The sequence below is a fragment of the Streptomyces sp. NPDC101191 genome (assembly GCF_044767915.1).
GTDB lineage: Bacteria > Actinomycetota > Actinomycetes > Streptomycetales > Streptomycetaceae > Streptomyces.
Window position 1 is genome coordinate 573,056 of sequence record NZ_JBIWOU010000002.1, and the last position, 47,497, is coordinate 620,552.

The 47,497-nt window shown below is 73.5% G+C and carries 41 protein-coding genes (1 of these 41 only partly in view); 19 read left to right on the plus strand and 22 right to left on the minus strand.

The features are described 5' to 3' along the window. Positions 1-232: the 3' portion of a class I SAM-dependent DNA methyltransferase gene (locus ACIRQF_RS09670; protein ID WP_404090400.1), read on the plus strand. It extends 416 nt beyond the left edge of the window; only the last 232 of its 648 coding nucleotides appear in the window; the start codon falls outside the window, past its left edge; its stop codon occupies positions 230-232. Positions 233-569: 337 nt separating this feature from the next. Here the strand turns inward: ACIRQF_RS09670 and ACIRQF_RS09675 are convergent, their stop codons facing one another. Next, entirely contained in the window at positions 570-713 is a 144-nt protein-coding gene (locus ACIRQF_RS09675) for a hypothetical protein (protein WP_389751769.1), read from the minus strand. A 153-nt stretch (positions 714-866) separates the two neighbouring features. Between ACIRQF_RS09675 and ACIRQF_RS09680 the strand changes: the two genes are divergently transcribed. Both ACIRQF_RS09680 and ACIRQF_RS09685 read left to right on the plus strand, forming a co-directional pair. Further along, positions 867-1,625, plus strand: a complete 759-nt coding sequence (locus ACIRQF_RS09680; protein WP_404090403.1) for a type 1 glutamine amidotransferase — start codon at positions 867-869, stop codon at positions 1,623-1,625. 61 nt (positions 1,626-1,686) lie between these two features. Continuing rightward, entirely contained in the window at positions 1,687-2,130 is a 444-nt protein-coding gene (locus ACIRQF_RS09685; RefSeq protein ID WP_376635086.1) for an OsmC family protein, read from the plus strand. A gap of 398 nt (positions 2,131-2,528) precedes the next feature. On the opposite strand, the gene ACIRQF_RS09690 is transcribed toward ACIRQF_RS09685, so the two are convergent. Next, the gene (locus ACIRQF_RS09690) at positions 2,529-3,224 is read right to left on the minus strand and encodes an RraA family protein (protein WP_404090406.1); all 696 of its coding nucleotides are present in this window, start codon (positions 3,222-3,224) and stop codon (positions 2,529-2,531) included. A gap of 173 nt (positions 3,225-3,397) precedes the next feature. On the opposite strand from ACIRQF_RS09690, the gene ACIRQF_RS09695 reads away from it, so the two are divergent. Beyond that, positions 3,398-4,168, plus strand: coding sequence for a metallophosphoesterase (locus ACIRQF_RS09695; RefSeq protein ID WP_382481996.1), 771 nt, complete (start codon positions 3,398-3,400; stop codon positions 4,166-4,168). A 223-nt stretch (positions 4,169-4,391) separates the two neighbouring features. On the opposite strand, the gene ACIRQF_RS09700 is transcribed toward ACIRQF_RS09695, so the two are convergent. Continuing rightward, positions 4,392-5,849, minus strand: coding sequence for a carboxylesterase/lipase family protein (locus ACIRQF_RS09700; RefSeq protein ID WP_404090409.1), 1,458 nt, complete (start codon positions 5,847-5,849; stop codon positions 4,392-4,394). A 250-nt stretch (positions 5,850-6,099) separates the two neighbouring features. Between ACIRQF_RS09700 and ACIRQF_RS09705 the strand changes: the two genes are divergently transcribed. Next, the gene (locus ACIRQF_RS09705; RefSeq protein WP_376635094.1) at positions 6,100-6,474 is read left to right on the plus strand and encodes a hypothetical protein; all 375 of its coding nucleotides are present in this window, start codon (positions 6,100-6,102) and stop codon (positions 6,472-6,474) included. Here the strand turns inward: ACIRQF_RS09705 and ACIRQF_RS09710 are convergent. The 3 genes from ACIRQF_RS09710 to ACIRQF_RS09720 form a co-directional block, all read right to left on the minus strand. Beyond that, complete coding sequence (locus tag ACIRQF_RS09710) at positions 6,456-6,986, minus strand: GNAT family N-acetyltransferase (protein ID WP_382481990.1); 531 nt, start codon at positions 6,984-6,986, stop codon at positions 6,456-6,458. The genes ACIRQF_RS09705 and ACIRQF_RS09710 overlap by 19 nt on opposite strands. 82 nt (positions 6,987-7,068) lie before the next feature. After that, on the minus strand, positions 7,069-7,575 hold the full coding sequence (locus ACIRQF_RS09715) for a DinB family protein (protein WP_404090413.1): 507 nt from the start codon (positions 7,573-7,575) through the stop codon (positions 7,069-7,071). 126 nt (positions 7,576-7,701) lie between these two features. Next, positions 7,702-8,061 (minus strand): cupin domain-containing protein, encoded by a 360-nt coding sequence (locus tag ACIRQF_RS09720; RefSeq protein ID WP_382481985.1) that lies wholly within the window; start codon positions 8,059-8,061, stop codon positions 7,702-7,704. Positions 8,062-8,347: 286 nt separating this feature from the next. On the opposite strand from ACIRQF_RS09720, the gene ACIRQF_RS09725 reads away from it, so the two are divergent. The 5 genes from ACIRQF_RS09725 (at position 8,348) to ACIRQF_RS09745 (ending at position 12,318) form a co-directional block, all read left to right on the plus strand. Then, positions 8,348-8,752: a VOC family protein gene (locus tag ACIRQF_RS09725; protein ID WP_376635099.1), complete on the plus strand. Its 405-nt coding sequence runs from the start codon at positions 8,348-8,350 to the stop codon at positions 8,750-8,752. Between the two features lie 317 nt (positions 8,753-9,069). Next, positions 9,070-9,429 carry an SPW repeat protein gene (locus ACIRQF_RS09730; RefSeq protein WP_365346337.1) on the plus strand — a complete coding sequence of 120 codons (360 nt, stop codon included), beginning with the start codon at positions 9,070-9,072 and terminating at the stop codon, positions 9,427-9,429. Between the two features lie 197 nt (positions 9,430-9,626). After that, positions 9,627-9,980 (plus strand): DUF805 domain-containing protein, encoded by a 354-nt coding sequence (locus tag ACIRQF_RS09735; RefSeq protein WP_376635101.1) that lies wholly within the window; start codon positions 9,627-9,629, stop codon positions 9,978-9,980. A gap of 333 nt (positions 9,981-10,313) precedes the next feature. Then, positions 10,314-11,609: an ATP-binding protein gene (locus ACIRQF_RS09740; protein ID WP_376635103.1), complete on the plus strand. Its 1,296-nt coding sequence runs from the start codon at positions 10,314-10,316 to the stop codon at positions 11,607-11,609. Between the two features lie 115 nt (positions 11,610-11,724). Next, positions 11,725-12,318: a YdeI family protein gene (locus ACIRQF_RS09745; RefSeq protein ID WP_389751761.1), complete on the plus strand. Its 594-nt coding sequence runs from the start codon at positions 11,725-11,727 to the stop codon at positions 12,316-12,318. Positions 12,319-12,330: 12 nt separating this feature from the next. Here ACIRQF_RS09745 and ACIRQF_RS09750 read toward each other — a convergent pair whose 3' ends face one another. The 3 genes from ACIRQF_RS09750 to ACIRQF_RS09760 all read right to left on the minus strand — a co-directional run bounded on the left by ACIRQF_RS09750 (position 12,331) and on the right by ACIRQF_RS09760 (position 16,642). Next, a complete protein-coding gene (locus tag ACIRQF_RS09750) occupies positions 12,331-12,837 on the minus strand; it encodes a GNAT family N-acetyltransferase (protein ID WP_382481976.1) in 507 nt (168 codons plus the stop codon). A gap of 380 nt (positions 12,838-13,217) precedes the next feature. Further along, entirely contained in the window at positions 13,218-14,411 is a 1,194-nt protein-coding gene (locus ACIRQF_RS09755) for a pyridoxal-phosphate dependent enzyme (protein ID WP_404090419.1), read from the minus strand. Then, positions 14,411-16,642, minus strand: coding sequence for a hypothetical protein (locus ACIRQF_RS09760; protein ID WP_404090422.1), 2,232 nt, complete (start codon positions 16,640-16,642; stop codon positions 14,411-14,413). The genes ACIRQF_RS09755 and ACIRQF_RS09760 overlap by 1 nt, the downstream gene beginning before the upstream one ends. 217 nt (positions 16,643-16,859) lie before the next feature. On the opposite strand from ACIRQF_RS09760, the gene ACIRQF_RS09765 reads away from it, so the two are divergent. Beyond that, positions 16,860-18,308, plus strand: coding sequence for a PP2C family protein-serine/threonine phosphatase (locus ACIRQF_RS09765; RefSeq protein ID WP_382481969.1), 1,449 nt, complete (start codon positions 16,860-16,862; stop codon positions 18,306-18,308). Positions 18,309-18,719: 411 nt separating this feature from the next. Here the strand turns inward: ACIRQF_RS09765 and ACIRQF_RS09770 are convergent, their stop codons facing one another. Continuing rightward, positions 18,720-20,210, minus strand: a complete 1,491-nt coding sequence (locus ACIRQF_RS09770) for a hypothetical protein (protein ID WP_376635114.1) — start codon at positions 20,208-20,210, stop codon at positions 18,720-18,722. A 237-nt stretch (positions 20,211-20,447) separates the two neighbouring features. Between ACIRQF_RS09770 and ACIRQF_RS09775 the strand changes: the two genes are divergently transcribed. The 3 genes from ACIRQF_RS09775 (at position 20,448) to ACIRQF_RS09785 (ending at position 26,346) form a co-directional block, all read left to right on the plus strand. Continuing rightward, positions 20,448-21,575 carry an aminoglycoside phosphotransferase family protein gene (locus ACIRQF_RS09775; protein WP_382481967.1) on the plus strand — a complete coding sequence of 376 codons (1,128 nt, stop codon included), beginning with the start codon at positions 20,448-20,450 and terminating at the stop codon, positions 21,573-21,575. 454 nt (positions 21,576-22,029) lie between these two features. Further along, the gene (locus ACIRQF_RS09780; RefSeq protein ID WP_404090426.1) at positions 22,030-23,979 is read left to right on the plus strand and encodes an N-acetylmuramoyl-L-alanine amidase; all 1,950 of its coding nucleotides are present in this window, start codon (positions 22,030-22,032) and stop codon (positions 23,977-23,979) included. Positions 23,980-24,147: 168 nt separating this feature from the next. Then, positions 24,148-26,346 (plus strand): germacradienol/geosmin synthase, encoded by a 2,199-nt coding sequence (locus ACIRQF_RS09785; RefSeq protein WP_404090429.1) that lies wholly within the window; start codon positions 24,148-24,150, stop codon positions 26,344-26,346. 49 nt (positions 26,347-26,395) lie between these two features. On the opposite strand, the gene ACIRQF_RS09790 is transcribed toward ACIRQF_RS09785, so the two are convergent. From ACIRQF_RS09790 to ACIRQF_RS09830, 9 genes are all read right to left on the minus strand, one after another. Further along, entirely contained in the window at positions 26,396-26,761 is a 366-nt protein-coding gene (locus ACIRQF_RS09790) for an RNA-binding S4 domain-containing protein (protein WP_382481960.1), read from the minus strand. Positions 26,762-26,778: 17 nt separating this feature from the next. Then, complete coding sequence (locus ACIRQF_RS09795) at positions 26,779-27,279, minus strand: hypothetical protein (protein WP_376635123.1); 501 nt, start codon at positions 27,277-27,279, stop codon at positions 26,779-26,781. Between the two features lie 49 nt (positions 27,280-27,328). Next, positions 27,329-30,544 carry an ATP-binding protein gene (locus tag ACIRQF_RS09800; protein ID WP_404090433.1) on the minus strand — a complete coding sequence of 1,072 codons (3,216 nt, stop codon included), beginning with the start codon at positions 30,542-30,544 and terminating at the stop codon, positions 27,329-27,331. 136 nt (positions 30,545-30,680) lie between these two features. Then, positions 30,681-31,076: an ACT domain-containing protein gene (locus ACIRQF_RS09805; RefSeq protein ID WP_404090436.1), complete on the minus strand. Its 396-nt coding sequence runs from the start codon at positions 31,074-31,076 to the stop codon at positions 30,681-30,683. A gap of 47 nt (positions 31,077-31,123) precedes the next feature. Continuing rightward, the gene (locus ACIRQF_RS09810; protein WP_376635129.1) at positions 31,124-31,366 is read right to left on the minus strand and encodes a DUF397 domain-containing protein; all 243 of its coding nucleotides are present in this window, start codon (positions 31,364-31,366) and stop codon (positions 31,124-31,126) included. Between the two features lie 98 nt (positions 31,367-31,464). Further along, on the minus strand, positions 31,465-32,646 hold the full coding sequence (locus ACIRQF_RS09815) for a thiolase domain-containing protein (protein WP_404090439.1): 1,182 nt from the start codon (positions 32,644-32,646) through the stop codon (positions 31,465-31,467). Next, entirely contained in the window at positions 32,639-33,712 is a 1,074-nt protein-coding gene (locus tag ACIRQF_RS09820; protein ID WP_376635132.1) for a thiolase domain-containing protein, read from the minus strand. Before ACIRQF_RS09820 ends, ACIRQF_RS09815 begins: the two co-directional genes overlap by 8 nt. Further along, positions 33,709-34,668, minus strand: coding sequence for a Zn-ribbon domain-containing OB-fold protein (locus tag ACIRQF_RS09825; protein WP_404090443.1), 960 nt, complete (start codon positions 34,666-34,668; stop codon positions 33,709-33,711). The genes ACIRQF_RS09820 and ACIRQF_RS09825 overlap by 4 nt, the downstream gene beginning before the upstream one ends. Before the next feature lie 57 nt (positions 34,669-34,725). Then, on the minus strand, positions 34,726-35,538 hold the full coding sequence (locus ACIRQF_RS09830; protein ID WP_404090446.1) for a crotonase/enoyl-CoA hydratase family protein: 813 nt from the start codon (positions 35,536-35,538) through the stop codon (positions 34,726-34,728). A 264-nt stretch (positions 35,539-35,802) separates the two neighbouring features. Here ACIRQF_RS09830 and ACIRQF_RS09835 point away from each other — a divergent pair, with 264 nt between their 5' ends. Further along, the gene (locus ACIRQF_RS09835; protein WP_404090449.1) at positions 35,803-37,434 is read left to right on the plus strand and encodes an acyl-CoA synthetase; all 1,632 of its coding nucleotides are present in this window, start codon (positions 35,803-35,805) and stop codon (positions 37,432-37,434) included. Between the two features lie 243 nt (positions 37,435-37,677). On the opposite strand, the gene ACIRQF_RS09840 is transcribed toward ACIRQF_RS09835, so the two are convergent. Further along, a complete protein-coding gene (locus tag ACIRQF_RS09840) occupies positions 37,678-39,024 on the minus strand; it encodes an alpha/beta fold hydrolase (RefSeq protein ID WP_404090452.1) in 1,347 nt (448 codons plus the stop codon). Between the two features lie 67 nt (positions 39,025-39,091). Between ACIRQF_RS09840 and ACIRQF_RS09845 the strand changes: the two genes are divergently transcribed. After that, the gene (locus ACIRQF_RS09845; RefSeq protein ID WP_404090454.1) at positions 39,092-39,976 is read left to right on the plus strand and encodes a pentapeptide repeat-containing protein; all 885 of its coding nucleotides are present in this window, start codon (positions 39,092-39,094) and stop codon (positions 39,974-39,976) included. A 217-nt stretch (positions 39,977-40,193) separates the two neighbouring features. Here ACIRQF_RS09845 and ACIRQF_RS09850 read toward each other — a convergent pair whose 3' ends face one another. Next, positions 40,194-40,970: a GNAT family N-acetyltransferase gene (locus ACIRQF_RS09850; RefSeq protein ID WP_404091752.1), complete on the minus strand. Its 777-nt coding sequence runs from the start codon at positions 40,968-40,970 to the stop codon at positions 40,194-40,196. 447 nt (positions 40,971-41,417) lie between these two features. On the opposite strand from ACIRQF_RS09850, the gene paaK reads away from it, so the two are divergent. Both paaK and ACIRQF_RS09860 read left to right on the plus strand, forming a co-directional pair. After that, entirely contained in the window at positions 41,418-42,707 is a 1,290-nt protein-coding gene (gene paaK, locus ACIRQF_RS09855) for a phenylacetate--CoA ligase PaaK (RefSeq protein ID WP_404090457.1), read from the plus strand. A 40-nt stretch (positions 42,708-42,747) separates the two neighbouring features. Then, entirely contained in the window at positions 42,748-43,122 is a 375-nt protein-coding gene (locus tag ACIRQF_RS09860) for a VOC family protein (protein WP_376635145.1), read from the plus strand. Between the two features lie 66 nt (positions 43,123-43,188). Here the strand turns inward: ACIRQF_RS09860 and ACIRQF_RS09865 are convergent, their stop codons facing one another. After that, on the minus strand, positions 43,189-44,703 hold the full coding sequence (locus ACIRQF_RS09865) for a fatty acyl-CoA synthetase (RefSeq protein WP_404090461.1): 1,515 nt from the start codon (positions 44,701-44,703) through the stop codon (positions 43,189-43,191). Between the two features lie 159 nt (positions 44,704-44,862). On the opposite strand from ACIRQF_RS09865, the gene ACIRQF_RS09870 reads away from it, so the two are divergent. After that, complete coding sequence (locus ACIRQF_RS09870; RefSeq protein WP_404090463.1) at positions 44,863-47,361, plus strand: penicillin acylase family protein; 2,499 nt, start codon at positions 44,863-44,865, stop codon at positions 47,359-47,361. Positions 47,362-47,497: the final 136 nt, after the last annotated feature.

Sequence of the window (47,497 nt, forward strand, 5' to 3'; positions counted from 1 at the left end):
CCTCGCCCCGGGCCGCCCGCTGCTCGTGGCCTTCAAGGTGGGTGACGAGCGGGTGCGTCTGGAGGAGGCGTACGGGCACGAGGTGGACCTGGACGTCTACCGGTACCCGACGGAACGCGTCGCCTCGCTGCTGACCGACGCCGGCTTCGTCGTGACCGCGCGCCTGGTGCGCGAGCCCGGTCCGGCGGAGGCGACCGCGCAGGGCTTCGTGACGGCACGCAGCGCCGACTGATCCCAGGCGCCGCGGGCCCGCGCGACGGCGCGCCCGCCGCAGTCGCGCAGCTGGGTGCGGGAGAGCCTGGCCCGCTGGCCGCCACCCGCGATCAGCGCGTTGACGGACGCCGTCGGGTCGCCGCCCACCGAACGGGCGAGCAGCGCGCCGACCACGACCGGCAGCAGCGCCACCGCGAGCGCCGAACCCGTGGCGGTGGCGGTCGCCGTGACGAGCCGGAGGGGGCGGGGGCGCGTGGTGTCGTCGCTCATGACGACAGTTCATCAGCGGGGCGGTGCACGGGCATCGGACGCCGTACTCAGATTCCCGCGCGCCGGGTACTCAGCGCACGGGGCGCTCAGGGCTCGCGACTGCGCCGGGCCACCACCGTGACCAGGGTGAACGAGGCGGGGAACGGTCCCTCGGCAAGGCCGGCGACCCAGCGGCGGGCCCCGGCGACGTGGGGCAGCGCGCCGGTGCGCCGCCGCGCGTCGGCCGACATCGCCGGATCGCGGTCGCCCCTGATCACCCGACCGTCCGGCCCGGGAGGCAGACCCCTCGGACAGGTTCCACAGAAACGATTCTTCGGCCACCCTCGGGAGGTGACTCACCACCACGAGACCCTGTTCCCCGCAGACCGGGAGGCCGTACGCCCGTGACCACGCATTCCGCACCCCCCGTCCTGGTGATCCAGCACGAGGCCGATGCCGGCCCCGGTCTCGTCGCCGAGCGCCTCCGCGCGGCCGGCGTCGACCCGCGGGTGTGCCACCCGTGGCAGGGCGAGGCCCTGCCCGCGTCGCTGGAGGGCTGGGCGGGCCTGATCGTCCTCGGCGGCTCGCCCAACTGCGAGGACGACACCGCCGCTCCGTGGCTGCCCCGGGTCAGGGCGCTGATACGCGAGGCCGTCGACGCTCGGCTCCCGCTCCTCGGCATCTGTCTCGGTGCCCAGCTCATGGCCCACGCGCTCGGCGGCAGGGTCGCGCCGCGCACCCGGGAGCCCGAGCTCGGCGCCGTACCGCTCCGCCGACTCCCCGCGGCCGACGGGGACCGGGTGCTCGGCGCGGTGCCCGAGGGGGCTCCGGCGGCCCAGTGGCACTGGGACGACGTCGAGCTCCTGCCGCCCGGCGCGGTCCCCCTCCTGACCGGTGACCACTGCGTGCACCAGGCCTTCCGGGTGGGCACGCGGGGATGGGGCCTGCAGTTCCACCCGGAGGCCCTGACCGGCACGATCGCGGACTGGGCGGCGGCGGACGGCGCCCGGATCCGGGCCGAGGGCGGCGATCCGGACGCCGCCGTCGACTCCGTACGGGAGGCGGAGCAGCTGCTGCGGACGGTGTGGGGAGCCGTGACGGAGGCGTGGGCCGGCGTCGTACGGGAGGGCGTGCCCGTGTGCACGCCCGCCGCACGGGAGTGATGGGATGAGGGTGCGTACGCGCTCGCGTGCGCACCCCGTCCCCTTGAGGAGCAGTGCCGTCATGGCCGACTACCGGATCGAGACCGTCCGTACCGGTTACCGCACCTGGACCGCCCGGAACGACCGGGGCGCGGAGGTGCGGATCGCCGCCGACGACGACGCGGACGCGCAGCCGTCGTTCACGCCCGTCGAGCTGCTGCTCGCGGCGATGGGCGGCTGCGGCGGGCTGGTGATCGACCGCACGGCACGCGCCGTCGACCACGACGACCTGCGGATCGTCGTCGAGGGCGTGGCGGGCCCGGAGGACGACGGCCGGATCGGACGGATCAGGGTCAGCTACGAGTTCGAGCTTCCCGACAACAATCCGCGGGCGGCCGACGTGTTCGCCCGCGGGGTGCGGCTGACGCACGAGAAGTTCTGCACGGTGAGCCGCACCGTCGAGCACGGTGCGGAGGTCGAGGCGGTGCTGCCGGACGGGTCGATCGGCTTCCGGGCCGGCGGCTGACCCCCGCGAGGCCCGCTCCCCCGGCGCCCGCGCTCTCTCCACCGGCGCCTGCTCCTCCCGGTATCTGCGCCTTCCTGAGTCCGGGCCTTCCGGCAGCTGCGCCTCCCTGCGCCCGGGACTCCCGGCTTCCGGGCCTCCCGGCATCTACGCCTCCCTGCGCCCCCGACTCCCGGCATCTGCGCGTTCCGGCTTCCGGGCCTCCCGGCAGCTGCGCCTCGGCCGCCGGGGCCGCGCGACGAGCGCCGCTCGGGGCCGCCGGGTGCCGTGGCGCGTGCCTGTGCGGGGCATCCGGGCCCCACGACACGTGGCTGCGTGGGCCCGCCGGGCCCCTGGCGCGTGCCTGCCTCCCCGTCTCCCACCGGTGGACCCCCGTCCCACCGGTGGGGCGGCCCGTGCGCCTACTCCTCGATGGCGCCACCGATCCGGCGCAGATGCCGCCGGAAGCTGTACTCCGGGTCCCGCGCCCGCAGCTCCAGGTACTCGTCGAAGCGCGTCTGGTCGCGCAGGGTCTCTCCCGCCCTGATCCGCCGGGCCTGGTCCCGCTCGGTGCGGAAGATGCTCTCCGCGGTGTCGAGGACGGCGTCCACCCGGTCGGCCGCCACGAACAGCACGCCGTCGTCGTCGGCGAACACCGCGTCGCCGGCGCCGACGAGGTGCTCGCCGAACCGCGCCGTGCTCAACGCCTCGGGCCCGCGCGGATCCAGGCGTACGGGACCGGGCGCGTGGGCGCCGTACGAGTAGACCGGCAGGCCGATCTCGACCAGGTCGGGCGTGTCGCGGTGCAGCCCCCAGACGACGACGCCCGCGAGGCCCGCGGCCTCGGCCTCGAGGACCGCCAGGTCGCCGACGCAGGCCTCGTCCCGGCGCCCCTCGTTGTCGATGACGAGCACGTCGCCGGCGGCGGCGTGGCTGGTGAACGCCTCCAGGAACACGTCGACGCTGCCGTAGTGGCGCACCGGGAGCGCCCGCCCGGCGAGGCGCCGTCCCGGGAGCACCGGCAGGATGCCCGCGGGCGCGGCCCGCAGCCGTTCCCCGAGACGTACGCAGGCGTCGGCGATCAGCGGGGTGGAGAGCTCGGTGAACCGCTTGAGCATGGCTGCTCCCTTCGAACGGACTGGGGCGGTCCGGATGTTATCCCGGTCGGAACGTCAGAAAAGGGCCAATCAGCGGCGGTTGGCCCGCGCGGCGGCGTCGGGGCGCGCGGTACGTTCCGCTCGGAGAAGCGAAGCAGTCGGACCGGGCGGGGACCGCGAAGGGGAGCCAGACCGTGATCGTGATCGCGCACCTGAGTGACATCCACATCGACTCCGCACCGCGCAGCAGGCGGCGGGCCCGGGCCGTCGTCGACTACCTGGACTCGCTCGCGTACGACTTCGACGCGGTGATCGTCACCGGTGACGTCGCCGACAACGGCCAGGAGACGGAGTACGCCTGGGTCAGGGAGAACGTCCTCGGCTCCCGCCACCCGGTGCTCGCCTGTCCGGGCAACCACGACCGCCGGGACGCCTTCCGGCGCGTCCTGCTCGGTACGGAGCCGCCTTCCCCGGAGGCCCCGGTGAACCAGGTGCTGCGCGGGGACGGCTTCGTCGTCGCCCTGTGCGACTCCTCGGTCCCCGGGAAGGACGAAGGCTTCCTGGAGGAGGAGACGCTCGACTGGCTGGAGGCGGAACTGGCGCGGACGCCCGAGGGCACGCCGGTGCTCGTCGGCTTCCACCACCCGCCGACGCCTCTGGGCATCCCCTTCGTGGACGGCATCCGCCAGTTCGGCGAGGACCGGCTCGCGGCACTGCTCCGCCGGCACCCGTCGGTCACCGCCCTCCTCTGCGGGCACACCCACACCGCCGCCGCCACGTCCTTCGCGGACCGTCCGGTCCTGGTGGCACCGGGTGTGGTGTCGATGTCGAAGCTGCCGTGGGAGCAGAGCGGGGACCCGCGCGACTACGTCTACCGCGACGAGATGGCACCGGCTCTCGCCTTCCACCTGCTCTCGGACGACGGGCGCCTGACCACCCACTACCGCAGCGTGCCGACCGCCTGACCCCGCGCCCGCGCCGCCGGTCGGGGCACCGGAACCGGTGTGTCCGCGGGCCTGGGCCGACATCCGCGGGGCCGGGCCGACAGGACCGGAGCCACACCGGCGACACCGGGTCCGCGGGCCGGAACCCGGACCGGGGGCAGAACCCGGACCGGGGGCAGAACCCGGACGGGGGGCCGGAACCCGGACCGGGGGGCCGGTCCGTCCTGGCCCAGAGTCCCGTTCCTCAGCCGAGCCAGACGGTGCGGACCGACGCCAGCGGGTCCTTCGCCGTGCGCGGCGTCTCGTCCCAGATCATCGTCGTCCGCGTCGCGGAGGTGTACGCGGGCCACTCCTCGCCCGGGTCCTGGTCGGTGACGAAGCCGACCCAGGCTCGGTGCACCGCGTCGGCCAGGGACTGGGGCGGGGTGCCCCCGGCGGCGGCCTCGACGCCTTCCGCGTCGAGGAGGTCGAAGGCGAAGGGCAGGTCGAGGCAGTGGTAGGCCTGCCCGTTGACGGCCGAGGCCCACTCGAACTGGTAGAGCCAGGTGGGCTGTTCGCGCTCGGCGCGGGCATCGGCGACGGCGAGGGACGGGGCGCGGAAGGTCAGGTCGGTGAGTGCCTGCCCGAAGAGGCCCGCGGGGTCCGTGTCCGCGTACGTGTCCGCGAAGGCGGCGGCGCGCTCGCCGACGAGCCCGAGCCCGCCGAGCAGGACCGGCAGGGGCGGGCCGTCCGGACCGGCGGCGGGAGACGGAATCATGTTGAACTCGTGGGCGGTGAAGCCCAGCATCAGCGGGACCCCGGCACCCGCGTCACCCGTCGTGAGCGCGTCCAGTACCGGCTCGGGGATGAGGTCTCCGTCGGCGAAGGGCACGAGGGACAGCATCGGCGGCAGCCCCTCGCGGTCCGGACCCGGCCGCCCGAGCCGGTCCTGCAGATCGAGGAGTTCGTCGTCGCTCAGGTCCCCAAGGGCGGCGGCCGTGGCGGGCAGGCCGGTACGAGCGGTGAACAGGCGCGAGACGGTGCGGGCGACCTCGGGACCGTCGGGACGCATCACCGCGCCGGAGACGGACAGGGCCCCACGGAACAGACCGCGCGCGGAGGGTACGGCCAGCAGGGTCTGGACCGCGCCGCCACCCGCCGACTGGCCGGCGACGGTGACCTTGGCGGGGTCGCCGCCGAAGCGGGCGATGTTGTCCCGGACCCACTCCAGGGCGGCGACCCAGTCCCGAACGCCCCGGTTGTCGGGCGCGTCGTCGAGGTGGAGGAAGCCCTCGATGCCGAGCCGGTAGCCCAGCGAGACGAGCACCACGCCGTCGCGGTTGAACGCGGCACCGTCGTACCAGGGGCTGGCGGCGGAACCGGCGACATAGCCACCGCCGTGGATCCAGACGAGCACCGGCAGCCCGGCTTCCGGGTCCGGCTCCGGGGTGAAGACGTTGAGGTTCAGCACGCCCTCGCCCGGGACGCAGGGCTCGGGGATCGTGGTGACGTCGGCGAACGGGCGGCGCTGGGCGGTGGGTCCGTAGGCGGTGGCATCCAGCGGCTCGGTCCACGGCTCCGGCGGTACGGGGGCGGCGAACCGGAGCGGGCCGACCGGCGGCTCGGCGTACGGGATACCGAGGAAGCGGCAGCTTCCGTCCGCACGCCGTTCGCCGCGGACCGGGCCGCGGGTCGTGGTGACGAGGGGGGTCTCCGGGGACATGGGCGTGCCTTCCTGGCCTGGCCGGTGCGGCGGCGGCGTGCGGTGCTCAGAGAAGAGTGACACGTGTAACCTGCCCGTGTCATCTCCCCTCGCTCTTCGCCCTCACGACTCGCCCTTTCCCCCTCGGCCCCTGTGTCCCTCGGTCGGACGCCCGCAAAGGGTGGGCGGCGCCGGCGCAGGGGACGACCCGGCGGCAGCGTGGCGGCGCCGATGCAGGTTCGCCGCGGCACGGGCGGGGAAGGGAGGCGATGTGAAGCTGACTCCCGACGCGACCCTCGGCGTCCTGGTGGTCGTGACCGGCGCCGTGCTCATGGCGGCCGGCGCGCTCTGGAAAGGCCGCGCGGTGCGCCCACTCGCTCCCCGGCGGGCGCGGGCCCTCGCCTGGCAGGCGTATCTGCGCGCGCTGACCCGCTCCGCCGAGCTGGCGATCGTGTCGGCACGGGACGCGGCTGGGCACGGCGAGCCGGCGATCGTCACCGTCGAGGACGTCGTGCGGCTCGCGCACGTGCGGTTCGGTTACGAGGAGGTCGTCCGCGAGCACGCGGCCGCGGCGCTCCGGCACGCGTACGAGCGCGGCGGATGCGCGGCCGACACCGTGACGGATGCTTACAGCGCGATCCAGTAGCGCCGCTTGAGCCCGATCTCGGTCTGGCGGACGTCCTCCAGGACTCCCCCGTTGCGCTCGATGGTGCGCGCCGAGGCGGTGTTCGTGTCGTCGCAGGTCAGCAGGACGCGGTCGAGACCGAGGGCGCGGGCCTCCGGCAGGACGGCACCGAGCGCCCAGGTGGCGAGACCGCGGCGGCGGGCCGAGGGGCGGACGCTGTAGCCGATGTTGCCGCCGGCCCGCAGCAGGAAGTCGTTGAGTTCGTGGCGGAGGTCGATGGCGCCGAGGTACGTGTCGTCCTCGACGATCCACCAGTGCGTGGCGTGGACCCGGCCCTCGGGCACGGGCCGGGTGCGGTCGGACTGTTCCCGCAGGCGTCCGACCCAGGAGGCGAAGACCTCGGGGACGGCGAAGGCGTTCTCGGGGGCGAGCCACATGCCGACGCCGTCCTGACCGCTGCCGGGGGGCCACTCGGCGTGGGCCTCCAGCCAGGAGGTGCGAAGTCGCTCGGTGGGAGTGATCAGCTGCGGCATGCGGCGACGATAACAGCGCCTCCGCGCCCACGGCCGGTGCGCGGCCACCACCTTTGGTCCGGTGGCGTACGCCGACGTCCGCTCACTCGCCCGTACTGCCGTCGATCCGCTCACGCAGCAGGTCGGCATGCCCGTTGTGGCGCGCGTACTCCTCGATCATGTGGGCCAGCACGTACCGCAGCGAGTACGTCTCGTCGCCGACGGTCCCGGTGACGTCGAGGGAGGGTGCGGCGGCCACGATCTCGCGGGCGCGGGCGCACTCGTCCCGCCAGACGGCGAAGCCCTCGTCCACGTCGGCGTCGTCCACGTCGAAGTCGGCCCAGTCGGTGGAGCCGGCCGGGGTCCAGGGGCTACGACTCCGCTCGCCGTTGATCACGTTGCGGAACCACCCCCGCTCCACCTCGGCCGCGTGCCGCACCAGACCGAGCAGCGACAGCCCGGACGGGCTGACCGGCCTGCTCCTGAGCTGCTCGGGGGCGAGCCCGGCGCACTTCATCTCCAGCGTGTCGCGCTGGAACTGGAGCATGGCGGTGAGCGTGGCGCGTTCGTCGGCGGTGCGGGGCGGCGGTGTGCGGTGATCTCGGTTCATGGGCCGCATCGTGCCGGAGGGCGCGACGAGAGGGGCGGCGATTTCGGCATGCGGACGACCCGCCCGGACCCGCCGACGCGAGGCGAGGCCCGGGTGGGTCAGGGCGAGGGATGCGGGCCGACCCCGCTACTTCGCGTAGTCGACGAAGCCGACCCAGTCCAGCGCGACACAGGGTTCGTCGCCCTCCACCCAGGCGTCGTGCCCCGGCTGGACCTCGTAGAAGTGACCGGGAATCAGGTCGGCGGACTCGCCGTCGTCCATGACCACTTTCATCCGGCCGCTGACGACGTACCCGACGTGGTGCGCCATGCACTTGTCGGTGCCGGCGAGGGGCTTCACGTGCTGTGACCACTTCCAGCCCGGTTCGAACACGGCGCGGCCCACCGCGCCGCTGCCCGTGGTGATGAGATCGAGTCGGCCCTTGCCGTCCTCGAAGGGACGGACCTCGTCCGCGGAGTCGAAGCTCCTGGAAACGATTCCGGTCATCGTCCGCCTCCCGGCGGTGGGAAGGTGCGACCCCGAGTCCACTTCCAGGCTACGCCGCGAGGCCCGGACACACCTGGCCGTAAACGCCGTTGCAGACGAAGATCGCCAGGGGTTAACGTGATCGTATGACTGCCGGGTCGGCCATGAGCCGTGATCGAGAGAGGCGCCCGGCCGTGGCGTGAGCGCCCCCGGCCGGTGGGCGCGGGGTCCGCCGCGGTCCTCCGCCCCGTACCACGCGTACGGGAGAGGAGAAGACACCAGCGCCTGCCCTGCGAAAGGACCCCCTGTGGCCGTCGAGCTCAATCACACCGTCGTCCATGCCCGTGACAAGCGGGTCTCCGCCGAGTTCCTGGCCGAAGTCCTCGGCCTGGAGGTCGGTGCGCCCTTCGGACCGTTCCTGCCGGTCGACACCGGCAACGGCGTCACCCTGGACTACTACGACGCGGAGGACACCGCGTTCACCCCCACCCATTACGCGTTCCTCGTCCCCGACGAGGAGTTCGACGCGATGATCGACCGCCTCGAGCGGATGCGCGTCACGTACTACGCCGATCCGCAGCACTCCGACCCGGGCCGGATCAACCGCCTGTTCGGTGGCCGCGGCGCCTACTTCGACGATCCTTCCGGGCACAACATGGAGATCATCACCCGGCCTTACACGCGGGCGCCGCGTCCGGCCGCCGCGTCCTGACGATCCCTCTCCGCGGCCCCGCGCGCATATCGATACGGGGCCGCGTTTGCCCTTTCTCTAAACTTTTGTTGAACGCTTGGGCGGATTTGACGATTCCGCCCATATCGCGCGCGGGTTTTCTGTACACATCCCTTATCGGACACATCTACACATAAAGGCCAGATAAGAGCACAATGAAACCGCGGCACGATGCCGCAAGCGCGGTCGGACGTGCAAGACGCCAGAAGGAGGCGAGTCGTATGGCCGACGTCTCTCACCGTCCCGGCGATATCAGGGGACACCCGGACGCGGGAGAAATGCGGGATCGTTATGCCCGTATGCTCCAGACCCGAGGTGTCGCGGCCGTAGAGGAACTGGTGATCATCGCCGGAATCTACGCCGCCGTGTCCGCATGGACGGTCCACTTCTCCGCCGCGAAGCCGGAGCTCGCCATCAGCAACCTCATCGTCGGCCTCGCGCTCGCCGGCCTGGGGCTCTGCATGTCGATGGCTCCGGAACGGTCCCAGGACCTCAACTTCGTGGTGCTGCTGATGGGTGTGTGGCTGATCGTCTCTCCGTGGGTGGTCTCCCGGGACGCCGGCACCGGCGCGATCCTCAGCAATGTCATCACCGGCGCCTGCGTCTGCCTCTTCGCCCTCACGGCAGGCGGACTGCTCATGAGCAAGAGAAGGACGTGACAGCGGATCCTCTTCCGGAACGGCGTCGCCCCCTCACACAGGGGGGCGACGCCGTTCACTTCTGTCGCGCCCGTGTCTGTGAACGGCCACTGCAAGGTAACGAATTGACCCACGCCGTTTCAGCCACATAAGTTCTGCGTAAGCCTAGCTCCACAGGGACAGGCTCCCGCTCTCAACCCAGTCCTTGGGGGGACAAAGTGAACTGGTACCTCGAAGCCTTCAAGAAGTACGCGGTGTTCAGCGGCCGGGCGCGCCGCAAGGAATTCTGGATGTTCCAGCTGTTCAACTTCATCGCGTCGATCGTCACGTCCGTCATCGACGGCGCCCTGGGCATTCAGCTCATCAGCATCATCTACCTGCTCGCGGTGCTCATCCCGAACCTCGCGATCTCGGTGCGCCGTCTGCACGACACCGGCCGCTCCGGCTGGTGGATCCTGATCGGCCTGATCCCGCTCGTCGGCTTCATCGTGCTCCTGGTGTTCTACTGCACCGAGGGCGACCAGGCGCAGAACGAGCACGGCGCGAACCCGAAGCTGGCCGGCGCCTACTAGGCCGAAGCCGCTCACCCGAGCCGCTGCCGCTCACCCCGGCTGTTCGACGAAGCCCCCGGAAGGTCCGCCTTCCGGGGGCTTCGCCCGTTCCCCGACGACGACTTGGGCCCGCCGCCCTCCCTGACCACGACTTGGGCCCGCCGCCCTCCCCCGACCGCGCCTCGGGACCGCTCCCCGGAGTCGCCGCCGCAGGAAACGTGCGCCGCGCATAGAGCCGGTCCGGCGCAATCGCCTCCCGCCGCTTGTGCACGGTGGCGGAGGACCCGCCCCGACCGCCCCGCCTAGCCTCGCCGTCACCAGGCGCGACAGTACGTACGAGGGGCGGTACCACCGGTGAACTGGCTCATCCACGACTACCGCGAGAGCGATCTCGCCGCGGTCGTCCATCTGATCGACACCACGGCCGAACTCGGCCAGGAGTCCGTCTTCTCGCTCGCCGAGTGCATCGGCGCCCTCACCACGCGCCAGCCGGCCGTCGTCGCCGTCCACCAGGGCGTACCGATCGGCGCCGCGCTCGCCTGCGTCGCGGGCGAACGGGCCTGGGTGATGCGGATCGCCATCTCCTCGGCGTGGCGCGGCCGGGGGCTGGCCAGCGCGCTCCTGGTGGAGCTGGAGCGACGGCTGGTCGCCGCCCGGGTGGCGCGGATCGCCTACGTGCTGCCCGAGGAGGAACTCCTCGGCGAGGGACTGCTCAACGCCGGGTACACCCGGCAGCCGGCCGTCGCCTACTTCGAGAAGGTCGAGCCGCTGCACGGCCCCGCCGCCAACCTCCTCGACGACCTCGGCGGACGGGTCCTGCCCACCGACCTGTGGGCCAAGGTGGCGGGCATGGAACGCGAGAAGGACCTGATCGAGCGGCGTGTCGTGCTGCCGCTCGCCGAACCCGAGCGCGCCGCGCGCCACGGGGTGCGCCCGCCGCGGGCCATCGGTCTCTTCGGCCCGCCCGGCACCGGCAAGACCACCTTCGCGAGGGCGGTCGCCTCGCGGCTCGGCTGGCCGTTCGTGGAGATCCTGCCGTCCCGCCTGGCCGACGAGGGCAACCTGGCCGCGGCACTGCGCACCGCCTTCGCCCGTATCGCCGAACTCGACCAGGTGCTGGTCTTCATCGACGAGGTCGAGGAGATCGCCCCCGTACGCACCGAACCCGTGCAGCCGGGCGGGATGCACGGGGTGACGAACGAACTGCTCAAGCTCATCCCGGGGTTCCGGGAGCGCGACGAGCGGCTGCTGGTGTGCGCCACCAACTCCATCCGCTCCCTCGACCCGGCCTTCCTGCGCCCCGGCCGTTTCGACTACCTCATCCCGATCGGTACGCCGGACAAGGCGGCCCGGTCCGCGATCTGGGCGCGCTACACCGGCGCCCGCCCGGACGTCGACGTTGACGCGCTGGTCGCCGCGAGCGATCTGTTCACCCCGGCCGACATCGAGCACGCGGCGCGGATCGCCGCCCAGAACTCCTTCGAGCGGGACCTGGTGGCGCTCGGCGGCCACCAGGGAGGCGGCGCCGCGCCGACGCCCGGCGCGACCACGGCGGACTACCTGGACGCGATCGGCCAGTGCCGGCCGACCGTGACGTCGGAGATGATCGAGCAGTTCGCGTCGGACATCACGACGCACGCCCGCTTCTGAGCCGGCCGGCCGTCCGTAGCACGAAAGCCCCGCGCCCGACGGCCGGTTCGTCCCGGCCGGCGACCGTGGCCCTACGATGGTCGCGATCTCGGCCAGGCCACGGAGGGGCGTCCGCATGGAGACGAGCGAGACCGTCGAGGGACTCGCGGTGATCGCGTTCGCCGACGGGCCGGAGCTGGAGGCCTGGCTCGAGCGGCACCACGGGGACACGCCGGGCATCTGGCTGCTCCTGGGCAGGAGCGGCTCCGGCCTGAGCTCGCCGACGTCCGAGGACATCCTCGACGCCACGCTCGCCTTCGGCTGGATCACGGGCAAGCGCAAGGCACGCGACGAGCGCAGCTACGTCCAGAAGATCACCCCGCGGCGCCCTCGCAGCCTCTGGTCGCAGGTGAACGTGCGCCAGGTCGAGTCGCTCCTCGCCGCCGGCCGGATGCGCGAGCCGGGGCTCGCGGAGGTCAGGGCGGCGCAGGCGGACGGGCGCTGGGCGGCCGCGTACCCCTCCCAGAAGGACGCGGCCGTCCCGGACGACCTGGCGGAAGCCCTGGCGGCGGAGCCGAAGGCGGCGGCCGCGTTCGAGGCGCTCGGGAAGACCGACCGCTACCTGATCATCCTGAGCCTGTGGCAGGCCCGGACGCCGAAGACGCGGGCGGCGCGGCTGGCGCGGGCGATGGCGACCCTGACGTCCGCCGCCTCCTCGGAAGCCCCGTGACCGCCCCCGGGGTCAGCTCCGCACGCGCCGGTAGAGCACCTGATGGGCGTCCCACTCGACGAAAGACTCCGCTTGGGTCATGCCCACGGCTTCCAGAAGGCGACGGGAGCGCGTGTTGGCCTCCTGGGTGACGGCGACGACGGCCGGGACGTCCTTCAGGGCGCGCTCGACGGCCGCGGCGACGGCCTCCCGCGCGTAGCCCTGCCCCCAGTGTTCGGGGAGGAACTGGTAGGACACCTCGGTCTCGCCGTTCCGGCCCTCCCTGTCGACGGTCACCAGACCGAGGACGACACCGTCGGAGGCCCGCTCCACCGCGTGGAAGCCGGGCGCGCCGACGATCCGCCGCTGCCGGATGCGGATCACGGACTCGACCACCGGCCCGCCCAGATGCCGCCGCACCTCGGGGTCGGTCCACAGCCGCGTCAGCGCGGGGACGTCCCGTTCACGCACGGCCCGTAGCACGAGCCGCTCGGTGACGAGGGGCTCGGCCGAAGTGGTCGCTGCCGGGGAGGAGGCCATACGTCGATGATGACAGGCCCCGAGACGTACCACGGACGTCGGACCGGCCCCCGGCGCCGTACCGCCCTGCGGGCCGACCTGGCGACCCGCGGGCCCGACCGGCGGGGCCGGCCTCGCGGCCGGGTGCCTGCGCCCGGACTGCCCGGCATGGCGGGTGAGAGGGGCGCCGCGCCGTCGGCGAGACGACGTAAAGATCACGGTCCGAGGGACGATGGTCACGCGGTCGTGGGGCCGGGAGCCCTTGAGGACGAGTCCGGCGACCGCCGGACCGGCAGCGGTCCGTTCGGCGAACCCCTCGTCGGTGACGGGCTGCCGAGCAGTCCCGGCGTGCTCTCCGGTCGAGTGGTGGCCGACGGGCGGGAGCCCCTGCCCGGGGCGGCTCATGCCTGGGTGAGGAGCGCCTTCACCTCGTCCCATCCAAGGTCCGTCGGTGCGTGGGTGTCGCGGGCGGTGGCCGTGTCCTTGTAACCGCTGGAGGTGACGACGCAGACGACGGGGCCGTCCTCGTCGGCGGGGCCGTGCGCGCGCAGGCTCGCGAGGCCTGCGGCGGAGGACAGCTCGCACCACAGGCCCTGCGAGGCCAGTTCGGCCTGGGCGTCCGCCATCTGGCGGTCCGTCACCTTGCGGGCCGCTCCGCCGGTCGCCCGCAGGGCCACGACCCCGCGGTAGCCGCTGATCTCGCAGTCGATGGCGTACGCGGCGGTCGGGCCGACCGGGACCCGTGCCGCGTCGGCACCGGTGCGCATCGCCTCGGTGAGCGCGCCGGCGGCGGCCGGCTCGGCCGCGTACACGCGCGGCACCGAGTCCGTGACGCCGAGGCGGGCCAGCTCCTGGAAGCCCTTGGCGATGCCGAAGAGCAACTCGCCGTAACCGGTGGGCACATGGACGGCGGCGGGAGCACGGCCGAGTTCGAGGGCGATCTCGTAGGCGATGGTCTTGTACCCCTCCGGCCCGAAGGGGTGGCCGGTGTGCGCCGTTTCGGTCACGCTGCTGACCGACTGGTAGTCCAGCTCGGCCACGATCCGGCGCATCAGGGGGCGTACCGAGGCGTGCGGGACGGTGAGGACGGTCGCGCCGTAGGCACGCAGGTGGCTCGCCACGGCCGGCGGGGCGAAGGGCGAGGTGAAGACCACGCACGGCAGGCCGGCCCGGGCCGCGTACGCGGAGGCCGACGCGCCGTGGTTCCCCGAGGACGACACGACGATCCCGCGGGCGCCCGACCCCACCGCGGCACTCACCGCGACACGGTTCAGCCGGTCCTTGTGGCTCCACGTCGGATTGCGCGACTCGTCCTTGACCCACACCCCGTCGGCCAGCCGCACCAACGGCGTGTCGCCCTCACCGAGGCCCGGCGCGGCGAGCGGCGGCAGCAACGGCGCCCATCGTTCCAGACCGTGGGCCGCGGGGCGGGTGAACAGGTCGCCCGGAACGCGGTCGTAGGCGTAGTCGACGTCGAGGGGGTACGCGACGGTGTCGGTGGACAGGACCGGATCACCGGAGGCGAGCGGAGGCCACAAGGGGTGACGCACGCTCGGGTCTCGTAGCGAACGTTGCTCGGTGGCGAGGGAGTTCATCAGCCCATCCTCCTCTGGAGGGCGGCCAGGGCCCCGGCGCGTCGGCCGGGCACCGCGCGGCGCAGCTCGACGAGCGCGGGACCGAGCGCGCGGGCGCGGGCCGGATCCCGGATCTGCTCCCACTGGTGGTGCGCCCGGTCCACCGCCCCCTCCACGTCCGGCTCGTCAGGCCCCTGGCGCAGCCCGAGCCGGGCCTGCGCGGCGGCGATCCACAACTCGCAGCTCCGCGCGGGCTCCCCTGCGAGACGGGCCAGATCCGCCCGCACCTCCACCCAGTGCAGCGCCTCCCCCGACCGCGGCCCGTACCGCCGCAAGGCGTCGCTCTCCCAGGCGGCTGCCATCGCCGCCGCCTCCCCGTGCCGCCCCGCCATGGCCGCCGAGAGGATCGCCGGATGCGGATCCGCCTCGCTCCCGGGCCGCGGCGGCCCGTCGGGCCCGGCGCCGGCGGCTGCCCCGGAACCGGGCACATGCCTCCGCGGCGTCTCCGGTGCCGCTACGCCCCCGGGGGCGTAGGCGGGCCGCGGCGGCACAGAGACCGGCGGGGAGGGTGCGACAGGGGCGGGGAGAGGCGCGGGGGTGGGGACGGGCTTCGGCGCGTCGCCGGCCGCGGGGCCGTGCGGCGGCACACCGACGACCCGCTCCGGGTGCGCCGCGTTTGGCTCCGGAATCGGACGCGGCTGCGGCTCCGGCTCCGGCTGCGGCTGCGGCTGCGGCTCGACGGTCGGCTCGGGCCGGGCCGTGGGGGCCGGTTCGGCGTTTCCGTCGGGAGCGGTCTCGGGAGTCGACAGGCGTCGTGACTCGGACGCCGGCTCCGGCTCCGGCTCCGGCTCCGGCTCCGGCTCCGGCTGAGGCTCCGGCAACCGCTGCGGCTGCGGCTGCGGTTCGACGGGCGGCTCGGGCCGGGCCGTGGGGGCCGGTTCGGCGTTTCCGTCGGGAGCGGTCTCGGGAGTCGACAGGCGTCGTGGCTCGGACGTCGGCTCCGGTTCCGGTTCCGGTTCCGGCTCCGCCTCAGCGGGCGGGTCAGGAGTCGGTTCGGGGTGCTCCCCGTACTCGGTGACGGGCCTGTCGCCAGCCGAGGCGACCGAGCCCGCAGGCCCCACGGCCGGCTCCGCGGCCGGTTCCCCGGCGGGGCGCCGGGGCCCTTCGTCCGCGATCTCCCGACCGGCGGACGTATCCCGAGCGGCCACCGCCGCCCCCGGCTCCGGCTCCGGCGCGTCCGTCGTTCCCTGCCGCTCGGCCCTCGGCGCATCGCCCGTCGGCGCGTCGTGCCGCGCGGACGACGACGCGCGAACCGACGTGGCAGGCCGAGCCTGCTCGGCGGCCGGTTCCGTGACTCCGTGATCCTCGATCCCCGCCGTGGCAGCGGGAGTTGCGGAAGGCGGCATCACTTTCGAGCCGAACGGCGCTCCGGGCGCCCGTTCCGCACCGGCGGACGTCGCCGGCGGCGTCGCCATGGCCCCGGCGCGCTGGGCGCCGAGGCTCGCCGCCCGTTGCGCGAGACCCGCCCCGCCCAGGCGGCGGGTCGGCGGGGAGTCCACGAGCGCCACCGCCCCGAAGGGCTGTGGCAGGGGCGCCACGGTGGGCGCGGCTTCGGCCGGGAGGGGCGGGGCGAGGAGCAGCGACTCCGACTCGCTCACCGCTGCCGCGGCTGCCGCCGCCTCCGCGTGGAGCGTGGGGAGCGGAGGGCGGACGCCCGTGCGCCAGAGGGTGGCGAAGTGGCGGAGGTAGTCGGGGGCGAGGAGGGCACCGCGGCGCGGGAACGGAGTGATGCGGGCGTAGAGGGGAACCGCCTGCCCGAGGTTCAGGGCGTTCCGGTCGGCGGCCAGGCGCTGCCACAGCTCCGGATCGGCGGCCAGGTCGGCGACGACCGTGGTCGTGCCGGGGCGGCGTGGCGCGAGCTCGGCGGCGAGCCAGTGCCAGGGAAGTCCGGTGTAGCGGAGGGTCGTCGGCGTGCTCCGGGCGAGTGCCAGGTGGGGCAGTTGCTGGCGGCGGTCCAGCTGGAGCTGGCCTGCCAGGTAGAGGGCGAGCGGGCCGGGGCTCGCCGCGGCGGCGCGCAGCCTCGTGAGGACGGTCTGCGGGTCGAGCGGGTCCGCCAGTTCGACGACCGTCGCCATGTCCGTGCCTGCGAGCGCCCCGGCCGGGACCGCCGCGAGCGCGGGCAGCACGGACGCCGCGTCGATCGCCCGCCCCCGTCCGGCCGGTGCCGCGGCCAGCAGCAGCGCTGTGCCCATTGTGTTCTCCGAGTCGCTCACCACAGCAGCACCGTAACCCGTGCCGGTGTGGCCGAATGTCGACTGGTCCCCCGGTGGGCCTCGGGCATATGCCATAAGCACCACCGTATCGAGTGTTGCCAAATCACTTACGAGGTGTCCCGGGCTGTGCCAAAGTCGAACCCGGGCTTCACCTTCCAGACTTGGCCGCGCCACGTCGCCTGCATCGGAGTACGACATGCCGTCCCATCTCTTCGCGGACCGTCCCGCCCAGCCTCCAGAGCCAGGCACGGTGGACGCGCTGATCTCGCAGACGCGTCGCCTGCGGGGCGACGTGGACGCGGTGCGCCGGGACGCCGTCGTGGACGAGGACGACCCGCACAACCGGTGGCAGCGCGCCCTGTGCGATCTGGCCGTGCACCAACTGGACGATCTCGACGAGCATCTGGGCCAGTTGAAGGAGGGCCTGCCCGGCCAGTTCGAGGCCGACTCGCCGGCCGCCTACGCCGAGTCCGCCTTCGAGGCGGCCGTTCCCGCGCCCCGGCTGACCGGTTCGCTCCTCTCCCGGGTCGGCAGCGCCGAGTGGGACCTGCTCACCGACGACGTGCACTGGTCCGACGAGCTGTTCCAGATCTTCGGCCGCCCGGAGGAGAGCGGCCCGATGTCCCTCGACGAGCTGCCCTCGATGGTCTTCGCCGAGGACCAGCCCCTCCTCCAGGCCATGGTGACGGACTGCCTGATCGACGGGAAGCCGATCGACGGCGAGTTCCGCATCGTCCGCACCGACGGCCGGGTCCGCACCGTCCACATGACGGGCGAGCCGGTCCTCGACTCCGACGGCTGCACGGCCTCCATGTGGGCCGTGCTGCGCGACGTCAGCGAGCTGCGCCGCAGCGAGCGGGCGGTGCGCGAGAGCCGCGACACGCTCCAGCGCCATCAGCACATCGAGCACACCGAGCGGCGCGTCGCGGTCGAACTCCAGGAGGCCGTGCTGCCGCCGTGGCGCGGCTCCCTCCGCTTCGCGCACGACGGCCCCGCCCCGCTCGACGTGGCCGGGCACTATCTGCCGGCCGCCACGACCGGTCTCATCGGCGGCGACTGGTACGACGCGCTGGCGCTCCCGGACGGGGACGCCCTGCTGACGGTCGGCGACCTGACCGGGCACGGCGTGTCGGCCACGTCCTCCATGGCGATGCTGCTGGGAGCGCTGCGCGGCATGGCCGTGGCCGGCATCCGGCCGGGGGCGCTGATGGGGCACCTCAACCAGCTCCTGGAGACCTCCGTCCAGCCGGCCCTGGGCAGTGCGATGTGCTGCCGCTACGATCCGGCCGCCCAGACCCTCAGCTGGTCCCAGGCCGGCCACCCCGCCCCGCTGCTGTTCCGCGACGGGACGGGGCGCGCCCTGGTACGGCCGGAGGGCGTGCTGCTCGGCGCCACGACCGGCGCCGTGTACGAGGAGGCCGAGACGCGCCTGCTCCCCGGTGACCTGCTGCTGCTCCACACCGACGGACTGACCAGGACCGACGACTGCATGGACGACAGCGGAACGGAGCGCCTGCTCGCCCTCGCGCCGCGTCTGTGCGCCGCGCGCGACGCCCAGGACGGCGTCCGTTCGGTGTTGGAGGAGTTCGGCGAGGGACCGCGCGAGGACGACGCCTGCGTGATGGTGGTCCGGGTCGGCGACTAGACCGTTCCGGCTGCGACGGTGGCTCCGTCAGGGCCGTACGGGTTCACGGCGGTACCGGACCTTCATGGCTCGCACGGGACATCGGCCGGTGCGAACCGCCACGGCCGATGGGGTGTCCCCACCTGGGACCCCACACGGCCGAACACGCGTACACGACGCCACGCCCCGATGCCGCACGCCGGGCCACGCCACGCTGCGTGGGCGCGCTGTCGACGACACACCGCAGGACGCGAAGTCCCCCGCGAGACACGCCCGAACGCGTTCGGGACACCCCGCGTCACGCCGTGATGTCAGGAGCCGGACCGTCGAACCGTGCGCCCGCTGCGTTCGCTCCCGTTCCGCGTCCCGTGGCTTTCGGGCGTCGCCGGCGGCGCGAACCCGTACGGCGCCGGGGCCGGCCTTCCGCGCCGGTCATGCCTCTCCCGTCCTGGGGCGGTTCGCCGGCGCCTTCGGGAGGGCGGTCTCGATCTCCTCGCGCAGGTCCTCGATCTTGTTGTAGCCCGCGTACTGGCCGGTGAGCCGGTACATCTCGCGCAAGCGGTCCCAGGTGCGGTGCGATGAGGTGTCGCCCATGGAGACGAGGGCGAGTCGCGCGTAGCGGTCCGCCTGCTCCGGGTCGTCGGCGATGAAGCAGGCCGAGGCGAGCGAGATGTGGTCGAAGAGCTTCGAGCGGTCATGGCCGTGCCGCCGGAGCTCCAGGGCGAGCTTGGCGTGGCGCTGGGCCGGGACGGCGGCGGCCGGATCGTGCTCGGCGAGCGTGCGGTAGGCGAGTGCCTGCATGCCGTGCAGGTCGGCCTCGTCGAAGTTCTGCATCCAACTCGGCTTCTCCGCACCCTTGTCGGAGACGAAGAGGTCCTCGGCCTCGCCGAGGGTGCGGCGCATCGCCTGGCCGCGTCCCATCGACGCCTGCGCCCAGGCCTCGATGGTCTGGAACATGGCCTGGGTGCGCGGCAGCAGCCGCTCCCCGGCGCCGGACTTGGCGAGCTTCATCAGATCGAGCGCCTCGTCGGGCCGGCCCAGGTGGACCATCTGGCGGGCGGCGCGGGAGAGCGCCTCGCCGGCGCGTGGCCGGTCGCCGCCCTCGCGGGCCGCGTGGGCGGCGATGACGAAGTACTTCTGTGCGGTGGGTTCGAGGCCGACGTCGTGTGACATCCAGCCGGCCAGAACGGCCAGGTTCGCGGCGACGCCCCACAGGCGCCGCTGGAGATGGTCGGGGTGGTGGTAGGCGAGCATGCCGCCCACTTCGTTGAGCTGGCCCACGACCGCCTTGCGCTGCAGGCCGCCACCACGGGAGGCGTCCCAGGCGCGGAAGACCTCGACGGAGCGTTCCAGGGCCTCGATCTCCTCCGACCCGATGGGGGCGGCCTCGTAACGGTCGTACCCAGCGGGGTCGGCGTGGAGGGGATCGACGGCGCCGGGGGCTGCGCCGGAGCGTGCGGGGTCGGTGTGGAGCCAGTCGTGCATGGCGCTGGTGAGTACGGAGCCGGCGGCAAGCGCGGCGCCCGCGCCCACCAGGCCGCGTCGGTTGAGCATGAGGTCCATTCCCGTGAATTCGGTGAGGACCGCTGCCGTACGTTCGGGCGCCCAGGGCAGCCCGTCAGGGTTGTCGGTGTTCCTGACGTCCCGCCGCTTGCCGGCGCGCCCGTGTCGTACGAACCCGAGGTCCTCGATGGTCACGACACGGCCGAGTCGCTCGGTGAACAGCGCTGCCAGCACCCGGGGCACGGGATCGCGGGGGGTCTCCCCCATGTCGATCCAGCGCCGCACCCGCGAGGTGTCGGTCGCCAGCTGGGGGTGGCCCATGGCCGCCGCCTGCCGGTTCACAAGTCTCGCGAGTTCGCCCTTGGACCAGCCGGCGAGGCCGAAGAGGTCCGCCAGGCGGGTGTTGGTCTGTCCGGTCACGTCTAAGCCCCCAGGTTCTCGGCTGAGTTGACAGTAACCCCCTGTCATAGGGCTGGCGACTATTCGCCAGGGTTCGCCAGGGTGCGCCCGATGTTCCGCCACCCGCGCCCGGGTGTCAGGTAGGAATGCGCCACCTCGCCCCGTCGACCGGCCCTCATTTTCCCCAGGGTGCGGTTCGGTCGGGCGGGCGGGGCGACGCACGCAACTCGTCGGCGCACGAAGGGATCTGTCACCTCCATGTACACAGCATCGTCCTCCGTGACCGCCCCGCCCCGGCCGCTGCTGCGCACCCTGCCGGCCGGTTCCGGACCGTACCTGGCCCCCGTTCCCGCGCAGGGAACGGTGCGGCCGAGGCGCTGGGCGGGGAGCACCGTCCAACCCAGTGGAAGAATCGATCTGTCCGGCCCCCAGGGCGCGCAGCTGCGCATGGCGATCGCGTCCGTCCACCGGATCTGTCCGGAGTTCAACCCGGTGCAGGTGCTGCGACGCAGCGGACGTTCCGTGCTGATCGTCGGCACGACAGGACGGACCACGGCGGTCGCGAAGTGTTTACTGGACCACTCCCCCGCGTGGGTCGAGCGGTTCAGGCACGAAATAGGGTCGTACCGCTCGTTCGTCCGGCACCGTCCCCCGGTGCGCGCGCCGCGGCTGATCGCCGCGGACCCGGAGAACTGCACGCTGGTCATCGAGCGGATGCCGGGACGGGCGGCGGCATTGACCCGCCACCCCGTCGAGGCGCCGCCCCGCGCGGACGTCCGGGCCGCGCTCGGTGCGGTCGCCCGGCTGAACGCCTGGCGTCCGCCGGCCGGGACCTTCGACGCGCCGCTCGACTACGGAGCGCGGATCGCGCGCTACCACGAGCTGGGGCTGTTCACCGACCGGGACCGGGACGACCTGCAGAAGCTGCTGCACGGGCTCGCGCAGGCGGGCGGCCGGCAGGGCATGGGGCAGTTCTGTCACGGCGACGCGCTGCTGTCCAACATGCTGCTGTCGCCGGCCGGTCCGGTGCTGGTCGACTGGGAGCACGCGGGCTGGTACCTGCCCGGGTACGACCTGGCGACGCTGTGGTCGGTCCTGGGTGACGCGCCGCTGGCGCGGCGTCAGATCAGTCAGCTGGCGCAGCAGGCGGGCACGGCCTCCCGGGACGCGTTCCTGGTGAACCTGATGATCGTGCTGACCCGGGAGATCCGTACGTACGAGACGGCGGTGCAGCGCACGATGAAGGAAGCGCCTCCGGGCGGTTCGGTGCCGGTGCCCGCGGGGGCGGTGTCGCCCGGCGAGGAGCAGCGGTTGTTGCTGCGGCGGCTGCACGACGACTGCGCCATGGCACGGCGGGCCGTGCGCGCGGCGGTCGGGACGCGCTGAGCGGGCCGACACGAGACGGGGGTGGCGCGCCGCGCGCCCGGTGCCGACACACCGGGAGCGCGGCGCTTCCGTGTGCGCCGGAGGAAGGGTGGCCGTTGCGCCCGATTCCGTGTGCGCCGGAGGAAGGATGGCCGTTGCGCCCGATTCCGTCCGCGCACAGGGGCAACCGGGGGGGGGAACCGGGCGGCCCCGTTCCGTGCGCGCCCGAGGACGGAGTGGCCTGCGGGGGCCGCTGCCACGGGTCTGGGCCAGGAGCCGGGAAATCCGCCCCCGCCCCCCTTATTGGTCTACTCCACTGACGCGCCGCAGGCGGGCGCACCGCCCGCGCGAAACTCTTCTGACGTGGGAAATCGCCTGTGTGGAGGGGTGATTGACGGATGGTCCGGGACCCGCTACCCCTGTACGGGTTCGGTCCCGCACGCCCCCGCTCCCCCATCCGTTCCTGGAGGCTGCCTTGCTCCGTTCCACGTCCCTCAGACGTGTCGCGCCCGTCGCCCTGCTCCTGCCCCTGCTGTCCGGCGCGCCGACCGGTTGGGCGCCGGCCACGGCGGACGAACCCGTGGCGGGCTCGCTGCAGCGGCAGTTCGCGGTGGCGGCCGATCGGCACGGTGTCCCGGAGAGCGTCCTGCTCGCCGTGTCGTACCTCCAGTCGCGCTGGGACGCCCACGGCGGCGCGCCGAGCGTGACCGGCGGCTACGGTCCGATGCATCTGACCGATGCGGTGACCGCGCTCGCCGAGGCGCCTCATCACGCGGAGGGCTCGGAGGACGCCCGGGGTGACGAGGCGCGGCCGCCGCGGCTCGCCGCCGAGACCGTCCCGCCGCCCGTGCCTGCCGCGCTGCCGCCCCGCCTGCGGACGCTGGAGCGTGCGGCCGAGCTGTCCGGCCGGTCCGCCGAGGAGCTCCGGACGAGCACGGCGGCGAACATCGAGGGCGGCGCGGCGCTGCTGGCCGCCGCGCAGCGCGAGGCGGGGCTGCCGGCGAGCACGGATCCGGCCGCCTGGTACGGGGCCGTGGCGCGCTACTCGGGCGCGGACGACTCGGCGACCGCGACGGCCTACGCCGACGACGTCTTCGACGTGATCCGCACCGGCGAGTCCCGGACCACGGACAGCGGGCAGCGGGTCGCCCTGGCCGCCGACCCGGCAGTCGCCCCGGCGACCGGCCAGGTGGCCGCGCTCGGGCTGCGCGCGCCCGCGAGGGGTCCGGTGGAGTGCCCGCCGTCGGTGGCCTGCGAGTGGATCCCGGCCCCGTACGAGGAGTTCGGGGACGGCGACTACGGCAACCATGACCTGGGCGACCGGCCGGGCTCGCAGTCGGTGGACTACATCGTGATCCACGACACCGAGGCGAGCTGGGACACCACCCTGAAGCTGGTGCAGGACCCGACGTACGTGTCGTGGCAGTACTCGCTGCGTTCCTCGGACGGGCACATCGCACAGCACCTGTCGCTCAAGGACGTGGGCTGGCACGCGGGCAACTGGTTCGTGAACGCCAAGTCGGTGGGCCTGGAGCACGAGGGCTTCCTCACCTCGCCGGACTCCTGGTACACGGAGGCGATGTACCGGACCTCGGCGCGGCTCGTGCGCTACCTCGCGAAGCGGTACGGCATCCCGCTGGACCGGCAGCACGTCCTGGGCCACGACAACGTGCCGGGCACGGTCACGTCGACGATCAAGGGCATGCACACGGACCCGGGCCCGTACTGGGACTGGGCGCACTACTTCCGGCTGCTGGGCCGCCCGATCACGCCGAGCGCGGGCCCGGACGCGGGGGTGGTGACGATCCGGCCGGACTACGCGACGCACCAGCCGGTGTACACGGGGTGCGTGACCGCCGGGGAGGCGTGTGCGCCGCACGGGAGCGGGGCCGTGCGCCTGCACACCGCGCCGAGCGCCGACGCGCCGCTGGTGCAGGACATCGGGCTCCGGCCGGGCGGGCAGGCTTCGACGACCGGGGTCAACGACACGGGGGCGCGGGCCTCCACCGGCCAGAGCTTCGCCGTGGCGGAGCGGCGGGGCGACTGGACGGCGATCTGGTACCTCGGTCAGCGGGCGTGGTTCCACAACCCGAAGCAGGCGCCGACGGCGGTGAACGCGCGGGGGATGGTGCTGACGCCGAAGGAGGGCGTGGCGTCGGTGCCGGTGTACGGGCGGGCCTATCCGGAGGCGTCGGCCTATCCGGCCGGTGTCCCGGTGCAGTCGGTGTCCCCGCTGCCGTACAAGCTCCTCGCGGGCCAGCGGTACGTGGTGGGCGGCCGTACCCCGGGCGAGTACTTCTTCGCACCAACGTTCGACGTCACGGGTCACACGGTCGTGCGCGGCCAAGAGGAGTACTACGAGATCCAGTTCGGCCATCGGGTGGCCTTTGTGAAGGCCGCTGACGTGCAGGTTTCCCGGGCCTGAGCGGGATCCGGCCGAAACCTGCCGCCACGGGAGGGGGTGCCGTCCGGACCGCCGTCCGGACGGCACCCCCGTCGACTCGTATGACTATTGCGGTGTTCGCGTGAGCGCCGGGCCGACGGGTAATGCTCGGCCGGACGACAGCCCCGCTCACCGAAAGGCCTTCTCGGCATGGCTCAGCCCTTCGTTCTGCCGGATTTCTATGTCCCGTATCCGGCGCGGCTCAATCCCCATGTGGAGGCGGCCCGCACGCACACCCGGGACTGGGCGCGGGAGATGGGGATGCTGGAGGGCTCCGGAATCTGGGAGGAGGAGGACCTCCGGTCCCACGACTACGCACTGCTCTGCTCGTACACCCACCCCGACTGCGACGAGGAGGCCCTGTCCCTCGTCACCGACTGGTACACGTGGGTCTTCTTCTTCGACGACCACTTCCTGGAGATCTTCAAGCGCTCCCGGGACCGCAAGGGCGGCAAGGCGTACCTCGACCGGCTCCCCCTGTTCATGCCGGCCGACCCGGCGGCGGGCATGCCCGAGCCGGTCAATCCGGTCGAGGCGGGTCTCGCCGATCTGTGGCGGCGGACCGTTCCGTCGATGTCGGAGGCCTGGCGGGTGCGGTTCGCCGAGGCGACCGAGCATCTGCTGTACGAGTCGTTGTGGGAGCTCGACAACATCCATGAGGGGCGGATCGCCAACCCCGTCGAGTACATCGAGATGCGCCGCAAGGTGGGCGGGGCTCCCTGGTCGGCGGGACTGGTCGAGTACGCGGCGGGCGCCGAGGTGCCCGAGCAGGTGGCGTACGCGCGGCCGCTGCGCGTGTTGCGGGACGCCTTCTCGGACGCGGTCCACCTGCGCAACGACCTCTTCTCGTACCAGCGTGAGGTGGAGGAGGAGGGCGAGAACAGCAACGGCGTGCTCGTCCTGGAGAAGTTCCTCGGGTGTACGACGCAGGAGGCGGCGAACGCCGTCAACGACCTGCTGACCTCGCGGCTGCAGCAGTTCGAGAACACCGCGCTCACCGAAGTGCCCGCACTCTGCGTCGAGAAGGGCCTCGGCCCCGTGGAGGCGGCGGCGATCGCCGCGTACACCAAGGGCCTCCAGGACTGGCAGTCCGGCGGCCACGAGTGGCATCTGCGCTCCAGCCGGTACATGAACGAGGGCCTGGTGAAGGGGACTTCGGGATTCGACGGCCCGATCGGCGTCTCCGCGCTCGACATCAGGAACCTCTTCGGCCGGCCCGCCGCCAGCCGGCTGCGGACGCTCACCCACCAGCCGCACCAGAGCGTCGGGGCCCTGCCTCTGCCGGAGTTCGACCTGCCGTACCCGCTGTCCCTCAGCCCGCACCACCCCGAGGCGCTCCGGGCCTCGCTCGACTGGGCGCAGGGAATGGGGCTCCTCGACGACATCTGGGACCGGCCGACGGCCGAGGGCTTCGACCTGGCGCTCTGCTCGGCGGGGCTCGATCCGGATGCCACCCTCGAGGAACTGACGCTCAGCACCCTGTGGCTGACCTGGGGCACCTACGCCGACGACTACTACCCCTACGTCTTCGGGCGGCCGCGGAACCTGCTCGGTGCCCGGTTGCAGACCGACCGGCTCAAGACCTGCATGCCGGTGGAGGATCCGTCCGCCGGCGCGGCGGCCGCGTCGAACCCGCTGGAGCGGGCGCTCGCCGACGTGTGGGCACGGACGGCGGAGCCGATGGGCCCCGCGGCCCGGACCCAGCTGCGGACGGCCCTCGACGCGATGCTGGACAGCTGGATGTGGGAGCTGCAGAACACGGCCCAGCACCGGGTGCCCGACCCGGTCGACTACATCGAGATGCGCCGCAGCACCTTCGGGTCCGAGCTGACGCTGCTGATGTCCCGGCTGCGACGGGCGGAAGTGCTTCCGCCGGAGCTCCATGAGACCGGCACCGTCCGCGCCCTGGAGGGCTCGGTCATGGACTACGCCACGCTGATGAACGACCTCTTCTCGTACCGGAAGGAGATCGAGGTCGAGGGCGAGCTGCACAACGCCGTACTGGTGTTGCAGACTTTCTTCGACTGCGACCGCCCGACCGCGACGGCGATGGTCGACGACCTGATGCGCGGACGGCTCCGCCAGTACGAGCACGTGAAGAGGCACGAAGTTCCTCTCCTCTATGCGGATTTCGGGGTCGACGCGCGGGGACGGGCGGCCTTCGAGTCGTATCTGCGGGAGCTGGAGGACTGGTTGGCCGGCATCCTCAACTGGCACCGCAACGTGCGCCGTTACGGTGCCGAGGACGCCCGCAGGAACAGCGCCACGGCGCTGGCGCGCGGCGGCCCCAGGGGCCTCGGGACCTCGGCGGCACGGATCACGGCGACGTTCGGCGTGCCGGTGGCCTAGCCGGACGCGACAGGCCCCCGGCACCAGCCGGGGGCCTGTCGTCCGTGCGTTACGGGCGCTGTCCGCGCAGCTGGTCGAGCTCGCGGCGGTCCCGCTTGGTGGGGCGGCCGGCGCCACGGTCGCGCACACCGGCGACGGCCACGTGCTCGCGGGGCGGCGGCGGAGGGCTGTTGTCGACGTAGGCCTCGGCGGCCGCGGGCGGGCCGACCCGCTTGGTGAGCAGCTCCTTCACCTCGACGATCCGCTCGCGGCCGCCGTGGAAGACGCGTACCTCGTCACCCGGCTTCACGGGCTGCGCGGGCTTGGCCCGGTCGCCGTTGACCTTCACGTGCCCGGCCCGGCAGGCCGCGGCGGCCTGGGAGCGGGTCTTGGTGAGCCGGACCGCCCAGATCCAGCTGTCGACGCGTGCGCTCATCGGCCCCCGCCTCCCGGTCAGCCCTGCTGGAACAGCTCGGCGGGCAGCGGCTTGAGCAGCGCGTACAGATCGTCGGTGATGGGCCGGTCCCAACTGGCGATGGTCACCAGGACGTTGTCGCTGCGGTCGAACTGGACGCAGGAGATGCGGCTCTCCGAGAGCTTGATGCGGCGCACGATCAGCAGGTTGTCGCCCTGCATCACCGGGACGTCCTCGCGGTCGAGGACCTCGACCGGCTCGTCGTTCTCCAGGGCCGCGAGGAGCTGGGCCACCTCGAAGGGGACCTGCCCGTCGGCGAGCTCGCGTGCCGGGGAGCCCTCCGGGAGATTGCCGATGATCATCGCGGGGCCGCGGCCGCCGAACAGGTCGTAGCGCAGGAACACGCCCTGGCAGCTGCCGTCGGGGGCCGGGAGCAGGCCGGCGCCGAGATTGCCGGGCCAGTCCCCGGGGTCCATGGCCAGGACGTCGAAGTCCGGACCCGCGGGTGTGGCGGCGCTGCGGCGGCGGAGGAAGGACATACCGCCATGGTACGTGCCCCGGCGCGCGGTGCGGCGCGCCGGGGCGGCGTCAGGTGCCTTCGCCGTGGAGTGCCTGAGCGAGTCCGGCGCGGTCGGTGCCGAGCTTGCGGTACACGGCCGAGAGCAGACGGGTGACGGTGGCGCGGTCGCCGCCGAGTACCCCGGCCGGGTCCTTGCCGCGGGCGGTGAGCTCGGCGGCGGTCCGCTCACGGGCGGTGAGCGTGTCGGTGCCGGCGGCCAGCAGGGCGCGGGGCCGCAGCCCGGCTGCGGCGAGCTCGCCGCGCGCGTCCTCGACCAGCGCGTCCGCGCCGCAGCTCTGCGCGGTCTCCAGGCCCCGGTAGAGGTGCTCGGCGGCCTCCTGGGTGCGGCCAGACCGGCGCAGCGCGGTGCCGAGGGCGACCAGGGAGCGGGCCAGCTCGTAGGCGGCGGGCGAGCGGTCGAGCCAGTCGACGGACTCCTCCAGGAGCTTGACCCGCTCGGTGTCCGGGGAGACCTCGGCGGTGACGCGGAGCGCCTGGCCGATCGCGGAGGGGGCGCCGTACTGGCGGGCGCGGGCCACGGCGGCGAGCGCCGTCTCGCGGGCCCGTCCGGGGGTCTCGAAGGCCTCGGCGAGGGCGAGGTGCGACTGCCAGGGGCACCAGGCGGGATTGCGCATGCCGCGCGGGTCGAGGCGGCGGCCGACGGCGGCGAACTCGGCGGCGGCCTCCTCGGTGCGGCCGGTGGCGAGGAGCAGTTCGGCGTGGACGGTCTGGGAGTCGGGGAAGGTCACGGCGGCCGGGAACGGCTCGCCGAAGTCGTGGGTGCGGGCGACCCGCTCGGCCTCCTCCGTACGGCCCCGGGCGAGCAGGACCTCGATCATCACTCCGACGGCGTACCACAGCGCGGGTGTCCGCGGGCCGACGCGCTCGGCGAGCCGCAGGCCCGCGCGCACGAAGTCCTCGGCCTCGACGAGCCGGCCGCGGCGGTAGCGGATGTACCCGAGCAGGGTGTACGCGAAGGACAGGTGCGCGCCGCGCCAGCCCTGCCGCTCGAACTCGGCGGTGCCGGCGGCGAAGAGCTCCTCGGCGCGGCCGGGCCGGTCGGCGTAGAGGAAGGTGAGGGCGACGAGGACGGGGACCTCGAAGCCGCGGCTCTCGTCGGCCCAGCTGAGGCCGCCCTGCAGGGCGCGCTCGGCATGGCCCACGGCGACGGCCGAGGGCTCGGCCCGCAGGGTGGCGTCCCAGGCGCGCAGCCCGATGATGTACCGCTCCGTGAGGTCGCGGCCGGTGAGCCGGTCGGCCAGGCGGGCGAGCCGCCGGGAGCGGGCCGGGGAGTCGGGCTCGTCGGCGCGGAAGGCGTCCCACATGAACTTCTCGGACTGCATGCGCAGCCTGCTGCGGGCGTCGGTGGTGAGCCGTGACTCCCGGCCGAGGAGCTCGGAGGCCTCGACGAGCCGGTCGCTGTGGGCGAGGACCTGGGAGAGCCGGTAGACGATGCCGTGCCGCAGGGCGGGCTCGGCGACCGGTTCCTCCAGGGCGGCGCGGAGGTGGTTGACGGTGGTGGCGGGCTCGGTGAGCAGGGAGGCCGAGCCGAGCTCGAAGAGCACGGCGGCCCGCTGGTCGTGGTCGGGGGGCTCGCGCAGGGCGCGGGCCAGATAGCGGCGGGCGGTGTCGGGGGCGCCCGCGCGCAGCGTCTCCTGGGCGGCGGCACGCAGGTTCTGCACGACCCAGGGGTCGCCCTCGGGGTGGGTCTCGACGAGGTGGCGGGCGGCGGCGGTGGGGCCGAGCCCGGCGTCCACGACGCACCAGGCGGCCTGGCCGTGCAGGGCCACCCGGGTGGCGGCGGGGATGGCGTCGTAGACGGCGGTGGCGATGAGGGGGTGGACGAACTCGAGGGTGTCCGTCTCCTCGTCGGCGGCCTCGGCCAGGACGCGGGCGCGGCGCAGCAGTCCCGCGCTGCGGGCGACCTCCTCGCCGCCGAGTCCGGCGACGGCGCCGGCGAGCTGCGGGGAGATCTCGGTGCCGAGGACGGCGCAGGCCCAGGCGAGGCGCACGGTGGCGGTGCCGAGCCGTTCGATCTGCGCGATCAGCCCGCTGCCCTTCACGGCGGCGGCGATGTCGCGCAGCGTGTGGGCGCGGTCGGCGACGGGCTCCAGGCCCCGGTCGCGGATCCTGGCGGCGAGCTCGACGGCCTCGAAGGGGTTGCCGGAGGTGACGGCCCAGCACTCGCGGCAGAACGCGTCGTCGGCGTGGGCGCCGACGCGGTCGCGCACGAGCCGGGCGATCGCGGTCGAGGTGAGGGGCTCGAGGCCGAGCGGCCGCTGCCCGGACCGGCGCCCGGTGAACTCCTCACCAGAATCCGGGAGTTCGTCGGGGCGGTAGGCGACGACGAGCAGCATCGGCAGCTCCTCGGCGCGCGGGGAGAACGCGGAGAGCCAGCCGAGCGATTCGGGGTCGGCCCAGTGCGCGTCGTCGAGGACGACCACGAGCGGTGCGCGGCGTACCGCGAGATGGGTGAGCACCCAGTCGAGTCCGTCCCGCAGTCCCTGCGGGTCCGGCGGCGCGCCCTCGGCGGCCGTGCACAGACCGAGCGCGGGGCCGACGATGTCGTACCAGCTGCCGAGCCGCTCCCGCAGCTCCGTGCGGGAGGCGGCGGCGAGCTGCGGCTGCAGCAGCTGCCGTGCCACGTGGAACGCGACCCGCTGCTCCTGGTCACCGCCCCGCGCGGACAGGACGGTGCATCCCTTGGCGGCGGCGCGCCGGCGGATCTCGGCGAGCAGGGTGGTCTTCCCGAGCCCGGCGGGCGCGGCGTAGGCGAGCACTCCACCGCGCCGGACCCGGCCGGCCTCCCGTCCGGATTCGGCCCCGGGCGCGACCCCGCAGTCCCGGACCACGCGCAGGAGCGGTGTGCCGGGCGCCTGGCGGGGCCGGGGGACGCGCGCGGGCCGGCCGGTGCCGTCGGCGCCCGGGCCGGCGGAGGGGAGGTGGTCGGCGCGCCCGGCGCCGGGCCCGAAGAGCGACCCGTGGCGAGCACCGCCGGGCCGGGCCGTGGCGTCCTCGAGATCCGCCGGATCGGCATCGGTGCCGTCGGCCCCTGCCGCTTCCCGGCTCTCCTCCGCCGTACGGTCCGCGGCCCCCACCGCGCCGTCCGCCTCGCCCCGGTACCAGGGCGCCTCCGTGCCATGCCCCGTCAGGAGGTTCAACGCCTCTTCAGCCGCCGCGAGTTCGGCCTCGCGCTCGATGAGGCCGAAGCCTCGGCCGGCCGGTCCGCCGGTCTGTGCCGCCATGGTTCACCCCACCCACGCTGGGGGCGCACATCCGGCGCACAAGGGGTGCGTCCGGGGCGGTGGCCCCACGAAAGCCCCAGCGTACGCCGCACAGCACCCCCGAGGAGGAAGATTGTGCAGGTCGTGTGAACAAGCCTCAGAAGCGCCCGGCGAGCGCCGTCAGCACACCCAATGCCTCCTCCGCGCGCGCGTGTTCCACGAAGAGATGGTCGTGGTGGAATCCGGCCACGACGTTGCAGCTGAGCCCCGCCTCGGCGAGCGCTCCCGCGACGGCCGCGGTGAGACCGACGGCATCCAGTGCCGAGTGGACCCGCAGGGTGATCCAGCCGGCCACGTAGTCGTACGCCAGCGAGGCCGCGTCGGCGTCCTCCTGGCGTACGACCATCGTCAGACCCTCGGTCTCGGCGACGGTGACCACGGGCGCGATGCCTGCCGGGGCGGGTCCGTCCACGGTGGTGAAGACGTAGCGGCCGGGACGGAGCTCCGGCCGCATCCCGGCGAGCAGCCGGGTCAGATCACGTTCTGCGCTCATGATCACCACCCTAGGGCGGCCACCGCGACGCGGCCTCGCGCCCCGCCTCAGGTCAGGTCGAACTCGCCGTCCCGCGCGTTCACCACGAACGCCCGCCACTCCGCCGGGGTGAACACGATCGACGGCGCCTCGGGGCGACGCCCGTTGCGCATCGCGATGAAGCCCTCGACGAACGCGATCTCGACGTCCCCCACGCCCTGGCTGCCGGAGCGCCAGTCCGCCTGCGACAGGTCGAGGTCCGGAAGGTCCTGCCCCGACCAGGCGTGCTGGGTCATGGTGCTGTTCGCCACGTCCGTGCTCCTCTCGCGTTCTTCCCAAGCATCACGCGTCACGCTGTGCTGCTCGTCCGGGCCTCAGCGTAGCGAGCGGTAGGGGACGCCGACAGACCTCAGGCGGTGGGCGGCCGGTCGCCGACGAGCCACATGGAGAAGAACTGCGCGCCCCCTCCGTACGCGTGCCCGAGCGCCGTGCGCGCCCCCTCCACCTGGTGCTCGCCGGCCTGTCCCCGTACCTGAAGGGCCGCCTCCGCGAAGCGGATCATGCCGGAGGCGCCGATGGGATTGGTGGAGAGCACCCCGCCGGACGGGTTCACCGGCAGGTCGCCGCCGATCTCGGTGACGCCCGCCTCGGTCAGCTTCCAGCCCTCGCCCTCCTCCGCGAAGCCGAGGTTCTCCAGCCACATGGGCTCGTACCAGGAGAACGGCACGTACATCTCGACGGCGTCGATCTGCCGGCGCGGATCGGTGATGCCGGCCTGCCGGTAGACGTCGGCGGCGCAGTCGCGTCCGGCCTGCGGGGAGACGAAGTCCTTGCCGGCGAAGAGCGTGGGCTCGCTGCGCATCGCGCCGCCGAGCATCCAGGCCGGCGGGCGGGGCGAACGGGCCGCGCCCGCACGGTCGGTGAGGACCATCGCGCAGGCCCCGTCGGAGGACGGGCAGGTCTCCGAGTAGCGGATCGGGTCCCAGAGCATCGGCGAGGACCGCACCTTCTCCAGGGTGATGTCGTGCTCGTGGAGGTGGGCGTACGGGTTCTTGAGCGCGTTGCGGCGGTCCTTGTAGGCGACGAGGGAGCCGATCGCGTCGGGGGCTCCGGTACGGCGCATGTAGGCGCGCACGTGGGGGGCGAAGAAGCCGCCGGCGCCGGCGAGCAGGGGCTGCTGGAAGGGGATGGGCAGCGACAGGCCCCACATGGCGTTGGACTCGGACTGCTTCTCGAAGGCGAGGGTGAGAACGGTGCGGTGCACCCGGGCGGCGACGAGGTTCGCGGCGACGAGGGCGGTGGAGCCGCCCACCGACCCGGCGGTGTGCACCCGGAGCATCGGCTTGCCGACCGCACCGAGGGCGTCGGCGAGATAGAGCTCCGGCATCATCACGCCCTCGAAGAAGTCGGGGGCCTTGCCGATGACGACGGCGTCGATGTCCGCCCAGCTCAGCTCGGCGTCCTCCAGGGCGCGCTGCGCCGCCTCGCGGACCAGCCCGGCGAGCGAGACGTCGTGGCGGGCGGCGACGTGCTTCGTCTGGCCGATGCCGACGATCGCGACGCACTCCTTCGATGTCACGGCCTTACTCATGCGAGTCCCCTTCCAGGACGGCGACCAGGTTCTGCTGGAGGCAGGGCCCTGAGGTGGCGTGGGCGAGGGCCCGGTCGGAGGCGCCGCGGTGGATGCGGGCGGCGGCCTCGCCGAGCCGGATGAGGCCGGCGGCCATCACGGGATTGGCGGCGAGGGCGCCGCCGGACGGATTGACGCGGACGGCGTCGCCGAGGCCGAGGGCCTTGCGCAGGACGACCTCCTGCGAGGTGAACGGCGCGTGCAGTTCGGCGGTGTCGATGGGCCGGCCGGCGTTCGGGTCGAAGGCCCCGGCGCGCTCGGCGGCGAGGCGGGTGGAGGGTGAGTCCGTGAGGTCGCGCACGCCGAGGGAGTGCGCCTCGATGCGGTGGTCCATGCCGGTGATCCAGGCGGGCCGGGCGCACAACTCGCGTGCCCGGTCGCCCGCGGCGAGGATCACGGCGGCGGCGCCGTCGCCGATGGGCGGGCAGTCTCCGGTGCGGAGGGGGGCGACGAGGTGCTCGCCCTGGGGCCGGGCGCCGGGCAGCTGGGCGTGCGGATTGGCGGCGGCGTCCTGGCGGCTGCGGGCCGCGATGGCGGCGAGCGCGGGTTCGTCGGTGTCGCCCGCGTCGATCAGGGCCTGCGCCTGGAGGGCTGCGAGGGCCACGGAGTCGGGCCACAGGGGGGCGACGTAGTACGGGTCGAGCTGGCGGGTCAGCACGTCGCGTACGGAGCCGGGCGAGGACTTGCCGTAGGAGTACACGAGGGCCGTGTCGGCCTCGCCGGTGAGCAGCTTCACCCACGCCTCGTACAGCGCCCAGGCGCCGTCCATCTCCACGTGGGACTCGGAGATGGGCGGCCAGGCGCCGACGCCGTCGAGGGCCATGGTGAAGGAGAAGGCACGGCCGGCGAGGTAGTCGGAGGAGCCGGAGCAGGTGAAGCCGATGTCGGAGGTCCTGAGGCCGGTCTGCCGCAGCACCTCGTGGAGGACCGGCATCACCATCTCGACCTCGGAGAGGTCGTCGGTGCGGCGCGTGTGGTCGGTCTGGGCGAAGGCGACGATGGCGACATCCCGGCGTGCTGCGGTCACAGGAGCTCCTTGAACGTGTCGTAGTCGGCGTCCGGCTCGCCGCTGGGGCGGTAGTGGTCGGGGTAGCGGCCGCCCTCGCTCCACACGGGCTCGACGCGCAGTCCCATGCGGACCTGGTCGTACGGGATGCCGGCGATCCGGCCGTGCAGGGCGAGCCCGGCGCCGTCGAGGGCGATGTGGGCGTAGACGTACGGGACCTCGATGTCGAGGTTCTTCGCCTTGATGTTCACGATGCAGTAGGTCGTGACGGTGCCGCGCGGGCCCACCTCGACCCGCTCGGTGGTGGCGACCCCGCAGGTGGGGCAGGCGCCGCGGGGCGGCACGTACACCTTGGCGCAGGACGGGCAGCGCTCGCCGACGGTGCGGCGTTCGGCGAGGGAGCGGAGGTAGCCGGTCTGGGCGCGGCCGGGGGTGTAGGTGTAGTCGAGGCGGGCGGCGGCGACGATGCCGGTGACGGGCTCGGCGAAGTCCCCGTCGTGCGGGCGGGGTTCGTGGCGCGCGTCCCGCTCGGCCTCGGCCGGCTCGAAGCAGGCGATGTCGGTGATGGCGCCGTGCCGTTCGGCGGCCCAGCGGATCCGGACGCGCATACCGGTGCGCACGGCCTCGGGCCCGGGGGCGTCGAGGGCGTGCAGCAGGGCGGTGTCGGCCCCGTCGAGGCGGACGAGCACCCAGGCGAAGGGGGATGCGAGGGGTTGCCCGCGGCGGGGTTCGGGATTCCAGGCCCAGGTGGTGACCGTGCCGGTGTCGCCGACCTCGACGAGGTCGCGCAGTTCGGCGGCGGTCTCGGGGTCGTACTCGACGGGCGGCACGAGCACGCGTCCGGCCTCGGTGCGCACGCCGAGCGGGACGCGCTCCCGCAGGCCGGTGAGGAAGGCGGACTGGACGGGTCCGAGGGAGCGGGTGAAGGGGAACTCGACGACGAGCGGGGCGCGCAGGGTTTCGAGGGCGTCGGTCATGCTGGCTCCTGACTGGTGGGCGGGGGCGGATGCGCCTGCGGCGGACCGTTCCGCGGGTCACTCGCGGCGGTAGACCGGCGGGCGCTTCTCGGCGAAGGCCGTCGCGCCTTCCTTGGCGTCCGCGGTGGCGAAGATCGGCCAGCCTCGCTCGAGCTCCGCGGCCAGCCCCTCCTGCTCCGTCATCTCCGCGGTCTCGTAGACGGAGGCCTTGACGGCCTCGACGGCGAGCGGCCCGCAGGCGTTGACGCGCTCCGCGATCTCCAGGGCCGCCTCCAGGGCGGTGCCGTCGGGCACGACCCGGCCGATCAGGCCGATGGCCGCGGCCTCCTCCGCGGTGTACGGACGGCCGGTGAGGAGCATTTCGAGGGCGTGGGTGCGCGGGATCTGGCGGGGCAGCCGGACCGTGGAACCGCCGATCGGGAAGAGGCCGCGCCGGACCTCGAAGAGGCCGAAGGTGGCGGAGGCCCCGGCCACCCGGATGTCGGTGCCCTGGAGGATCTCGGTGCCGCCGGCCACGCAGTGGCCCTCGACGGCGGCGATGACCGGCTTGCGCGGGCGGTGGTGCCGCAGCATGGCCTTCCAGTGCAGGTCGGGGTCGGCGGTCATCCGGTCCCGGTACCGGCCCCCCTCCATCCCCTTCCCGGCGAGCGCCTTGAGGTCCATGCCCGCGCAGAAGGCGCCGCCGGCCCCGGTGAGGACGACCGAGCGGATCGTGTCGTCGGCGTCCGCCGCCAGCCAGCCGTCGTAGAGCCCGACGAGCATCGGCAGCGAGAGCGCGTTCCTGGCCTCGGGCCGGTTCAGGGTGAGGACGAGTGTGGCGCCTTCGCGCCGTATGTCGAGGTGTTCGGTGCCGCCCCGCGCCGGCACCACTGCCGGCTCCGTCGTCGCTGCCGTCTCTGCCGTCTCTGCCGCGTCCGATGCGTCAGCCGCATCCGCCGTGTCTGCCATGTCCGCCGTCTCCCGACTCCCGGCTGCATTTCTGGAACAGGTTGCAGGAGTGGCGGATCCAGTTCAATAGTTTTCTGACACTCAGTCAGATTCTTCTGCGCACCCCCTTCCCACCTCCGCCCGTCGGCGCTCTAATGACCGCCCAGTGACCGACGGGTTCCGTCCGGGCCAGGATCAGGAGGAACGGTGGAGTACAACCTTGCCGACCTGTTCGAATCGGTCGTCGACGTGGTCCCGGACCGCGAGGCGCTGGTGTACGTCGACCACCCCGGCACCGGGGCCGAGCGCCGGCTCACCTACGCCGAACTCGACAGGGCCGCCAACAGGCTCGCCCACCACCTCGTCGACGCGGGCCTCCGCCCCGGCGAGCACCTCGGCCTCCACCTGTACAACGGCATCGAGTACCTGCAGACCGTGCTCGCCTGCCTGAAGGCCCGGCTCGTACCGGTCAACGTCAACTACCGTTACGTGGAAGAGGAGTTGGTCTACCTCTACCGCGACGCCGACCTGGCCGCCCTCGTCTTCGACGCCGAGTTCACCGGGCGGGTCGCGGCGGCGCTGCCGCAGACGGAGAAGCTGCGGCACCTCGTGCGGGTGGGGACCCCGCCCGAGGGCGCGCCCGCTGCGGACTGCGTCGCGTTCACCGACGCCGAGGCGGCGGGCTCGGCGGAGCGCGGCTTCGGGCCGCGCTCGCCCGACGACCTCTTCATCATCTACACCGGCGGCACCACCGGCATGCCGAAGGGCGTGATGTGGCGTCAGGAGGACCTGTTCTTCGCCGGGCTCTTCGGCGGCGACCCGAGCGGCGAGCCGGTCAAGCGCCCGGAGGAACTGGCCGAGCGGGTGGCGGCGGGCGGTGCGGGACTGACTTTCTTCCCCACTCCCCCGCTGATGCACGGCACCTCCACGCTCACCTCGTTCATCGCCTTCAACTACGGCCAGCGGGTCGTGATCCACCGCAAGTACGTGCCCGAGGAGGTCCTGCGCACCATCGAGAAGGAGAAGGTGTCGAGCGTCTCGCTGGTCGGCGACGCGATGCTGCGCCCCCTCGTCGACGCCCTGCACGGACCGCTCAAGGGCACCGACCTCTCGTCGCTGTTCAGCCTCTCCTCGTCCGGGGCGATCATGTCGGACACCGTGCGCGACCAGTTCCGGGCCCTCGCCCCGAACGTGCTGCTGCTCAACAACTTCGGCTCGTCCGAGTCCGGCTCCAACGGGCGGGCCACCGACGACTCCGGCCCCGCCAAGGGCTTCCGCCTGCACGTCAACGAACGCACCCAGGTCGTCGACCCGGCCACCCACGAGCCCGTGGGCGTCGGTGAGATCGGCCGGCTCGCCCAGCGCGGCCACGTGCCGCTCGGCTACTACAACGACCGGGCCAAGACCGCCGAGACCTTCTTCCGCAAGGGCGACGAGCGCTGGGTCCTGCTCGGCGACATGGCCACCGTCGACGAACAGGGCATCGTCACCGTCCTCGGCCGCGGCTCGCAGTGCATCAACACCGGGGGCGAGAAGGTGTACCCCGAGGAGGTCGAGCAGGCGCTCAAGTCGCACCCGGACGTCTACGACGCCCTCGTCGCCGGCGTGCCGGACGCGAAGTGGGGCAGCCACGTGGCGGCCGTCGTCCAACTGCGCGACGGAGCCGCGCCCCTGGACCTGGCGGGGGTGCAGGCCCACTGCCGTACCCGGCTCGCCGGCTACAAGGTGCCGCGCCAGCTCGTGCTCGCCGACTCCATCCAGCGCTCCCCGAGCGGCAAGGCGGACTACCGCTGGGCCCGGTCGGTGGCGGTGGAAGCGGACACGGGGGCGGGGGCCTGACCGGGCGCCGGAGCAGGGGGCGGCCCCGGCGCCGGGGCCGCCCGACCGCGGCCTGAGCCCGGCCGAGGCTGGAGTCCCGCGGCTGAAGGCCGTGCACGGCGAGAGCCCGACCAGGGCTGGTCCCGCCCGGAACCCGGCCGTCGGACCCGGCCGCGCGCCGGAGCCGGGGCCGGGGTCCGGGTTTGGGGCCGGGGTCCGGGGTCCGGGTTTGGGGCCGGGGTCCGGGTCCGCGTCGGCCGACCGTCAGACGCCGAACTTCCGGATGGCGGCGAGGAACTTGGCCGGCCGGTTGGCGTGCACCAGGTGCCCGCCGCCCTTGATCGTCATCAGCAGGCCGTCCTGGACCAGTTCGGCCAGCCGGGCGACCTGGTCCTGGGGAAGATGGCTGGAGGCCCCGCCCCCGACGATCAGGGTGGGGGCGCTGATCTTCCCCAGCTCCTCGCGCCAGGCCGGGTCGGGGGCGTTCAGCTCGGCGTCGGTGGCGCCGACCACCCCCCAGTCCAGCGCGACCGGCTCCGCCGGCGGAGCGGCCGGGCCGCGCGGTGGGTCGAGCGGGACGAACGACGGGGGCTCCTCCAGGACGAGCCGGCCGATCAGGTCGGGCTCCCGCTGGGCCAGCAGACAGGCGGCTCCGGCGCCCATCGAGTGCCCGACGACGGTGACGGCCGTCAGACCGAGCGCCTTGAGGAAGCCGGAGAGCTCGTCACGGAACACCCCGAAGCCGTAGTGTCCGGGCCGGTCGCTCAGCCCGTGACCGCGCAGGTCGAGGGCGTACACCCGGCGGTCGGCGGACAGCTCCGCGGCGATCCCGGCCCAGTCGGTGCCGTCGGCTCCGCGCCCGTGCACCAGGACGACCGGCTCGGCGTCCTCCGGGCCGGTCACCCGGTACGCGAGGCGGACGCCGTCGACGGTGACCGTGCGTACCGCCGGATCGAGGAAGGCGAGGACCTGACGCAGGAACGCTCCGGCGTCGTCGAGCCACGGGAAGTGCCCGGCAGCCGGCTGGACGGCGAGCTCGCCGTGCGGGAAGCAGGCGGCGAGCTCGGCGGCCTCCTCCGGCGTGGGTCCGGGGTCGTGCGCTCCGGCGAGGACGAGGACCGGGGCGGTCAGCTCCCGCAGCGCCCGCCCGGTGTTCTCCGGAGCGAATGCCCCGTGCGCGTCACGGGCCTTCGCCCCGGCCCGGTCCGACCGCTCCGCGGCGACCGCGACGCCGGGCGCCCGGCCGCCGGGGGCGACCAGGACCAGGGACCGGATCCGTTCGGGGTGCGCGGCGGCGTACAGGGTGGCCAGGTCGGCACCGGCGGAGTGCCCCAGCAGGTCGGCCCGGTCGAGGCCGAGGTGGGCGCGGAAGGCCTCGACGTCGGCGACCTGGCGGTCGCAGCGGTGGCTCGCGGGGCCGGCGGGCACGGCGCTGCCGCCGGTGCCGCGTGGTTCCAGCACGAACAGGGTGCGGTGCGCGGCGAGTCCGCCGAGGTCGCCGAGGTGGTCCGCGGCGGGCATGGGGCCGCCGGGGAGGACGAGCAGGGCTTCCCCCACCCCCAGCGTCCGGTAGGAGAGTTCCGTTCCGTCGTACGTCGTGAACCGAGGCATGGTGCCGATCATGAACGCCGGGAACGGGGCGCGGCAACCGAGTTCGCCGACGGCGCGATACGGTGGGATGTCCGCCCCGACCAGCGAAGGAAGCCGCTTCACCGTGTCCGAGACCCGTCCGCCCGTGTCCCCGGCCCAGCTTCCCCAGGTCGAGCTGCGCGGCGACTGCGCGAACTGCTTCGGGCTGTGCTGCGTGGCCCTCCCCTTCGCCAGGTCCGCCGACTTCGCGGTGGACAAGTCCTCGGGCGAGCCCTGCCGGAACCTCCAGGAGGACTTCCGCTGCGGCATCCACACGCGGCTGCGGGACAGCGGCTTCCCGGGCTGCACGGTCTACGACTGCTTCGGCGCCGGTCAGCGGGTCTCCCAGGTCACCTTCGGCGGGGTGTCCTGGAGGGAGGCGCCGGACACCGCCCGGCAGATGTACGAGGTGTTCCCCGTGATGCGCCAGCTGCACGAGTTGCTGCGCTATCTCACCGAGGCCCGGGCGCTGGCCGCGACCCGTCCCGTCCACCGTGACCTCGACCGGGCCCTGGCCCGGGTGACGGAGCTGACCGAGGGCTCGGCGGCCGATCTGGAGAAGCTGGACGTCGCCCCCGTACGGGCCGAGGTCAACCCGCTGCTGCTCAGGAGCAGCACCCTGGTCCGCGCCGCGGCCGGGGGCAGGCCGAAGAACAAGCGGGGCGCCGATCTCATCGGGGCCCGGCTGCGCGGGGCGAAGCTGCGGGGTGCGGATCTGCGCGGGGCGCTGCTCATCGCGGCGGACCTGAGCGGCGCGGACCTGTCGCTCGCCGATCTCATCGGTGCCGACCTTCGGGACGCCGACCTGTCGGGCGCGGATCTGACCGGCGCCCTCTTCCTCACCCAGCCGCAGCTGAACGCGGCCCGCGGCGACGCGGCCACCCGCCTGCCCGAGGGCTTCGAGCGTCCGGCGCACTGGGTTCGCCAGGCGTAGTGACCCCAGCGTTATCGACCCTGCTGAGGGGCCGGTGTCCGCCCTCGGGGCCGGACGCGGCGGGGCGGGTGTCCGCCCTCGGGGCCGGACGCGGCGGGGCGGGTGTCGCCCTCGGGGCCGGCCGCGGCGGGCCCGCACGGTCGGAGAGGCGGACCTGGGCCGTGCCTGCCGGAGCATGCCGGGCCCGCGGTGTCCGCCCGGACCGGAAGGCCATGACCTACAGCTCGTACAGGTACGGCGTGGTCGTCGTGAGCTCGGCGAAGCCCAGGCGGGTGAGGATCGGGCGGCTGGTCGGGGCGGCGTCGACCTGGAGGTAGCGGTAGCCGCGCTCCGCGGCGATCCGGGCGCGGTGCGCGACCAGGGCCCGGTAGAGCCCCCTGCCCCGCCAGGCCTCGACGGTGCCGCCGCCGTACAGCCCCGCGAAGTCGGTGTCCCGCGGCAGGTCGAGGCGGGCCGCGCTGACGGGGACGCCGTCGGCGAGGGCGATGACGGCCGCCACGGTGCCGGGCGCGTCGGCGAGCTGATCGAGGAGGCGACGGCCCAGGTGGGAGCTGTCCGTGCCGAAGGCCCGCTCGTGCACCTCGACCACCATCCGGACGCCGGCCTCGTCGGTGACCGCGCGCAGCTCCACTCCCTCGGGCAGGCCCTCGTGCGACGGCAGGGCGGTCGCCTCGGCCACCATCAGGCTCTCCTCCTCGTCGGCGGTGAACCCGGCGGCGAGGAGGCGTGCGGCGAGGTCGGCCGGCCCGTCGTGACCGTACAGCTTCCATTCGAAGGAGCGGCCGGCCGCACGGAAGTGGCGGATCTGGGCGGCGATGGCCGCGTCGGCGTCGTGCGGGCCGAGGCCGGACCAGAGGATCCCGTTCCAGCCGTGCGCGGGCCCGGTCTGGCGGACGACGAGTCCGTCGCGTTCGACGCGGGCGCCGGGTCCGTCCGGGCGGGCACCCAGGCGGAGCTGGCGGTCGTGGAGGAGGCGCAAGGCGGTGAGGTCCATGGCCGCCACCACAGCATCCGCCATGGGTCCGGCGCCACCGGATTACGGGGCGGCGCGCCTCCGGGACCGTCGGCACGGGCCGGTCGGGGTTCCGGTCTCGTCGCCCCCGCTCACCCCGTGGGCATGCCGCGAACATCGATTCCACCCGAAGGTGTGATCTTCTCCGCGCGCCGCCCGGCTGCGGGAATAACGTCGACGTGGGCGGCCCGGCTGGGGTGCCGGGCCGCCTGTTCAGGCGCCCGCCGCGCTGTCGGGTCCGGCCCCGTCCGGACGTCTCGGACACTTCGCCGATCGCCCGGACGGACGAGTCGAGAAAACCTGGCCCGACCTCTTGCCAAGCCCGGGGTGGGGACGGTTTTACTGACCTCGCGAAGATCTACCGAATGATCGGTCGCCCGTTTTGGCCGGACGGCCCGGCGGTACGGCGTGAGGGCAAGGGAGTGGCGCATGACTGACCTGCTGGACGCGGGCGAGCGGCTCGGCCGCGACGAGCTGGAGGCCCTCCAGCTGGAGCGGCTGCGTGCGACCCTGCGGCACGCCTACGACAACGTGGCGTTCTACCGGCAGTCCTTCTACACGGCGGGAGTGCGGCCGGAGGACTGCCGTACGCTCGCCGACCTGGCCCGTTTCCCCTTCACCGCCAAGACGGACCTGCGCGAGCACTACCCGTTCGGGATGTTCGCCGTGGAGCAGTCGGAGATCCGCCGCATCCACGCCTCCAGCGGCACGACCGGGCGGCCCACCGTCGTCGGCTACACCGAGCGGGACCTCGACACCTGGGCGGACGTGGTCGCCCGCTCGATCCGCGCGGCCGGCGGCCGGCCCGGACACAAGGTGCACGTGGCGTACGGGTACGGGCTGTTCACCGGCGGTCTGGGCGCGCACTACGGGGCCGAGCGGCTCGGCTGCACGGTGATCCCCGCCTCGGGCGGCATGACCGCCCGCCAGGTGCAGCTGATCCAGGACTTCGAGCCCGAGATCATCATGGTGACGCCTTCGTACATGCTGACCCTGCTCGACGAGTTCGAGCGCCAGGGAGTGGACCCGCGCGGCACCTCCCTGAAGGTCGGCATCTTCGGTGCCGAGCCCTGGACGGAGGAGATGCGCCGCGAGATCGAGGAGCGCTTCGCCATCGACGCCGTCGACATATACGGGCTCTCCGAGGTGATGGGCCCGGGCGTGGCGCAGGAGTGCGTGGAGACCAAGGACGGGCTGCACATCTGGGAGGACCACTTCTACCCGGAGATCGTGGACCCGATCACGGGCGAGGTGCTGCCGGACGGGGCGGAGGGCGAGCTGGTCTTCACCTCCCTGACCAAGGAGGCCATGCCGGTGGTGCGCTACCGCACCCGGGACCTGACCCGGCTGCTGCCGGGCACGGCCCGGGTGTTCCGGCGCATGGAGAAGATCACCGGCCGGAGCGACGACATGGTGATCCTGCGCGGGGTGAACCTCTTCCCCACCCAGATCGAGGAGATCGTGCTGCGTACCCCTGCCGTGGCCCCGCACTTCCAGCTCCGGCTGACCCGCGAGGGACGTCTGGACGCCCTGACGGTGCGCGCGGAGGCCCGCCCCGACGCGACGCCCGAGGAGCGCGACGACGCCGCGCGGGCGATCGTGAAGGCGGTCAAGGACGGGATCGGGGTGTCGGTCGCGGTCGAGGTGGTGGACCCGGAGACCCTGGAACGCTCGGTGGGCAAGATCAAGCGGATCGTGGATCTGCGGGACGCGCGCTGAGCACGGTGGCTGCGTAGCCTGGAGGGAGGAGGTGGTTGCGATGCTGGCGGACTCTCCCGTAGCCGCGATCATTCCGGCCAACGATCTGGCCAGGGCGAAGCGCTTCTACACCGAGACCCTGGGCCTGACCTTGACCCGGGAAGCGCCGGAGGACACCAGGCTGGAGTCCGGTGGGACGATCGTGGGTCTCTATGAGACCCCGTACGGCGGCCAGGCCCAGCACACGCTGGCGAGCTTCAAGGTCGACGACCTCGACGCGTCGATGTCGGAGCTCAAGGCGAAGGGCGTGACCTTCGAGGACTACGACCTGCCGGGCCTCAAGACCGTGGACGGCGTGGCCGAGACGGAGAACATGCGAGGGTGCTGGTTCAAGGACAGCGAGGGAAACGTCCTCTGCCTGGTGCAGGATCGCTAGCCGGGTCTTTCCGATCGGGCCGGGATCGCGGTGTCCGGCGCGTGACCCGGCCGGATCGACGCGGCCTCAGGACCGGCGTCCGAAGCGGTCCCGCAGTTCGCGCTTGAGGATTTTTCCGCTGGCGTTGCGGGGCAGCGTCTCGACCAGGAACACCCGCTTCGGGACCTTGAAGGAGGCGAGCTTCTCCCGTGCGTGCGCGAGGAGTTCGGCCTCGGTGACCTCGTGGCGCGGGACGACGAACGCGGTGACGGCCTCGATCCAGCGGTCGTCGGGGAGCCCGACGACCGCGGTCTCGGCGACCGCGGGATGGGTGTAGAGGACGTCCTCGACCTGGCGTGAGGCGACGAGGACGCCCCCGGAGTTGATGACGTCCTTGACCCGGTCGACGACGGTGAAGTACCCCTCGGCGTCGCGGACGGCGAGGTCGCCGGAGCGGAACCAGCCGTCCCGGAAGGCTTCTTCGGTCTCCTCGGGCTTGTCCCAGTAGCCGTTGCACAACTGCGGTGACCGGTAGACGACTTCGCCGGGAGTGCCGTCGGGGACGTCCTTGCCGTCCTCGTCGACGACCCGGGCTTCGACATGGCGGACGGGCCGGCCGCAGGAGTCCATCCGGCCCTCGTGCTCGTCGGGGCCGAGGACGGTGGCGAGGGGGCCGATCTCCGACTGGCCGAAGCAGTTGTAGAAGCGCAGGCCGGGCAGGCGGGCGCGTAGTCCCTCCAGGACCGGGACGGGCATGATCGAGGCGCCGTAGTAGGCCTTGCGGAGGGCGGAGAGGTCGCGGGTGGCGAAATCCGGGTGGTGGGAGAGACCGATCCACACGGTCGGCGGGGCGAACAGACTGTCGCAGCGCCCGGATGCGGCCAGGTCGAACAGGAGCGTGGGGTCGGGTCCGTCGACGATGGTGTTCTCGGCGCCGACCGCGAGGTAGGGCAGCAGGAAGACGTGCATCTGCGCCGAGTGGTACAGCGGCAGCGAGTGCACGGGGCGGTCGTCCTCGTGCAGGTCGAGGGCGTCGATCGCGCTCGCGTACTCGTGGACCAGGGCCCGGTGGGTCATCATCGCGCCCTTCGGCAGGGCGGTGGTGCCCGAGGTGTAGAGCAGTTGCACGAGGTCGCGCGCGTCGCGGTCCGTGTCGTACGGTTCCGGGTCGGCGAGCGCCGCGAGGAACGAGTCCCCGGTGTCGTGCAGGGCCCGTACGGGGAGGTCGGCGGGGACGTGGTCGGCGAGCGCCGGATCCGCGAGGACCAGTGAACTGCCTGACTGGCGCAGGATGTAGTCGAGATCGTCGCCGGTCAGGTGGTGGTTCACCGGGACGTGCACGAGGCCTGCGCGGGAGCAGGCGAGGAATGCGATCAGGTAGGCGTCGGAGTTGTGCGCGTAGGTCGCGACCCGGGCGTGCTCCTGCAGCCCCCACCGTTCCCGCAGGACGGCGGCGGCGGTGGAGACGGCGGCGTCCAGCTCGGCATAGGTCCAGGCGCGGTCCCCGTAGCGGACGGCGATCCGGCCGGGTACGCGCTGGGCGCTCGCGCGCAGGACACCGTCGACGGTACGGGTGAGCAGGCTGCCTGGTCCTCGGTCCATGGCTGACGATCCTCCGCGCGGCGGGGCGGCTCGGTCAAGTACCCGGCCGGGGTCGCGCGTCCCGGGTGCGGCGGATACCGAACGGGATGTTGACAGAGCAAGCGCTTGGCTGCCTGGATGGCCCAACCCGCATTCCTCGTATGCTCGTTGGGAGTCACCTTGCACTTCCGCACCTCGTTCCCGGTCCGGTGGAAACGGCTCGCGCTGGTCGGCGCGGCTCTCGCCACCGTCACCGCCTCGCTGCCCGCCGCCGCCGTCGCGGACCAGGGCGACCGCGCCCATCACCCCTCGGACCGGGGGCTCTCGGCTGTCATCCGGTACACCGAGTACGGCATTCCGCACATCGTCGCCGAGGACTACGCGGACCTCGGCTTCGGCACCGGCTGGGCGCAGGCCGCGGACCAGGTGTGCGTCCTCGCCGACGGCTTCCTCACCGTGAACGGGGAGCGGTCCCGGTGGTTCGGCGCCGCCGCCGCACCGGACGGCTCCCTGTCGTCGGCGACGAAGAACCTCTCCAGCGACCTGTTCTTCCGCGGGGTGAAGGAGGCCGGGACGGTCGAGGCGCTGCTCGCCACCCCCGCCCCGGCCGGGCCGAGCCGGCAGGCGAAGGAGCTGATGCGCGGCTGGGCGGCCGGCTACAACGCCTGGCTGCGGAAGAACCGCGTCACCGACCCGGCCTGTGCGGGCGCCGACTGGGTCCGCCCGGTCACCGCCCTTGACGTGGCGCGGCGCGGGTGGGCGGTCTCCGTCCTCGGCGGCCAGGGCCGGGCCGTGGACGGCATCACGGCGGCCCGGCCGCCGGCCGCCACCGCCGCCCCCGCCGCGCCGTCCGCGCCGTCCGCGTCCGGACAGCACTCGGCCCCGGGTGCCGCCGTCCCGGCCGTGGGGGGACCTTCGGTTCAGGGGCCGTCCTTCTCGGCCCCGGAAGTCCCCGACCCGCGCCGAACGGCCGAGGCGGCCCGTGAGCTCTTCGGCGCCGAGAACGCGACCATGGGCTCCAACGCCGTCGCCTTCCAGGGCGCCACCACCGCGAACGGCCGGGGACTGCTGCTCGGCAATCCGCACTACCCCTGGCAGGGCGGCCGCCGCTTCTGGCAGTCCCAGCAGACCATCCCCGGCGAGCTCAACGTCTCCGGGGCCTCCCTGCTCGGCACCACCGTCGTCAACATCGGTTTCAACGACAAGGTCGCCTGGAGCCACACCGTCGCGACCGGCGTCCCGGTCAATCTGCACCAGCTCGCGCTCGATCCGGCCGACCCCACCGCGTACCTCGTGGACGGCAAGGCGGAGCGGATGACCCCGCGCACGGTCACGGTCACGGTCAAGGACGGCGCCCCGGTCAGCGGTACGCAGTGGTGGACCCGGTACGGACCGGTCGTGACCGGCCTCGGCGCGTCCCTGCCGCTGCCGTGGACGGCGACCACGGCCTTCGCGCTCAACGACCCGAACGCCGCCAACCTGCGGGCCTCCGACACCGCCCTCGGCTTCGCGAAGTCGCGCTCCACCCGGGACATGGCGGCCGCGCTGGCCCGCACCCAGGGCCTCCCGTGGGTGAACACCGTCGCCGCCGACGCGGCCGGGCACACCCTCTTCACCCAGGCCCAGGTGCTCCCGCGGATCACCGACGAGCTGGCCGGCCGCTGCTCCACCCCGCTCGGCCGGGCCACCTATCCGGCCGCCGGGATCGCGGTGCTCGACGGCTCGCGCGGCGACTGCGCGCTCGGCTCGGACCCGGACGCGGTACAGCCGGGGGTCTTCGGTCCCGCGCGGATGCCGGTCCTGCGGGACGCGCCGTACGTGGAGAACTCCAACGACAGCGCCTGGCTGGCCAACGCCGAGCGGCCGGTCACCGGCTACGAGCGCGTCTTCGGCACCATCGGCACCCCGCGCTCGCTGCGCACCCGAGGCGGCGTCGAGGACGTGGCGGCGATGGCCGGGCGCGGCGGCCTGACCGTGGCCGATCTGCAGCACCAGCAGTTCGCCGACCGGGTGCCGGCCGGCGACCTCGCGGCCGCCGACACGGCGAAGGCGTGCGCGAGCGTGCTCGCCGACGACCCGGAGGCCTGCCGGGTGATCGGCGGCTGGGACCGGACGGTGAGGACGGACAGCCGGGGCGCGCTGCTCTTCGACCGCTTCTGGCGGAGGTTCACCGCCTCGGCACCGCTCGCCGAACAGTGGAAGGTGCCGTTCTCGCCCGCCGACCCGGTGCGTACGCCGCACACCCTGAACACGGACTCCCCCGCCTTCGCCAAGGCCCTGAAGGAGGCGGTGGGCGAGCTGCGGGCGGCAGGGATCGCGCTCGACGCGCCGCTCGGGCAGCACCAGTTCGTGGTGCGGAACGGGGCCCGCATCCCGGTGAGCGGCGGTACGGAGGCGCTGGGTGTCTGGAACAAGGCGGAGCCCGTGTGGAATCCAGCGGGCGGCGGCTACACCGAGGTCGCGCACGGCACGAGTCACGTCCAGGCGGTGGGCTGGGACGGTGGCCGGTGCCCGGTGGCCCGGACGCTCCTGACGTACTCCCAGTCCTCGGACCCCGGCTCGGCGCACTACAGCGACCAGACGCGGCTGTTCTCGGGCGAGCGCTGGGTGACCTCCCGCTTCTGCGAGAAGGACATCCTGCGCTCGCCCGGCCTGCGGATCGTGCTCGTCAGGGGCTGAGCCGGGTCAGGAGCGGAGGCCCCTCAGGGGCCGGGCTCCGTCAGGGGCCGGGCTCCGTCAGGGGCCGGGCTCCGTCAGGGGCCGGGCTCCGTCAGGGGCCGGGCTCCGTCAGGGGCCGGGCTCCGTCAGGGGCCGG

Bases quoted from the DNA above. Each gene is read 5' to 3' on its own strand.
- ACIRQF_RS09675 (WP_389751769.1), bottom strand. From the start codon at position 713: ATGTCGGCCGACGCGCGGCGGCGCACCGGCGCGCTGCCCCACGTCGCC.
- ACIRQF_RS09685 (WP_376635086.1), top strand. From the start codon at position 1,687: ATGGCCGACTACCGGATCGAGACCGTCCGTACCGGTTACCGCACCTGG.
- ACIRQF_RS09690 (WP_404090406.1), bottom strand. From the start codon at position 3,224: ATGCTCAAGCGGTTCACCGAGCTCTCCACCCCGCTGATCGCCGACGCC.
- ACIRQF_RS09700 (WP_404090409.1), bottom strand. From the start codon at position 5,849: ATGTCCCCGGAGACCCCCCTCGTCACCACGACCCGCGGCCCGGTCCGC.
- ACIRQF_RS09710 (WP_382481990.1), bottom strand. From the start codon at position 6,986: ATGCCGCAGCTGATCACTCCCACCGAGCGACTTCGCACCTCCTGGCTG.
- ACIRQF_RS09715 (WP_404090413.1), bottom strand. From the start codon at position 7,575: ATGAACCGAGATCACCGCACACCGCCGCCCCGCACCGCCGACGAACGC.
- ACIRQF_RS09720 (WP_382481985.1), bottom strand. From the start codon at position 8,061: ATGACCGGAATCGTTTCCAGGAGCTTCGACTCCGCGGACGAGGTCCGT.
- ACIRQF_RS09730 (WP_365346337.1), top strand. From the start codon at position 9,070: ATGCTCCAGACCCGAGGTGTCGCGGCCGTAGAGGAACTGGTGATCATC.
- ACIRQF_RS09745 (WP_389751761.1), top strand. From the start codon at position 11,725: ATGGAGACGAGCGAGACCGTCGAGGGACTCGCGGTGATCGCGTTCGCC.
- ACIRQF_RS09750 (WP_382481976.1), bottom strand. From the start codon at position 12,837: ATGGCCTCCTCCCCGGCAGCGACCACTTCGGCCGAGCCCCTCGTCACC.
- ACIRQF_RS09755 (WP_404090419.1), bottom strand. From the start codon at position 14,411: ATGAACTCCCTCGCCACCGAGCAACGTTCGCTACGAGACCCGAGCGTG.
- ACIRQF_RS09760 (WP_404090422.1), bottom strand. From the start codon at position 16,642: ATGGGCACAGCGCTGCTGCTGGCCGCGGCACCGGCCGGACGGGGGCGG.
- ACIRQF_RS09765 (WP_382481969.1), top strand. From the start codon at position 16,860: ATGCCGTCCCATCTCTTCGCGGACCGTCCCGCCCAGCCTCCAGAGCCA.
- ACIRQF_RS09775 (WP_382481967.1), top strand. From the start codon at position 20,448: ATGTACACAGCATCGTCCTCCGTGACCGCCCCGCCCCGGCCGCTGCTG.
- ACIRQF_RS09785 (WP_404090429.1), top strand. From the start codon at position 24,148: ATGGCTCAGCCCTTCGTTCTGCCGGATTTCTATGTCCCGTATCCGGCG.
- ACIRQF_RS09790 (WP_382481960.1), bottom strand. From the start codon at position 26,761: ATGAGCGCACGCGTCGACAGCTGGATCTGGGCGGTCCGGCTCACCAAG.
- ACIRQF_RS09795 (WP_376635123.1), bottom strand. From the start codon at position 27,279: ATGTCCTTCCTCCGCCGCCGCAGCGCCGCCACACCCGCGGGTCCGGAC.
- ACIRQF_RS09800 (WP_404090433.1), bottom strand. From the start codon at position 30,544: ATGGCGGCACAGACCGGCGGACCGGCCGGCCGAGGCTTCGGCCTCATC.
- ACIRQF_RS09805 (WP_404090436.1), bottom strand. From the start codon at position 31,076: ATGAGCGCAGAACGTGATCTGACCCGGCTGCTCGCCGGGATGCGGCCG.
- ACIRQF_RS09815 (WP_404090439.1), bottom strand. From the start codon at position 32,646: ATGAGTAAGGCCGTGACATCGAAGGAGTGCGTCGCGATCGTCGGCATC.
- ACIRQF_RS09825 (WP_404090443.1), bottom strand. From the start codon at position 34,668: ATGACCGACGCCCTCGAAACCCTGCGCGCCCCGCTCGTCGTCGAGTTC.
- ACIRQF_RS09840 (WP_404090452.1), bottom strand. From the start codon at position 39,024: ATGCCTCGGTTCACGACGTACGACGGAACGGAACTCTCCTACCGGACG.
- ACIRQF_RS09845 (WP_404090454.1), top strand. From the start codon at position 39,092: ATGTCCGCCCCGACCAGCGAAGGAAGCCGCTTCACCGTGTCCGAGACC.
- ACIRQF_RS09850 (WP_404091752.1), bottom strand. From the start codon at position 40,970: ATGGACCTCACCGCCTTGCGCCTCCTCCACGACCGCCAGCTCCGCCTG.
- paaK (WP_404090457.1), top strand. From the start codon at position 41,418: ATGACTGACCTGCTGGACGCGGGCGAGCGGCTCGGCCGCGACGAGCTG.
- ACIRQF_RS09860 (WP_376635145.1), top strand. From the start codon at position 42,748: ATGCTGGCGGACTCTCCCGTAGCCGCGATCATTCCGGCCAACGATCTG.
- ACIRQF_RS09865 (WP_404090461.1), bottom strand. From the start codon at position 44,703: ATGGACCGAGGACCAGGCAGCCTGCTCACCCGTACCGTCGACGGTGTC.